We start from the raw sequence: 56,693 nt of genomic DNA on the forward strand, positions 1-56,693 counted from the left end.
CAGGTGCGGTGGACGTCGGCGTCGGGAGGGCGGGGAGACCCGGGATCGGCCGCGGCGTGCGGTCACGCTGCGGCGGGTCGGGGAGCACGAGCGTGCGGTCGCCGAGCGGGGACGCGAGGGGGATGCGGACGATCAGCAGGTCCTCGGCGTCGGGGTCGCCGAACCGCAGGCTGTCGCCGCCGCAGGTGACGGGCTCGTCGAGCACCTCGAAGCCGATGCCCGTGACAGCCGCCGTCACGGTGGTCTCGGTCTCCGTGACGAGCACCGGGCCCGGGCGGCAGCCGCCGGCGATCACCGCCACCAGCAGGTCGCCCTCGTCCACGTCGCCGATGTCCCCGACCGGGTCGACGCCGACGACCGCCGAGCGGTACACACGCAGGCCCTGCGTCTCGCCGCTGTAGCCGCCGATCGTCGACTGCACGCTCGACACCTCGCGCACCTCGGGGTCGAGGTCGATCTCGAGCTCGTCCGAGGAGAGGTAGCGACCGATCTCCCACGCCTCCTTCAGCGACGCGCGGTCGCGGCTCTGCCCCTGGGTGACGAGCGTCACGATCACCAGCACGACGGCCACGATGAGCAGCACCACGCCGGATCCGCGGGTGTAGGCGATCCACGCGGCGCTCGGCATCGCCTTGTCGCCGTCGGCCAGCTGCCAGCGTGATCCGAAGAGCATGGCGCGGGGCGGGGCCAGCAGGCACCAGAGGCCGGCGAGCGCGATCACGGCGGCGAGGAGGTAGAGCATCCGCCCAATCTAGCGAGAGTGGGCGACACCTGTCGGGCGGCGGGGTGGGGCGGGCGTATCGGGCCGCCGGGTGGGGTGGGGCAGGCCCGCCACGCGGGAGGCGGCGCGGCGCGGCGCGGCGTGCGGTCAGGAAAGGCGGGGCGGGCGTGCCGCGGGGCCGCGTGCTGTGGCGCTGGGCGTCGGCCCGCGCATCCGGCCTGGGCGTCGACCGCGAGGTCGTGGGCGCGCCCTTGCCGTGCGTCGCGATGTGACTAGGTTGGCGAGCATCACCCGCTCCGAGCGAAACGGCATCGCCATCCCTCACACCTCTGCGGCTCTCCCCGAGGAGCTGCCCACCCTCGTCTGCCTGCACGCCCTCGGCTCCAGCCGCCACGCCTTCGACGAGCTCGGGGCCCGGCTGGAGGGCAGGTTCCGGATGCTCGCCCTCGACCTCCCCGGATTCGGTGACGAAGCGGCGCGGGGCGCGACCACCGTCGAGGAGACGGTGCAGTACGTGCTGGCGCGGATCGCCTTCGCCGCGCCGCAGCGCTTCCTGCTCCTCGGACACTCGATGGGCGGCAAGATCGCCACCATCGTCGCCTCCCGCCTGCTGAGCGGCGAGGCCCCGGTGTTCGGTCTGGCCGGCGTCGTGCTGCTGGCCGGCTCGCCGCCGTCGCCCGAGCCCATGGAGGAGGAGCGCCGCGAGCAGATGATCGGCTGGGCCAGCTCCGGCCCGGTCACCGGCGGCGACGCCCGCACCTTCATCGAGGCCAACACGGCCGGACCGCTGTCGCCGGCCGATGACGCACTCATGCTCAGCGACCTCGCCCGCACCGCGCCCGAGGCGTGGATCGCCTGGCTGAACCGGGGGAGCGAGGAGGACTGGAGCCCGGTCGTCGAGCCGCTCCCCGTCCCGGCACTCATCGTGAGCGGTCGCGAGGACGGCGACCTCGGCGAGCAGGCCCAGCGCGAGCTCAACGGCCCGCTCTACCCGCGCGCCACGTTCGCCGTCGTCGACGACGCGGCGCACCTGCTGCCACTCGAGCAGCCGGGCGAGGTCGCCGCCCTGATCGAGAGCCTCTGGCAGCTGTCGGCCGGCCGCGGGCCGGCGATCCCGCGCGACGTCGCTGCCGTCATCGCGTCCGACCGAACCAGCCGCCGCACCCGCGGGATCCTCGCCCGCCGGGCGCTCGGCGACGACGTGCTGTACGAGCTGCAGGTGCTGACCGCGGCGCAGCTGACGACGCTGCGGGCCGTCGCGGCGCGGGTGGTACCGCAGGAGGGCGAGGCCATCGACCTGGCGGCCCGCCTCGACGCGCAGCTCGCCGCCGGCACGGGCGACGGCTGGCGCAATGCCGAGCTCCCGGCGGACCCCGAGGCGTACGCGCTCGCACTCGATGCGCTGGCACGCGCCGGCTTCGAGAGCCTGGCTCCGGACGAGCAGGACTCGCGCCTCGAGCGTCTCGCCGCCGGGCAGGGACCGGCCGCCGGCACCCTCTCGGCCGAGCAGCTCGCGAGCTGGTTCGAGGACGCGTGTGCGGATCTCGTGAAGCTCTGGCTCGCGCATCCGGCCTCTCTCGCCCGCGTCGGCTTCGACGGCTTCGCGGCCGGTGGCGACGGGGTGCGGAAGCAGGGCTTCCAGCTGCTCGTCGCGGGGGCGCGGGAGGAGTGGGAACCGGCGCTGCGACAGCGTTCCGCCGCGACCCCGTCCCACCGTGACGCCGACACCCCCGGTCCCCGCCATGCCGCCGAACACGCCCGGCCCACCACCGCATCCGCCCCCGACCCGAAGGCCCACGCATGAACCTCACCGGCATGAAGCGCTACGCCGAGACCGAGGTCGTCGACGCCGTCGTGATCGGCACGGGAGCCGGCGGCGCCCCGATCCTCGCGAGCCTCGCCGCGCGCGGCCTCAGCGTGGTCGCCCTCGAGGCCGGCCCGAACTTCGAGCCCGAGCAGCACACCCCCGACGAGACCGAGGCCGTCGAGATCAACTGGATGGCCGAGCGCCTGAGCGGCGGCGACGACCCCACCGCCTTCGGCCAGAACAACAGCGGACGCGGCGTCGGCGGATCGACCCTGCACTGGGGCGCCTTCACACCCCGTCCGCAGCGCGCCGACATCCGCCTGAGGAGCGACTCGGGCGTCGGTGAGGACTGGCCCGTCGACTTCGACGAGCTCACCCGCTACATCGAGCGTGCCGAACGCGACATCGGCGTCTCGGGCCCGACCGGCTACCCCTGGGATCCGGCCCGCCGCTACGACTACCCGGCCACCCGCCGCAATGCGTCCAGCGACATGATGATGAGCGGATGCTCGGCCCTCGGCATCCGCGCCACCGACGCCCCGGCGGCGGTCCTCACCCGCGACCGCCACCAGCCGAACGGCGGCCCGCGACAGGCCTGCGTCTCCTGCGGCGCCTGCCACCAGGGATGCCGGACCTCCTCGAAGGCCAGCATGGACACCACGTACCTGCCGGCCGCGGTGGCATCGGGAGCCGAGATCCGGGCCGAGGCCATGGTGCACGCCATCGAGACCGACGCCTCGGGCCGCGTCGTCGCCGTCGTCTACCGCCAGGACGGGGTGGACCACCGCCAGCGCTGCGCGAACCTGTTCCTCTGCGCCGGCGGCATCGAGACGCCGCGGCTGCTGCTGCACACCGGCCTCGCGAACAGCAGCGGGCAGGTGGGCCGCAACTTCATGGCGCACGGCGGCACCCAGGTCTGGGGCACCTTCGACACCGAGATGCGCGGCTACCGCGGCTACCCCTCGTCGATCATCAGCGAGGACATGGTGCGCCCCGCCGACGCGACCTTCGCGGGCGGCTACCTCATGCAGAGCCTCGGCGTGATGCCGCTGACCTACGCGACCTCGCTGACGCGGGGCGGCGGTCTCTGGGGCCGTGGACTGATGGACGCGCTCGACGACTACGCGTTCGTGGCCGGCGTCGGCATCAACGGCGAGTGCCTCCCCGCCGAGGGGAACCGGCTCGAGCTGGCTTCCGAGACCGATGAGTTCGGGATCCCCAAGGCGCGCATCCTGTTCTCGGCCGGCGAGAACGAGAAGGCACTCGACGAGCACGCGACCGCCACGATGCTCGCGATCGTGGAGGCGGCCGGCGCGACCAGCACGCGGGTGCTCGCCCGCACGGCGCATACGGTGGGCACCGCGCGGATGGGCGTCGACCCCGGCAGCTCGGTGGTCGACCCCGACGGGCGCTCGCACGACATCCCGAACCTCTGGATCGCCGACAACTCGGTCTTCCCGAGCTCGCTGATCGCCAACCCGGCCCTGACGATCATGGCCCTGGCGCTGCGCACGGCCGATCGCTTCCTCGATGTCGCCGGCGTCTGACAGGGTGGAGTCATGACCTACCCGCCGCAGCCCCCGTACTCCGCACCCGCCGGGCCGCCCGCCGCCGGCCTGCTGCCCAACAAGCTGGGGCTGGCGGCGCTCTGGGTGGGCATCGGGGCGTTCGTGGCCGCGCTCATCCCGTTCATCAGCTACTTCGCGATCGTGGTGGCGCTCGTCGGCATCGTGCTCGGCGTCATCGCGCTGGTGCTGCCGCGGCGGCGCAAGAAGGCGGCGACCGCGGGGTCGATCGTCAGCTTCGTGGCGCTGATCGTCTCGATCGGCACGTCGATCTTCTACACGGTCGTGCTCTTCGGCAGCCTGATCAGTGCGATCACCGGCTCGTTCGAGACGACGCCGACCCCGCCGCTGGGTGAGTCGAGCGTCTCGCTGAGCTACGAGGTCGACGGCACGGGTTCCGATGTCGACATCACCTACACGACGTTCGTCGACGGCATCGACAGCACCCAGCAGGAGACCGGTCAGCGGCTGCCGTTCGAGCGCGACTTCGATGTGGCCTACGGTGGCGCGGCCACCTACAACAGCTACACGCTGACCGCGGTGAACGGTGACGACGGCGGCGACGTGACCTGCCGCATCTCGCTCGACGACCGTGTGCTGATCGAGCAGACCGCGTCCGGGGCCTTCGCCACGGCGACCTGCACGGTCAGCGGCACCGAGCTGCTCACGCAGTAGGGCGCGCCGCGCCGAGCAGCCCGCTCCGAGGCACCCGCCCGCTCAGTAGTCCTCGCCGGGCGCCAGGGTCTCGTCGGGGTTGGCCTCGCCGTAGCGCGCGGCCGAGGTGCGGTCGTTGACGCCGATCCGCAGGTACAGGTTCTTCGCGTGGCTCTTCACGGTGTTGACCGAGATGTACTCCGCCGCCGCGATCTGCTCGAATCGGTAGCCCTGCGCGATGTACCAGAGCACCTCGCGCTCGCGCTTGGTGAGGGAGGGGCGCTGGGGCCGGTCATCCGCCTCACCGAGATAGGGCAGCAGCTCCTCGAAGCGCGAGGCGACGGAGCGCACCCGCTCCTGGGGAAAACTGCGGAGCAGGTAGTACAGGTGCTCGGTGCGGATCGTCTCGAGCGCCGCGTCGGCCGGCGCCTCCGCCGATTCCTCGTCGGGCGCCGTAACGGCTAGGAGCAGCCGCATGCTGGCGCCGGTGCGGAGCGAGACGACGGGCTGGTCGAGGTCGTCGAGGGCGATCATCCGCGCCGTCTCGGTCTTGCCGTCGTCGAGGGCGCGCAGCGCGATCACGAGATCGGCGTACTCGGTCACCGATGAGCCGCCGCTGCCCCGCTCGCGACGGGGCACGCGGGCGTCGACGCGGTCGAGGATGCGCGTGGCCGAGTCGATCAGCTCCCAGTTCACGCCGCCCGACCACTGCTTCGGGTAGTGGGCGAGGCAGGTCGCGCGCAACCGGGCCATGCCCGAGACGTGTTTGCCGTCGATCGAGGCGAGGCGCGCCTCGACGAACGCCAGGTCGGCCCAGCGCTCGGAGGTCGAGAGAGCCTGCGCCTCGGCCAGCTCTCGCTCGGCACCGGGAAGGTCGAGGGCGTCGAGCGCGAGTGTGGCGCGGGCCACGGCGGCCAATGCCGCCGCCGAGCCAGGGTCGTCGGGGTCGGTGCGGTCGAGCCACTGGGACGCGTAGCGGCAGTCCCCGTTGAAGGCATGCACCACTGCGACCGCCGCGGCGGCCTCGCGGCGGAGCTCGTCGAGGTCGAAGCGGCCCGCCTGCTCCCAGCAGCGCTCCCAGCCGCGGAGGGCCAGCTCCTCGTCGCCCTGCAGCGTCGAGGTCAGCGCCCACTCGGCGCGCATCGGCACCAGATCGGGGCCGAGGTCGAACACGGTGTCGTCGTCGAAGCCGTCGAGCAGCGCGTGGCAGGCCCGCACCGAATCGACCGCCGCCGAGAGGTCGCCCGCCTGACGCTTCGCGACCCCCTGGTGGGTGAGTTCGTCGAGTCTCAGAAGCGACTCGATGTGTGATGCCAATGGCGCTCCCTGTTCACCCGGGCGACGCACACTGCTCACCCTCTGTGCCCCACGTTTGCACCAGGGCGGCCCGATGGCAAGCGTCCCCGAGCGGGGGCGTCTCGGTGTGGAGGACTTTCTCCGGTCGCACTCAGGCGGTTCTCCGATCCAGGATGCCCTGCCAGTCGCCTGAGCTACTCGGGCCCGCTGCAGGGCTGCAGCGCCTGCACACTCGGCGCGAGGGCCGCGGGTCCGCCGAGCAGCGTGACTCGAGTCGCCTTGAGAGTGCCGATCTCGGTCAGCACCGCGGGCGGCACGCAGGTGCTCGGCACGACGAACAGGGGAGCGTCCAGCTTGCCGGCCAGGGCGGCGCCGGCGAGGGCATCCGGGAACGTCGAACCCGTGGCCAGGAAGACGCGGCCCGACGCGCTGAAGCCGTCGCGGTTGATCGCGATCGAGCTCTGGTAGCGGTCGGCGCCGCTCAACCGCACGACCGAGTCGAAGAGGTAGTCCAGATCGGAGACGATCCCGGGCGAGACCGCAGCCGGACCACCGGCGACCTTGATCGTCGTGAAGTCCTGTGCAGTGAGGGTGCCGGAGGTGGCCGCATCCAGCTCGCCCTGTGCGCCGTCGACGAGCACCACCGGTGCATCGACCGACCCGGCGGCCGCGCCCGCCGAGAGGGCGTCGGGGAAGTTGCGGCCGGTCGCCACGTAGGCGATCGGGCCCACGGTGGAACCGAAGGCGTAGTCGAAGAGCTTCCGCGAGGTGTCGTAGCGGTCGGTGCCCTGCACGCGGGTCACGGCCGGTGCCGAGACGACTCCGGCGAGCTGGGACTGCACCGCGGCCGAGACCGAGTTCGGGCCGCCGACGATGATCACGAGATTGGGCTTCAGCCGGTTGAGTTCGCCGAGCACGACGGGCGGGATGGTGTCGCGGGCGGTCAGCAGCAGCGGACCGTTGGTGTGCACGGCGGCCGGAGCGGCCCCGAGGGCGTCGGGGTAGTCCAGGCCGGTGACGAGGTAGGCGACGCCGTTGCCGTCGGGGTAGCCCTCCTTCGAGACGTTGACCGCGACGGTGAAGCGGTCGGCGCCGCCGATGCGGTCGACGGTGGGGGCCGCCGCCGCTGCTTCTGCTGCGACCTGATCGCTCTCGGTGGCGGACGTCGCCGACGCGGGGAGTGCCGCGCCGGTGAGCAGCACGGCGACGGCGACGGCGGTGACCGCCGGCACGAGCGGGTGGCGGGAACGGCTGGGGTTCATGATTCCTCGATCGCGGTCGGAGCGGAATGGAACGGAACGGTCGGGTCACTGCGCCGATCGCGCTCGGAGCCCCGCGTCGATCTCCCCACGGCGAGAGTAGACCCGGCGGCCCGCCGCGTAAAGGGTGTCGGGCGGGGTGGGCGGCACGAGCATCCGGAACCCCGTGGCCGCAGCAGCGCGGCGGATGCGAGAGCATGGAGGGATGACCGCAACGCTCGTCGCCAAGGGGCTCGCCGGGGGCCACGACCACCGCACCCTGTTCAGCTCGCTCGATCTCGTCGTCGCGCCCGGCGACGTGGTGGGCGTGGTCGGCGCGAACGGGGCGGGGAAGTCGACGCTCCTGCGCATCCTCGCGGGGCTGTCCACGCCGCTGGAGGGCAGCGTCTCGCTCGCGCCCACCGATGCGTTCGTCGGCTGGCTGCCGCAGGAGCACGAGCGGATGCCCGGCGAGACGGTGGCGCAGTACGTCGGCCGGCGAACCGGTACCACTGTCGCGACGGCCGAGATGGACGCCGCGGCGTCGGCGCTCGGGGACACGGCGGAACGTGCATCCGGTGCCCCCGACCCCGCCGACACGTACTCGGCCGCGCTCGAGCGCTGGCTCGCGAGCGGAGCCGCCGACCTCGACGAGCGGCTGCCGGTCGTGCTGGCCGAACTCGGCCTCGAGCTGTCGGCGGATGCGCTGATGACCTCCCTCTCGGGCGGCCAGGCGGCGCGCGTCGGGCTCGCGGCGCTGCTGCTCTCGCGGTTCGACATCGTGCTGCTCGATGAGCCGACGAACGACCTCGACCTCGACGGGCTGGAGCGACTCGAGGGGTTCATCCGGGGCCTCCGCGGAGGGGTGGTGCTCGTGAGCCACGACCGGGAGTTCCTGGCGCGGAGCGTGACGCGGGTGCTCGAGCTCGACCTCGCGCAGGGCACGAATCGGGTCTACGGAGGCGGCTACGACGCGTTCCTCGAGGAGCGGGAGGTCGCCAAACGGCACGCGCGCGAGGAGTACGATGAGTTCGCGGCGAAGAAGGACGACCTGGTGTCGCGGGCCCGCACGCAGCGGGAGTGGTCGAGCCAGGGCGTGCGGAACGCGATGAAGAAGTCGCCGGACAACGACAAGATCCGGCGCAAGGCCTCGGCGGAGTCGTCGGAGAAGCAGGCGCAGAAGGTGCGGCAGATGGAGAGCCGCATCGCGCGGCTCGACGAGGTGGAGGAGCCGCGCAAGGAGTGGCAGCTGCAGTTCACCATCGGGTCGGCGCCGCGGTCGTCGTCGGTGGTGTCGACGCTGTCGGCGGCGACCGTGACGCTGGGGTCCTTCACGCTCGGGCCCGTGTCGTTGCAGGTGACCGCGGGCGACCGCATCGGCATCACCGGGCCCAACGGGGCCGGCAAGTCGACGCTGCTGACGCTGCTGCTCGGGCGGCTCGCGCCCACCACGGGCACCGCGTCGCTCGGCACCTCGGTCGAGATCGGGGAGATCGACCAGGCGCGGGCCGTGCTCGCCGGGCCGGGGCCGCTGGTCGACCGCTTCTCGTCGCTGCTGCCTTCGTTGCCGATCGCCGACCTCCGTACCCTGCTGGCGAAGTTCGGCCTCAAGGCCGACCACGTCAACCGGCCGCTCGCCGAGCTCTCGCCGGGCGAGCGCACTCGGGCCGGGCTCGCGCTGCTGCAGGCCCGCGGCGTCAACCTGCTCGTGCTCGACGAGCCGACCAACCACCTCGACCTGGTGGCGATCGAGCAGCTCGAGCAGGCGCTCACCTCGTACGAGGGCACGCTGCTGCTCGTGACCCACGACCGGCGGATGCTCGAGACCGTCGAGCTGGGGCGGCACTGGAGTGTGGCGGCGGGGGTCGTGACGGAGGTCTGACCCCCCGGTTCGCGTCACTGCGTCGTCCGCGTGCTCGCGCTCGTTCTCACCCGCCCACCTGGCCGTGTCGGCGGCTGGAGGTAGGGTCGGGGCCGTGACGGCGCTGGAGCGGACGTATCGGAACGGGCGGATCGCCATCGGCGGCACGGTGGTGCTGATCGGCATCGCGGTGGTCGTGACGTCGGCTCGCGGCGGGGTGCTGGGGTCGATCAGCGCCTATTACTACACGCCCGCGCGCAACGTGCTGGTGGGTTCCCTGCTGGCGGCGGCGGTCGCGATCCTGGTGCTGTCGGGGCGGGGCGCGCAGCGGGCGCTGCTCGACGCTGCAGCGGTGGTCGCTCCCGTGATCGCGCTGGTGCCGACGCCGGTGCGCGCGGGGGCGGTGCCCGGGGTGGCGGTGGTGTGCGCATCCGGTGACCGCTGCCTGCCCGAGGGGGTGCTGCCCGACGTGGAGGTCGGGGTCGCGGTGTATCTCATCGCGGGAGCGCTGACGGTGGGGGTCGTGGTGGTGCTCGCGGCGCTCGGCGCAACTCGCGATCGCGCGGCCTGGCTCGGCGCGGATGCTCGCGGTAGCGCGGCGGGACAAGGATCGGCGCGGGGAGCGCTGGTGTCGGCGGGGGTAGCCGCCGGGGTGCTGGCGGTCGTGGCGGCCGGGTGGATGCTCGAGCGGGACGTCTTCCTCGCGAGCGCCCACGTCGTGGCGGCGGTCGTGTTCTTCGGGCTGGTGGCGGCGGTCGCGGTGGTCAATGCGGTCGCGCCGCCGTCGGGGCCGGGCGTGCCGACGGCCCCGTGGCTGCGCCGCAGCTACGGCGTCCTCGCCGTCGCCCTCGTGATCGACCTGACCGTGACGGTGGTCGCGGTGCTGACGGGTCACGCCGACGACACGGCCCCGCCGCCGCTGTTCGTGGGCGAGGCCGTCGCCTTGGCGCTCTTCGTCGTGTTCTGGGTGCTGCAGTCGGTGCAGCGCTGGGACGATCCCGACCCGGCCGTGCGCGGTTCGATGCCGCCGCTGCCTCGGGGCCGCGTTCAGCGGTAGGGGCGGAAGAAGGTGCGGAGTTCGTCCGCGTAGCGGGCCGGCTGCTCGAGGGGCGCGAAGTGGCCGCCATGAGGGGGGTGGGTGACGGACACGGTGTTCGCCGAGCGGTCGAGCCACTCCTGCGGCGCACGATCGCGGGGGAGGGCAGGCCGGCGTCCATGCGGTGCACGGCGACGACCCGGGACGGCGCGTCGAGCGCGAGGTAGCGGCTGACGTGGCTGCCCATGTCGCCGCCCGCCGCCGCGAAGCGCTCGTAGCCGAGGCCGGTCATGAGCTGCGCCCACAGGGCGGCGACGTCGCGTGAGTTCAGCGCCTCGACGGGCTGATCCGAGTAGCCGAAGCCCGGCATGTCGGGCACGATCACGTCGAAGGCGTCCTCGGGGTCACCGCCGTGGGCCGCCGGGTCGGTGAGCAGCTCGATGACCTTCGAGTAGCGCCAGAACGAGTCGGGCCAGCCGTGCGCGGGGATCAGGGGCAGCGGATGCGCGCCCGAGGCCGCGCGGACGTGCACGTAGTGGATGCCGATCGTGCCACCCCCTGTTCCATCGACGCTGCCGCTGCCGCTGCCGCCGCCGGTGCCGCTGCCGTTGCCGCCGGTGTCTGTGCTCGCGCGCACACCCATGTCGAGCGTCGCCCGGAAGCGGGGCAGCTCGTTCAGGCGGGCTTCGGCCGCGGACCAGTCGAAGTCGTCCGCCCAGTACTCGACGAGGGTGCGGAGGGCGGCGAGGTCGGTTCCTTCGGCCCATCCGGCGTCGGCGGGGGTCGCAGGCCAGCGGGTCGCCCGGAGGCGGCGGCGGAGGTCCCCGAGCGCGGCGGGATCGGTGCTCGACGTGAACGACTCGGGACGGAGTGGAACTGGCGGCATGGATCGACCGTAGCCCTGCGGGAGCGGCGGTCGCGAGTATCCGGAACCTGTTCGCTCGGGGGCCTCGACGTCGGCAACGGCTCGAGCGTGTGCGTAGCATTGACGGGCGCGGCTCCGACCCGGTCCGCTCAGCGGAGGAGGGGGACGACGATCGCGCTCGCAGACAGCACGGCACCGCAGCAGGAGATCACCACGCGGGCGGCCCTGCGCAGCCCCGTGCTGCTCAGCCGGGAGGTGCTCGCGGGGATCGTCACGACCCTCGCGCTCATCCCCGAGGTGATCTCGTTCTCGGTGATCGCCGGGGTCGACCCGAAGGTCAGCCTGATCGCGTCGGTGGTGCTGGCGCTCAGCATGTCGGTGCTCGGCGGCCGGCCCGCGATGGTGACCGCGGCGGCCGGATCGGTCGCGCTCGTGGTGGCACCGCTCGTGAAGGATCACGGGGTCGAGTACCTGCTGCCGACGGTGCTGCTCGCGGGGCTGGTGCAGATCGCGTTCGGGGCGCTGGGGCTGGCGCGGCTCGCCCGGTTCATCCCGCGGAGCGTCATGGTCGGGTTCGTGAACGCGCTGGGCATCCTGATCTTCGTGGCTCAGGTGCCGCATCTGATCGACGTGCCCTGGTTGGTGTACCCGCTGTTCGCGCTGACGGTGGCGATCATCCTCGTGCTGCCGCGGTTCACGACGGCGGTGCCGGCGCCGCTCGTGGCGATCGTCGTGGTGACTGCGATCGTGATGATCGCGCACCTCGGCGTGCCGAACGTGGGCGACGAGGGGGAGATCGGCGGGGCGCTGCCCGGGCTCACGCCGTTCCTCGCGCCGCTGGACCTCTCGACGCTCGCCCTGATCTGGCCGACCGCGCTGAGCGTGGCGTTCGTGGGGCTGATGGAGACGCTGCTCACCGCGAAGCTGGTCGACGACATCACCGAGACGCGTTCGCACAAGAACCGTGAGTCGTGGGCGCTCGGGGTCGCGAACATCCTCGCCGGTTTCTACGGGGGCATCGCCGGATGCGCGATGATCGGCCAGACCGTCGTCAACGTGAAGCTGGCCAGGGCCCGCACGCGCATCTCGACCTTCGTGGCCGGGCTCGTGCTGCTGGCGCTGGTGACGCTGCTGAGCGACCTGATGGCGCAGATCCCGATGGTGGCGCTCGCCGCGGTGATGATGGTCGTGGCCGTCACCACCGTCGACTGGCACAGCGTTCGGCCGTCGACCCTGCGGCGGATGCCCGTGCCCGAGACCCTCGTCATGGCCGTGACCGTGGCGGTCGTGGTGGCGACGGGGAACCTCGCGATCGGGGTGCTCGTGGGGGTGGTGCTGGCGATGGTGCTGTTCGCCCGGCGGGTGGCGCACGTGATCACGGTGACGCGGGTCGTGGTGCCTGGTGTCTCACCTCGTGCTTCGTCGACGGATGCTCGTCCCGGTGCCGCTGCGGCGGGGGCGACCGATGCTCGTGCCGACCTCGGGCCCGACGGTGGCGTGCGGTACGTGGTGCGAGGGCCGCTCTTCTTCGGCAGCTCGAACGATCTCGTGGAGCACTTCTCGTACGCGGCCGATCCGGCCCGGGTGGTGATCGACTTCAGCGGCTCGCAGATCTGGGACGCGTCGAGCGTCGCCGCCCTCGACGCCGTGGTGTCGAAGTACCGCCAGCACGGCATCGAAGCGCAGATCGAGGGCCTCGACGACCGCAGCTCCCTCTTCCACGGAAAGCTGACCGGCCTGCTCCGCTGACGCCGACTTCTCGGTCGGTGCGCTTCCGCCGGTGCGCGTCCAGCGGTGCGGTTACTCGGTGTGGCAGAGTTTCAGGGTGTCGAGCGGGGTGTCGAGGCTGGCGGTGCCGCCGAGGATGACGACCTTCGACGGGACGAGACGGCCGATCGTCATCGCAGTCGGGGCCGAGACACAGTTCTGGGCGGTGATCGCCAGGGCATCGCCATCGGCTCCCGCTGCGGCACCGCCGCTGAGAGCGTCGGGGAAGGTGCTGCCGCTCGCGAGGTAGAGCGTGTCGAGCGGCGCCACGAACGACCTCGCGGTGAGGGCGGCGTTGACCTCGAAGCGGTCGACTCCGCCGACCCGAGAGGTCATGTACGACTTCGCGATGTCGGTCTCGAGCGAGAGGCTCACGGCGAGCCCGCCGCCCACGATGGTGGCGGTGGTCGCTCCGAGCCCGGTCAGCGTGCTCTTCTCGGCCGCGGTCAGGGTCGACGCCGCCCCGTCGACCAACAGGACCGGGGCGTCGACCAGTGCTGCCGCCGGCGAAGCCCCGAGGGCGTCGGGAAAATTCGTGCCCGTGGCGATGAAGACGTCCTTCGACGATGCGATGCCGAACGCGTCGTCTCCGATCAGGTTGCGGGAGACCTCGAAGCGGTCGGCTCCTCCAATACGCGTGACGGTCACCTTCGAGCCCAGCACGGTCTGAAGCTGGTCGATCACCGCGGGGGCGACGGCCGCCGGCCCGCCGACGACCACGACGTTCTTCGGGGTGACCCGGGCGATCTCGGTCATCACCTCAGCAGTGACCTGGGTGGAAGGGGTGAGCAGCAGCGGGCTGCCATGCGCAGCGGCGACGGAAGCCGCACCGAGCGCGTCGGGGAACTTCTCGCCGCTGGCCAGGTAGACCGTGTCGACATCGGTGAAGTTCGCCCTCGAGACCAGGGCGCTCTGCGCGAAGCGGTCTTTCCCGCCGATGCGCGAGACCGAGGGAGCGGGTTTGACCGAGAACGAGCAGCCGAACTCGACGGAGAAGGAGGACCCGCCGTTCCTGACGACTGCATAGACGCCGACGGATGTCGTCTGCACCTTCGTGGGCGACCCGTGAAAGTAGGCGCGATGGTCATCGCTGTAGAACCTGACCCCGTCGGGAAGCGTGCCGCTGAGTTCGACTTCCAGGACGGCCGGTGCGGCCACCGGCGTCACCAGATCGGTCGGGGTGATCGGGAAGCCGACTGCCGACAGCTCCTGCGGGCAGTTCGGGACGAGTGCAGCGGTCGTGGCCGACGCCCCGACGGTGGGCAGCACCGCGGCGGCGAGGGCGGCGACGGCAGTGAACGCGCCGAACGCGAGCCGCCGGGGGGAGAGGATCAGGGTCATGGAGCAGCCTTCGATCGATGCGGGTCTGGGCACCGATCCTGTCGGCGAATGAACCCGGGGCGTTATGGGTACTTGCTACTCAGCCGAGGTCGAGGTCGATGTGGCCGTGACGGTGGTGGTGGGGCCACGCTGAGCGCTGGCGGAAGCGGTTCGTCGAACGGCGACGAGGCCCCCCGGTGGAGGAGCCTCGTCGGTTCGATTCCCGGGCCGGGTTACTCGGTGGGGCAGAGGGTGAGGGTGTCGAGCGGTGCGCCGAGGCTGGCGGTGCCGCCCAGGATGACGACCTTGGACGGGACCAGGCGGCCGATGCTGAAGGCGGTGGCACCTGAGACGCAGGTCGGGGCGGTGATCGCGAGCGGGTTGCCCTGGACGCCCGCGGCCGCCCCACCGCTGAGGGCGTCGGGGAAGTTCGAGCCGCTGGCGAGGTAGAGCGTGTCGACGCCGGGCTTGAAGGCGGCTGCGTTCAGGCCGGCGTTGACCTCGAAGCGGTCGCCGCCGCCGAAGCGGGTCGTCGTGTACGACTTCGCCAGGTCGGCTTCGAGGGCGGCGCTGACGGCGAGGGGCCCGCCGACGATCGAGGTGGTCTTGGCGCCGAGGGAGGTCAGCGTCGCCTTCTCGGGAGCGGTGAGCGCCGAGGCGCCGCCGTTCACGAGCAGCACGGGCGCGTCGATCAGCGCGGCGGCCGGAGAGGCACCGAGGGCGTCGGGGAAGTTCGTGCCCGTCGCGATGAAGACGTCGTCGGAGGCGGGGATGCCGAAGGTGCGGTCGCCGATGAGCTTGCGGGAGACCTCGAAGCGGTCGGCGCCGCCGATGCGGGTGATCGTGGCGGTGGTGCCGAGGGCGATCTTCAGCTGGTCGACGACGGCGGGGGACACGGCGAGCGGTCCGCCCACGACGACGACGTCCTTCGGCGCGAGGCGCTTCAGTTCGGCGACGACCTCGTCGGTGACCCGGGCGGCGGTGGTGAGCAGGAGCGGTGCCGAGTGGTCGGCGGCCACCGAGGCGGCGCTCAGAGCATCCGGGAACTTCTCGCCGCTCGCCAGGTAGACCGTATCGGCCGTGGCGAAGGTGTTCTTCGAGACCAGGGCGCTCTGCTCGAAGCGGTCCTTGCCCGCGATGCGGGTGACCATGGGAGCGGGCTTGACGGTGATGGTGCACTCCGTGGTGCCGGTGCTCATCGTGCCGCCGGACGTGACCTTCGCCGTGAGGGAGAAGGTGGCCGTCTGAGCCCTGGTCGGCTTTCCGGAGACGTAGGCGCGCTCGGCGTCGGCGTAGAGCGAGAGACCGTCGGGGAGGGCACCCGTGAGCGTGACGGCCAGGGTCGTCGGAGGCGAGACGGGCGTGACGATGTCGGTCGCGGTGACCGGGAAGCCGACCGCTGCGAGAGCCTGGGGGCACGCGGGAGGCACCTCAAGAGCCGAAGCCGACGTGGCGACAGCGGGCAGGAGGGCGGCGCCGAGCACGGCGGCAGTGGCGAGGCCGCCCAGCGTGAGCCGGCGGGAGGGGGCGAGGGGCATGAGAGGTCGCTTTCGATCGAGTCGGGGTAGAGAAACGATCCTGACGGCGGGGCGACCGCGCGTGTTATGAGTACTTCGTACTCAGTCGAGCTCCGTCGGCCGCGGCGACTCCGCGAGCAGCGCCCGGGCGGCCAGCCCGATCACCGCGCTGTAAGTGGGGTACGCGAACCTCACGTTGGCGAGTGTCGACACGTCCACGCCCGCCGCCATCGCCGTCGTCACCGACTGCACCACCTCGATCGCGTTCTCGCCGACGGCGTGCGCGCCGAGGATGAGCTCCCGCCGCCGGTCCGCGATCAGCTTGAGGAAACCCGTCCCGCGATCGTCGATCACGGCCCGGTCGACCCCGCTGAACGGCACCGTCGCCACGACGCACTGCGGGTCGCGCTCCCGCGCCTCGACCTCGGTCAGACCGACGCCGGCATAGTCCGGGTCGGTGAAGCCGCCCGCCGGGAGCAGGTGCTGCGGGGTACGACGGTTGACGCCGAGCACCGCGTTCTCGGCCGCGGCCTCTCCCTCGAACTGGGCCGCCTGCACGAGCATGTCGCGGCCGTTCGCGTCGCCGACGGCGAAGATGTGGGGCACAGCCGTGCGGAAGTACCGGTCGGCCGGGATCGCCGACCGCACGACCTCGACGCCCGCCTTCTCGAGACCGAGGTCGTCGACGTCGGCGGGCCATCCGGTGGCCATGATCACGGCGTCGACCGTCTTCGTCGCCGAGGCGCCGGCCGCGCGCCACCAGACGTCTATACCCGAAGAAGAACGAGAGAGCCGCTCGACGGTCTCGATCCCCGTGTGCACCTCGATGCCCTGCCGCGCGAACGCGTCCGACACGACCGACGAGATCGCCGCATCCGACGCCATCAGCACGCGCGGCGCCACGTCGAGCAGCGTCACCTCCGAGCCGAACGAACTGAACACGGTCACGAGCTGCGCCCCCGTGTTGCCCGCTCCGATCACCGCGACCCGGCGGGGCAGCTCGGGCAGGTGCAGCACGTCCTCGGGCACGGTCGCGAGCTCGGCCCCCGGGATCGGCAGCCGCCGCGAGTGCCCGCCGACACAGATCAGAACGGATGCGGCCCTCACCCGCCGCCCGCTGTCCAGCACCAGCGTGGTCTCGTCCTCGAACCGCGCGCGACCCTCCTGCACGAGGGTGATGCCGGCGGCAGCGAACCGCTCCGCCTCGCGCTTGATGTCGCGCACCCGGTCGACGCGGGCGTGCACGTTCGCGACGGTGGCCGCCCAGTCGATCCGGGGCTGCCCGAGCTGGATGCCGTAGTCGTCCGCGTGCCGCGCATCCCGCATCAGCCGCGCGGTCTTGGCGAGCACCCGGGTCGGCACGCACCCGGTGTTGACGCAGGTGCCGCCGACGCGCCCGGCCTCGAGCACGACGACACGCGCCCCCAGCTCGGCGGCGCGCAGGGCGGCGGCGGTGCCGGCCGGACCGGCACCGATCACGGCGACGTCGAACGTGTCCCCGTCGGCGATGGTTCCGGATGCGCGGGTCGCCGGCTCCGCGTGAGGTGCGATCGCCGGGGTGGTGCCGGATGCGGAGGTCGCCCGGGCGGTGCGGGGTGCGGCAGCTGGGGTGGTCGGCTCGGGCATGGTGCGGCGTCCTTCGGGTGGGGCAGCGCATCCGTCGTCTCGGAGCGCTCGCGGCTGAGGGCCTGCCTTCAGGCAATCACGCTTCGCGGCCCGGCACCACGGGACTTCTCAGGTTTCCCACCGACAGCCGAGGCCGCGAGCGGGGGTGGGTCAGTCGCAGCCCCACCCGTTGCCGTCGCGATCGAGGTCGTAGATGTCGGAGCCGACGACCTGAACGGGTCCGGGAGCGTAGGACGGGCCGTTGCCGCTGCCGCCCGGGCAGTCGACGTCGGAGTCGATCGGCACGCAGCCGCCGGCGTAGTTCGGGTCGCAGCCGCCGCCGTCATCCGGCATGGGCGCGGGCTCGGGGGCCGGTGGCGGCGCCGGCTGCATGCTCCCGATCGCGATCAGTTCGTCGACAGGGGCCACGGTGACCGTCTCGGAGACGAGCGTGCGCCCGGTCTCGGCGCCGTCGGTGGTGGTGATCTGCCAGCGCTTGACGAGGGTTCCGGGCAAGCCGGCCGTGACGGTGACCGCGGCGCCCAGCTCGAGCGTCGGTTCGTCGTAGCTCGACGAGGCGTAGGCGACTGGCTCGGGGACGTCGACCATCTGCGTCGCGACGACGGGGGTGGGGGTCGGTGAAGGAGTCGGGGACTTCTTCGGTGCGGGAGTCGCGGTGGTGCTCGGACGAGCGGTCGGGGCGGTGGCCGCGGGGGACGAGATCGCCGACGGAGCCGAGTCCGCGTCGGCCTGGGGTGCCGGTGCGGAGTGCGGCGCCAGGAGCGAGCCGACCAGCAGGAGCGCCGCCGAGATCCCGAGCGCCGCCCCGCCGGCCTGCTTCGTCGGCGCGAGGTTCAGGAAGCTCGGCCGGCGCTTGACGAGCGTGTAGACGCCCGCGCCGATCCCGAAGAGTGCCAGGCCCACGAGGAAGCCGCCGACCCCGTTCGTGCCGGCGCCGATGATCGAGACGAGCACCGCCAGCGCACCCACGACGTACGTCGACAGCGTCGGCCGCCACGAGCGACGGGCGCCGGCGGGCTGCGGCGCCACCGGTTGGAGAGGTGGGGTCGACGCGGTGGGTGCACCCGGCGCCTGCGCCCAGGCCGACGTGAACTGGGTCCACCGCGCCCCGTCCCACCAGCGCTGTGCGGCAGGGTTCTGAGGGTCGGGGTACCAGCCGGCAGGCGTCGTCGTCATCGGGTCGCAATCGGGTCGTCGGGCGATCGGGCCCTCGAACCCTACCGACGTCGACGGGTGTCGTGTAAGTCCCTGGACGGGGGGTGACTAGGGGCGCGCGGCGGCCTCCGCCGCTCGGCGCGCGTCGCGGGCCGCGTCGGCCGCCGCCGCCTCCTCGGGCGTGGGGGCGGTGCCGCCGAGGTGGCGGGGCTGCCACCAGGCTCCGGTGCCGTCCGCGGGGTAGGAGCGCTGGAGGGCGTCGGTCTGCGACACCAGGGTGTCTCGGAGCCGGGAGGTGGCCTCCGCCGGGTCGTCGGTGGGCGCGACGACGAGCGGGGCGCCGAAGGAGAAGTGCACGGGGATGCCGATGCGGTCGCGCATCCGCAGCTTGCGGTTCTTGGTGAGGAGGCGCTGACCGCCCCAGACGGCGACCGGGATGACCGGCACACCCGCCTCGGCGGCCAGCCGCACGGCGCCGGTCTTGAGCGAGCGCACGGTGAAGCTCGCGCTGACGCCCGCCTCGGGGAAGACGCCGATCAGTTCGCCGCGCTTCAGTGCGAGAACGGCCTGCGCGTAGGCCTCGCCGCCGGCCGACATGTCGACCTCGATGTGCTTCATGCCGCGCAGCAGCGACCCCACGACGGGTTTGTCGAAGGCGCGCTTGGTGGCCATGAAGCGGATGCGCCGGCGGTTGTGCAGCCACGTCTGCCACTCCACAAGCGCGAACTCGAGGTAGCCGAAGTGGGTCATCGCGATCACGGCGCCCCCGGTGTCGGGGATGTTCGACAGGCCGGTCGCGTGGCGCTTCAGGCGCCAGGAGGCGAACAGGGTGCGGCCGATCGCGATGGCGGCGGCGTAGACGGGCTCGGGTCGGCGGCGGGTCATGGCTCCACGCTACGACGACGGGATGGGAAAGCGCCGGGGCGTCGACGGCCGGGTCCGGTTCATCTCCGCTCGAGGCACTCGACGAGCCGTCGCGCCGCCGTGAGGAGTTCGAGGGCCTTCGCCCGGCCGATCAGCTGGCCGGAGTACTGGGTGGTCGACTTGGCGGTCAGCAGCCGCTTGAGCTGCGCCGGTGCGGTGCTCCCGGGTTCGACCGAGCGTCGCAGCAGGTCGACAGCATCCAGATGGTTCTCCCCGGCTCGTTCCCCCCGCGCCTCGCCACAGATGGCATCGGCTGCGGCGATCCCCGACAGGACGGCCAGGGAGCCGATCAGGTTCGGCACGGCTTCGATCCCGGCATCGTCGCCGAGCAGGAGGATCAGCTCGGCGGCGTCGAGGAAGGCGTGCGCGTGCCGAGAGCGCACGGAGACTTCGGCCGGTGTGATCCGGCGCAGTCGTCCGCTCACGCAGCCGCTCGTGCGAGCAGCTCGCCCAGGTCGGGACCGGCCAGCGTACAGGCGTCGTTCAACCAGGAGGAGATGAGCGGATCGGCGGCCACGCTGAGGCGCTCGAGATCGCGGCGGTCGAGGTCGACCACCTCCAGACGGTTGCCCGTTGCCAGTTCCACCTCCTCGGCCAGACGGCGTAGCAGATGGTCTCGTTGGGCCGGGTCGCCTACGGCGGCGGACCAGACGATGACCAGATCGACGTCACTGTCTGCGGCCGAGGCGCCGCGGGCCACTGAGCCGTACAGTGCGGCGGTGGTCTCGTCGTCTGCCAGTGCCGCGACGAGATTGGCGATGAGGAGTTCCACGCGGCTGCGCGACGACAGGATGTCCCGTATCGGTGGCCAGAGGACATGATCCCGGTTGAGCGTGAACAGCGCTGACGATCCGACGGTCTGCCGAAGAACGAGCCCCAGGGAGGTGAGCCGCTCCAGCGTCCGCCATCCTGTCGACCACGGGACCTGGGCCAACTCCGCAGCTCGCCTACCGGTGATGCCACCGTTCAGTCGGGCGAGGTGACTCAGTAGTCGAGAGGTCGCGGGGCCGAGCAGGGCGTCGCCCGGATTGGACAGATCCATGGCCCGATTATGAACCATGTGTCCCTGAATTGGAATACTCAGTGATGAATCGTCACTATAAAACGGTCTTCGACCCCTCCTAGGCCGGGAAGATCTGGCCGACGGGCTCGCGCTTCTCCGCCTGGAAGGCGTCCTCGGCGCGGCCGAAGGCCCAGTAGGCCGAGAGCGACAGGCGGGCGCGCGGGATTCCCCAGGTGTCGAGCAGCAGCGGCCGCAGCGACTTCATGGCCCCGCGTTCGCCGTGCACGAAGGCCTGCGTGTCGCCGGTCGGCGCCCTCAGGGCCGCGAGGGCGTCGACGAGGGCCGTCGAGGCGCCCGCGGCGGCACCGCCGCGATGCACCCAGGTGATGCCCACGCCCGAGGGGGCCACGAGCGGGAGCTCGTCGGCCGGGCCGTCGACCTCGATCAGGGCGAGGCCGCGCGCGTCGGCGGGCAGCGATTCGAGCGCGGCGGCGATGGCCGGGACCGCCGACTCGTCGCCGGCGAACAGGTGCGACGAGGCTGCCGGGTCGGGCGCATAGCCGGAGCCGATGCCCGAGATCACGACGTCGTCGCCAGGACGGGCGGCGGCAGCCCAAGGTCCGGCGACGCCGGTGGTGCCGTGCACGACGAAGTCGATCCAGACCTCGTTCCACGCGTGGTCGACGCGGCGCACGGTGTAGGTGCGCTGCGAGGGCAGCTCGGCGGGGCCGCGTGTCGCGCGCAGGGCGGCCAGGTCGAACGGGGGTCGCAGCAGCGAGCCGGCGGGCGCGAAGAGCATCTTGGCGTAGCGATCGGTGTGCGGGGTCGAGGGGATGCCCGCCACCGCCTCCCCGTGCGCCACGACCCGCACGAGGTGCGGCGTCAGCTGCTCGGTGCGCCGAACCTGCAGCACGCGCTGCGGCTGCGGCGGGCGCGCGGGACGGCGTCCGGCGTCGGTGGGTGAGGCGGAGACAGGGGTGGTGGGGGCGACGTCGGTCATGGGGAGCTCCAGAGTTTCGCGCGAAGGCGTGTCGAGAGGGCAGCGGATGCACGGGCATCCGTCGCCCTCACGACCACGCTAGCGGTTCCGCCTGAGGGTACCCTTACCTTCCGAGGAACTCGGCCCCGGCGGCCGCCACGTCGGCGGCGAAGGTGCCCTGAGTCACCGCCGTCGCGCCGCCGTCGACGGGCACCACGGCCCCCGTCATGAAGCGCGAGAGGTCGCTGGCGAGGAAGACCGCCACATCGGCGATGTCGTCGGGCTGGCCGACCCGCCCGATCGGCTGGGTGGGGCCGAGCCGCTCGCCGAGGAAGTCGGTGAACTCCTGGGCCCGGTCGAGCGGCACCCCGAAGGAGCGCGCCATGATCGGGGTCATGATGATGCCCGGCGCGATGGCGTTCGACCGGATGCCGAGCGGCGCGAGCTCGGCGACGGCCTGCCGCACGATGCCCACGACGGCGTGCTTGGCGATGGTGTAGCCGGCGGCGCTCCACCCGCCCTGGAGGGCGGCGGCGCTGGCGGTCGAGACGATCGCGCCGCCGGTTCCCTGCGCCTGGAACTGGCGCGCGGCGTACTTGTGGCCGAGCAGCACCGAACGGGTGAGGAGCGCCAGGGTCCGGTCGAAACCCTCGGAGCCGACCTCGAGGATCGACGACGGGTCGCCCTGGGCTCCGGCGTTGTTGTAGATGACGTCGAGCCGGCCGAAGCGGTCGACGGTCGTGGCCACGAGGGCCTCGATCGCCGCTTCGTCGGTGACGTCGGTGTGCACGTAGAGGGCTGCGTCGCCGAGCTCGGCCGCGAGGGCGGCCCCGGGCTCGTCGGAGATGTCGGCGATGGCGACCTTCGCGCCCTCCTCCACGAAGCGTCGCACGGAGGCGAGGCCGATGCCGCTCGTGCCGCCGGTGACGATGGCGACCTTGCCGGTCAGGAGTGCGGTCATGGTGGTTCCTTCTTTCTTTCTCTGGGGCGTTCTTTCTCTCGATCAGAGCGAGGGGATGCCCGCTCCGAAGTGCTGGAGGTGCAGGGCGAAGGCCGCGGCCGGGTCGGCGCCGTCGGCGACGAGGTCCTCGAGAGCGAGGCGGGTGGCGCTCGCGACCGCGGCGGCGGCGACCCGGGCGCTGGACGAGGCGGGATCGACACCCAGGCGCGCGGCGATGGACGGTACGAGCGAGAGCTCGCCGAGATGCACCGAGCGCAAGAAGACCGACCACATCTCGTCGTCCCGGAAGACGAGGGGGAAGAGCAGGCGGGTGCGCTCCGCGACCGCGCCGCCGAGCATCCGCTCGAACCCGGTGCGCAGCAGCTCGTCGAGGGAGCCGGCGGGGGCGTCGCGGACGTGCTCGTTGAAGGTGGCGGTGGTCCAGTCGAAGAGCGGTTTGACGCACTCGGCCTTGCTCGCGAAGTAGCGGTGGAAGGTGCGCACCGGCACGCCGATGGACCTGGTGATCTCGGCGACGGTCAGCTTGGTCGTACCGCGCTCGATGAAGAGCGCGCAGGTCGCTTCTGATGCCCGGAGCATGGCCCCGTCGACTCGTACGCTAACCATGCTCGCGACCCTACGCCGGTTTTGGCAGATTGTGCCAAAACCGGCGTAGGTGCGACGCTAGGCTGCGGGGATCGTCCGGGACGCGATCAGCGTCGCGTACCAGAGCGCACTGTCCTTCAGCGTCCGCTCCTGCGTGTCGTAGTCCACGCGGATGATCCCGAACCGCTTCGAGTACCCGTAGCCCCATTCGAAGTTGTCCATCAGGCTCCAGACCTGGTAGCCGCGGAGGTCGACGCCGGCCGAGAGGGCCCGATGCGCCGCGGTGAAGTGCCGCTGCAGGTAGTCGACCCGCAGGGGGTCGTGCACCCGGGCCGCGCCGTCGGCATCCCTCGTCGGCGAGTCAGCGAACGCGGCGCCGTTCTCGGTGATCATCAACGGCTGCGCCGGGAACTCGGCGTGCAGCGCCAGCAGCAGCTCCTCGAGCCCCGAGGGGTCGATGTTCCAGCCCATCTCGGTGTACGGGCCCGGCTGGGGGAGGAACTCGATGTCGTCGGCGCCCGGCCAGGGCGAGCCGCCCGCGTCCTTGTGGCCATCCGCCATCTGACGCGGCGAGACGCCGTCCCACACCGCCACGAGGGTGGTCGAGTAGTAGTTCACGCCGAGCACGTCGAGCGGCTGGTTGATGATCTCGAGGTCGCCGCTCTCGACGAACGACCAGTCGGTGATCGACGCCGTGTCGGTGAACAGGTCGGGCGGGTAGGCCCCGTGCAGCAGCGGCCCGGTGAAGGCGCGATTGGCGATCGCGTCGATGCGGCGCACGGCCTCGGCCCCCTGGTCGCCCGAGCCGCGCAGCACGTGCAGGTTGAGCGTGATCGAGTACTGCGGATCGTTCGTCACGACCTCGCGGAGCGCCTGGATCGCCAGCCCGTGCGCCAGGTTCAGGTGGTGCACGGCCTGCAGTGCGGCCAGCGGCGAGGTGACCCCCGGGGCGTGGGCGCCCGAGCCGTAGCCGAGGTACGCCGAGCACCACGGCTCGTTCAGCGTCGTCCACACCGCGACCCGGTCGCCGAGCGCCGCGCCGACGAGGCGGGCGTAGTCGGCGAAGGCCTCGGCGGTCGAGCGCACGGTCCAGCCGCCCTCGTCCTCGAGCGCCTGCGGCAGGTCCCAGTGGTAGAGCGTCGCGATCGGGGTGATGCCGCGCGCGATCAGCCCGTCGACGAGGTTCGAGTAGAAGTCGAGGCCCGCCTGCACGGCGGGGCCGCGACCAGTCGGCTGGATGCGCGGCCACGCGATCGAGAACCGGTACGACTCGAGGCCGAGCTCCACCATGAGGTCGAGGTCGCTCTCCCAGCGGTGGTAGTGGTCGTCGGCGACGTCGCCGGTGTCGCCGTTCCAGACCTTGCCGGGGGTGTGACTGAAGGTGTCCCAGATCGAGGGGCCGCGGCCGTCCTCGTCGTAGGCGCCTTCGATCTGGTACGACGCGGTGGCCGAGCCGAAGAGGAAGCCGTCGGGGAACGTCAGCCCCGAGTCGCGGTAGTCGGGGTTGCCGGTGGTGGAGCTCATACCGGGAGGGTCGCCTTTCCGTCGGACGACGACGCGAGGTCGCCGCGATTCATAGGGGCGCAGCCTCGCACCCCTCTCCATGATGCCCGTGAGAGCGCTCTCTTGTCGATCCCTGGCGCCTGGTGCGACGGATGCTCGCCGCGCCTCCCGGCAGCCCCGACGCTCCACGCGCTAGGGTTCCTGCGTCGCCCGGACGGGGCCGCGAAGCGGAGGTGGAACGTGGATCGCAGGCTGATGATGGCGGTCTGGGCGCTGTCGGGGCTGACGACGCTGGTGTTCGCGGGGTACTGGGCCTGGTACGCGGTGCGGCTCGCGGGCGGTTCCTCGTCGTCCGGTGGTTCGTCGCCGGGCGTCGCCGGCGGTTCTGCCGAATCCGGCCTCGCCGGGGCGCCGGCCGTGGTCGGGGCGGCGACGGCGGTGCTGGTCGTGGCGCTGATCGGCGTGAGCGGGCAGCTGCGGCTGAACCGGTTGCGACGTCGCTTCCCCTCGGTGGCGATCGTGCGGGCGCGCCCGGTCGGCACCCTGGATTCGTTCGCCGACCGGTATTGGCTGGACACCGGGCGGCCGCTGCCCGCGATCTCCGGCCCGCTCTACGCCTCGTTCGGCCCGCGGATGCTCACCCTGCTCGCCGGCGACGGCACCGAGGTCGTGTCGTTCGACACCGCCTATGCCCGCCTCGGCGTCGAGGAGCGCGGCGGCTTCGCGGGTGGGGACGCGACGGTGGCGGTGGCGATCGAGGGGTATCCGCGGCTGGTGCTCGGGTTTCCGCGGGCGTGGTCACTCGGTGCGCTGCAGCTGCCGTCGGCGGCGGTCGAGGGGCTGGTGGCGCGCACGCGGTAGGGCGGGGCGGAGCGGCGGGGCGACGCGGTGGGACGAGCTCGGGGTCGGGGCGGCGGGGCGGGGCGACGAGTTCGGGGTCGGGGCGGCGCGGCGGGCGACGAGTTCGGGGTCGGGGCGGGGCGACGAGCTCGGGGTCGGGGCGGAGCGGCGGGGCGACGAGCTCGGGGTCGGGGTGCAGGCGCGGGCAGGGCCGCCTAAGATTCAGCGCGCCTGTGACGGCAGGGCCGCCTCGACGGCGTCGGCCAGCGCGTCGACACGGGCGAAGGTGCCGAGCGAGCGGGTCACGAACGCGAACGAGTAGTCGTGCTCGGGGGAGTACCAGGCACAGCTGCCGCCGATCCCGCCCATGCCGATCTCCCCGCCGTCGACCCGCAGGCCGAGCGACCACTCGACCGGTCCGTCGACGAAGAGGTCGTGGCCGACGGCTTGCGGCGCGAGGTACTCGGCGTGCAGCGCGGATCCGAGTCGGGCGGCCACACGGCCGTCGGGCCGGTGCACGTCGTCGTAGAAGCGGGAGAGGCTCAGGGCGGTGGTGAACAGCCCGGTCGCAGGCATCGAGGCCGAGCGCCAGGGTGGGGAGTTCAGGCGCGCGGGGTCGAGGTTGCCGCGGGGGCGGTCGAGCATCCGCCGCCCGTCGTCGCGGGCGAGGTAGCGGGAGACCCAGGCGTCGTCGACGATCTCGAGGTCGGCGACCGCGGATGCTCGTTCCGTTCGACCCCGAAGTGCAGCTCGAGGGCGCTGTCGCCGGGCGCGGCGCCCGAGCGCCAGAGGGCTGCCAGGCGCGCGGCGGCGGTGCGGGCATCCGGAGCCCCTGCCTGCGCGAGGAGCCCGTCGATCAGGGTGCCGTAGGTGAGCGCGTGCTCGGCGATGACCTCGCCGGGCGGGGCGATCGGGGGCGACGCGACTAGGTCGGCGAGCAGGGCGGTGTGGTCGAGGGGGTCGATGCCGTCGGCTGTGCCGGCTGCGTCGGTCGCGTCGGTCGCGTCGGCTGTGTCGGTCGCGTCGGCTGCATCGGCCGCGTTCGAGTACGCAGGGAGGCCCGCGCGATGGCTGAGGACGTGCCGGAGGGTCGTGGCCTCCTTGCCGTGCGTGCCGTACTCCGGCCACCAGCGCACGAGCGGGTCGTCGAGGGTGAGCCGACCGTCGGCGACGGCTGTCAGCGCGGTCAGGGCGGCGATCGGTTTGCCCGCCGAGAAGACGCGGCTGAGCGTCCGGTCGCTGAAGGGGCGCGTGCGCGCGGTGTCGGCCCAGCCGCCCGCTGCGCTCAGCAGTTGCCGGCCGCCGCGGTGCACGGCGAGGGAGGCGCCGAGCTCGTGGCCGTCGCTGAGCATCGCACGGAAGACCTCGGCCACGGGCTCGAGCTCGGGCACCGCGTTGAAGGACAGGGGTGGGGATTTCGGCACGGGGCTCCTCTCGACAGCCCTCCAGTCTGCCGGATCGCGGGCCCCGCGGGCATCCCCGTGCCCTCGCCGCCAGGTCGCAGCCGTGTCCCATCGCTTTTCGCCGGAGCGGGCCAGGGGCGAGGGGTGCAGGCTGGAGGTGGGCGGCGCATCCGGTGCGGCCCGACGGGAGGCAGTGATGACCGAGCACCACGACGGCAGCGGCGACGACCACGACACCCCGGGCACGGATGTGCCCGACACGGCCGAGACCGAGTCGCCCGACGCGGGCAGCGGCAGCTCGGACGCCCCGAACGGCTCGGACGACCACGAGCCGGCCTCGCCCGGCGGATCCGCCGACACCGGGCCCGACCCCTACGACATCGAGTCCGACCTCGGCCCCGACGGCGTCCCCACGACCGAACCCGAGGCGGAGTGACCGACCCCGAGCCCCGGCCCGCCGCCGTGACTTCTTCCGGCCCGGTGTCGCCGCTTGCCGCCGCGTCCGCGTCCGGCCCGGTGTCGCCGCTTGCCGCCGCGTCCGCGTCCGGCCCGGTGTCGCCGCTTGCCGCCGCGTCCGCGTCCGGCCCGGTGTCGCCGCTTGCCGCCGCGTCCGCGTCCGGCCCGGTGTCGCCGCTTGCCGCCGCGTCCGCGTCCGGCCCGGTGTCGCCGCTTGCCGCCGCGTCCGCGTCCGGCCCGGTGTCGCCGCCTGCCGCCGTGCCCGGTCCGGTATCGCCGCCTGGCGCCGCGTCCGCGTCCGCGTCCGGTCCGGTGGCGCCGCTTGCCGCCGCGTCCGCGTCCGGCCCGGTGGCGCCGCCTGCCGCCGCGTCCGCGTCCACCTCGGCGGTCGCGCCGGTGTCGCCGTCGGCTCCGGCGTCCTCACCCGCGCCGACGACAGACAGTGCGGGCGAGCCGGCCCTCGGCGACGCCGGGCGGCCCGAGCCCGAACAGGCGCCGACCCTGACGGGCGATGAGGCTCGCAACGTCGTCATGGTGCAGACGTCGGCCTCCACGTGGGACGTCCGCGTGAGCGGCTCCGACGAGGTGGTCGGCACGATCACCAAGACCGACGACGACTACCGGGCGACGGATGCGCGGGGCGACGACCTCGGCCTCTTCGCCTCGCCCGAGCTCGCCATGTTCGGCGTCATCACGAAGTTCTGACCCGAGCCGGCCGGCCGGTCTCGGCGGCTCCCGCGCTGCCCCGCAGTGCAATGAGCCGAGAGCCGAGAGCCGAGAGCCGAGAGCCGGGAGCCGGACGGCGTGCATGCCCGTGTCCGCCGTCCGGGTAGCGGATGCCGATCATCCCTCGGTTGTCAACCCGGTGCCGGACTCCGGCCGCGGGGGTTGGCTGGGCTTCAAGACAAGCGGAGGGCGGTCGATGATGATCGGTTACCAGGAGACGATGACCATGGCGGCGGCCACGACCGCGACCGAGACCACGACCACGACCACGACCGAGCCGGTGGCGTGGCGGTGCGTGCAGGCGGGGCTGTGGGTGGCGTCGGGCGATCACGGCGAGCCGCTCGGCATCGTTTCGGAGAAGTGGGGACGCGGATTCGCCGTGACCACCGCCTGGGGACTCGACCTCGGGCTGCACGCGACACTCCCGGCGGCCAAAGCCGCCCTCGAAAACGCCCGCTGACCGGACGATCGAGCGGCTGAGCGGCCCCGGTAGCTGCCAGTGGTTCGCCCGTGCCCGGTGTCGGACGGCGCGGACGTCGGTCGTGACCTGTGGCACCGCCCTCACGCATCATCGTCGTCTACGGGTGGGCCGAGGTCGGGCGGGTGGAACGGGGTCCCGTCGTCCGGGTCGACAGGCACCAGCTCGACCTCCAGCATCGGAGGCATGGTGCGGCCGCGCGGGTGAAAGACGCCGTCGAGGTCGTGGTCGCTGCTGGGTGGAGCACTTCCAGCCTGGCGCATCATCGACGGTGGGAAGGCGAAGCGGTCGGAGATCGCCGCGGGGGTACCGCGCCGGCGGGGGGTGGGGTCGTCGGGGCCGCCGAACCGCACGGTGACGATCGAATCGTCGTTCTCATCGAGCTCCTCGGCGATGCCGAGAACGGCGCTGTGCCCGGGAGTGCCGCTGTGCCCGGAAGCGGCGCTGTGCCGGGAAGCGCCGCTGTGCCCGGGAGTGCCGCTGTGCCCGGGAGTGCCGCTGTGCCCGGGAGTGCCGCTGTGCCCGGGAGTGGCACTGCGCCCGGAAGTGATGTTGCGGTCGGGGCCGACGGGCAGTGGGGTGCGGCACTGCCATCCGCCCCGCTCGCCCCGGCGCTCATCGATGCGCGTGGTGGGTGGCGGGACCGGGGTGTGACACGAGCACCGATGAACGCAGTCGGCGACATCGGTTCGGCAGCGGTGATGAAGCCGTGCGCGGCGGTCGCGCATCCACCGGGCCAGCCCGGCACTGGCGATCGTGGCCAGCAGGGTGAGCGCGGCGACGAGCGCCACGACGGCCGGCACCAGCTCCGCCCTCACGATGACGGCTCACAGAGATGCCCCAGCGCGAAACCGGGGGTCGGGCCAGGCAGAAGGCGGCGACGAAAAGAAAAGCGGCGCCAGGGACACCGAGAAGAGCAGGCACACCGAGAAGGACAGGCACACCGAGAAGAGCAGGCACACCGAGAAGAGCAGGCACACCGAGAAGGACAGGGACAGCGAACAGCAGCAGGCACAGCGCACTCCAGCAGTACCGCAGCCCGTTCCCGTCAGGCACGAGAAACCTAGCAGCCCGAACGCGGAAGCCGCCGCGCCCCCTCCACGACTGTGGACGGGCGACGGCGGCTCAGCGATGTGCAGGAGCAGGACCCAGCAGGACCCCAGCAGCAGACGACGCGGGTCAGCGCGAGGAATGCTCCTCGTGCGCCCGCTCGACGGCCGACTTCAGCGACTCGTCTCCGAGCACGGCCTCGCGGTGCTTCGGCGGGAGGGCCGACGCCTTCGAGTGCGTCTCGCGCAGGCGGTCGAAGGCGGCGGCGCGCTCGGGCGTCGGCTTCGTCTCGTCGACCGCGTCGGTGGCGTGCCGGCGGATGGCCGCCGCGAAGTTCTGCGCCCGCCCCTTGGGGCTGAGCAGCGATGCGACGACCGTGACGATCAGGATGCCGACGATCACCGTCAGCGAGAGTCCCGTGCTGATCTCGAACACCGGCACGTGCTCGCCGCCGTTGATGAACGGCAGCGTGTTCTCGTGCAGCGCGTGCAGCACGAGCTTCACTCCAATGAACGCGAGGATCGCCGCGAGGCCGATCGACAGGTACACGAGCCGGTCGAGCAGCCCGTCGATCAGGAAGTACAGCTGACGCAGGCCGAGCAGCGAGAACGCCGTCGCCGTGAACACGATGAACACGTTCTCGGTCAGGCCGTAGATGGCGGGCACGCTGTCGAGCGCGAACAGGATGTCGGTCAGCCCGATCGCCACGATCACGAGCAGCATCGGCGTGAGCACGCGCTTGCCGTTCTCGACCGTGAAGAACTTGTCGCCGTCGTAGTGGTCGCTCGTCTTGATCATGCGCTTTGCGAGCCTGACCATGAGACTGTCGCCCGCGTGCTCGTCGTGCGGCCGCAGCAGGTTGATCGCCGTGACGATCAGGATGGCGCCGAACAGGTAGAACACCCACGAGAACGCCGAGATCGCGGCGGCACCGATGAGGATGAAGCCGGTGCGGGCGATCAGCGCGAAGACGATGCCGAACAGCAGCACCTTCTGCTGGTCGGCGCGCGGCACGGCGAAGCTCGACATGATGATCAGGAACACGAAGAGGTTGTCGACCGACAGCGCCTTCTCGGTGATGTAGCCGGCGAAGTACTCGCTGCCGGCGGTGGCGCCGCCGAAGACGAGCACGCCGATGCCGAACAGGATGGCGATGCCGACGTAGATCGACGACCAGATGGCCGCCTCTTTCAACGTCGGTTCGTGCGCTTTTCGCACATGGAAGATGAAGTCGAAGGCCAGCAGGCCGATGATGCCGACGATGGTCAGCGTCCAGACGTATCCGGGGACGTCCAATTTTCCTCGTTTCGGGGAGCGGGGCGGGCGTGAGCGGGTACCGGGTGGTAGTACTGCGTACAGTAATCAGCTCTCCTGGGAAGGTACTGGGGTGGGCGGCCCGAGAACGACCCGATGAGGGGCCGGATGCGCCTCCCGGCTCGGCCCGTTCGCCGACCCTCGGCCCACTGACCGGCCCCCGACCGGCTCCCGGGCTCCGGGCATGGCAGACTCGGGGCATGGCACCGCGGCTGCTGCGTCACCGCGTCGCGGGCGTCTCGACCCTCGATCCCGCCACCGTCTTCCGGGCTCTCCACGGCGACCCGGCCTCCGACGCCTTCTGGTTCGACGATGCCCGCGGCTGGAGCATCATCGGAACCGGCCCCCGCTGGCAGTTCCACGGCCCGCTTCTGCCGGCGCTCGCCGCCCGAGAGCAGGCCTGGCGCGACGACCCGCTGACGGTCGACGCCGACGTGGAGGCACCTCCCTTCCGCCCCGGTCTCGTCGGCTGGCTGGGCTACGGGGTCTCCCGCGAGACGATGGGGGTTCCGGATGCGCGTCCCACCCGTCATCCCGACGCCGCCTTCCTCCTGGTCGACCGCGCTGTGGCCCTGGGTCCTCTGATCGAGGGGGAGCGGCGCATCGAGCTGCTCGCCGCGGCGCCCTCGTGGACGGGCGAGCTCGACGCCTGGCGCCGCCGCACCGATGACGACCTCTGCGCCCTGATCCGAACGCCGTCCCGCCCCGAGCCCGCACTCCCGGACCGTCCGAGCGTGCGCTGGCGCGATACCCGCGCCGAGTACCTCGCCGCCGTGCGCGCCTGCCAGGCGACCATCACCCGGGGGGACGCGTACGTGCTCAACCTGTCGACCGAGATCGAGGTGACCACCGCATCCGGAACCGGCTTCGACCCCCTCGACGTCTACGACCGGCTGCGCGCGATCTCGCCCGCGCCGCACGGCGGGGTGCTGCGGATCGGTGGCGTCACCCTGCTCAGCTCGTCGCCCGAGCGCTTCGTTCGCGTCGCCGACGGTCGCGTCTCGACGCACCCCGTGAAGGGAACGCGACGACGGTCGGGGGACGCGCGCGCCGACGCCGCGCTGCGCGCCGACCTCGCGGCGAGCATCAAGGAACGGGCCGAGAACGTGATGATCGTCGACCTGATGCGCAACGACCTGGCGCGGGTGAGCGTGCCGGGCGGTGTGGAGGTGACGTCATTGCTCGAGGTGGAGACGCACCCGCAGGTGCATCAGCTGGTGAGTGCGGTCGAGGCGCGGCTGCGCCCCGGGGCGGGGGTGGCCGAGGTGCTGGCGGCGGCGTTCCCGGCGGGGTCGATGACGGGGGCGCCGAAGCGGAGCGCGGTCGAGATCCTGGATGCACTCGAGCAGCGGGCCCGCGGTCTCTACGCCGGCGCCTTCGGCTGGATCGGGCGCGACGGCAGTGCCGACCTCGGGATGACGATCCGCTCGATCGTGCTCGACGCGCCCGCACCCGGATCGCTGCCCACGAGGGCCACGATCGGCGTCGGGGGCGGTGTGACCGCGCTCTCCATTCCCGAGGAGGAATACGACGAGGTGCTGCTCAAGGCAGACGCCCTGCTCGATGCTCTCAGGGCGCCCCGGCCGCCCGCCCACGGCTGAGCACCGCGACGGCTGAGGCCTACTCGCGCAGCAGGGCGTCGATCTGCCCCATCGCCTCGCGCATCCCCTCGTCCATGCCCATGGCGAGCAACTGCTCGAGCTGCTCCAGCGAAGCGAACGTCGAGACGACAGTCATGGTCGTGGTGCCGTCTTTCTCCTCGAGGGTCGCGACGGCGTGCGTCACCGGCATCGACGGGTCAGGGCGACCCTCGGCATCCGCGAAGCCGTCCTCCCACTCGAAGCGCTCGGTGGGTGACACGTCGATCGCGCGCCACCAGCCGCCCGCCTCGGTGCCGTCGGGGCCGGTCATCACGTAGTGCGACTCGCCTCCCGCGACGAAGTCGTGCCGCCGGAACGTCGCCGGCCAGCTCGGCGGCCCCCACCAGCGCTCGAGCTGCCGCGGATCTTCCCAGACCTGCCAGACGCGGGCGGCCGGCGCGTCGAACTCGGCGACGAGGGTGAGGGTGAGCGCGTCGGTGTCGCGCTCGGTGCTGATGACCGGCATGGTCGGTTCCTTCCTTCAGGGGTGGGTATCGGTGTCGTTCGTGGGGTCGTCGGATGCTCGTTCCGCCGGTGGCCCGTCGAGCAGCAGGTCGATCCGGCCGACGCGGTCGCGCCAGAGCCGCTCGAACTCGGCGAGCAGGCCCGAGGCCTGAGCGATCCGCTCCACCCGTGCGTGGACGAGCTGCTCCTTCCCGAACCGGTGCTTCTCGACGAGCCCGCAGCGATCGAGCACCGTCACGTGCTTCTGCACCGCGGCGAAGCTCATCTCGTAGCGCTGGGCGAGGGCGCTGATCGACTGGGGGCCGGTCAGCGTGCGCCGCAGGATGTCGCGCCGCGTGCCGTCGGCGAGCGCACGGAAGACGGCGTCGGCATCGCTGTCGCCGAGGCGGGGTGGGGGATCGATCGTTCGTGCAACCATTTGGTTGTACGTTAGACCGCGGCGGCGATTGCGTCAAGACCCGTCGCTCAGCCTGCGCGAGTCGTGGTGTGCGGTGCCGGCGTGCCGCCCAGCAGCTGCTCGAGGGTGACGAGGGTGAAGCCCCGTCCGAGCAGCCCGTCCAGGATGGCCGGTGTCATCCGAGCCGTGTTCTCGTGCACGTCGTGCAGCAGCACGATGTCTCCGGGGTCGACGCCCGTGACGGCCCGGCCGAGCAGCACGTCGTCGTCGGGGAGCTGCCAGTCGAGGGTGTCGACCGTCCAGAGGATGGCGGGCAGCGCGGTGTCGCCGAGCACCCGTGGATCGACCGCGCCGTAGGGCGGCCGGAAGGTGGTGGGCGAGGCGCCGATCGTGGCCTTGATCAGGACGCTGGTGCGCTCGAGCTGCGACTTCACCTCCTCGTCGGGGAGTTTCGTCAGGTCGGGGTGGTTCCAGGTGTGGTTGCCGATCTGGTGGCCCTCCGCGTCGGCGCGCACGAGCATCCCGCGATTCTGCTCGACCCGGTAGCCCTGCACGAAGAAGGTTGCCGCTGCTCGGCGCTCGGCGAGGGCATCCAGCACCGCGCCGGTGTGCTGGCCGGGGCCGTCGTCGAAGGTGACGGCGACGCAGGCGAAGACCGTGCAGTCGACGGTCTCGTCGCCGCGCGGGCTCGCGGCGGGCAGGCTGAGCGGGGCGCCCGAGGTGAGGGCCGCCTGCACCTGGCGGCCCTGCTCGCTGAGCAACGGGGTGGCGAGGGCGGCAGGCACGGAGACGACGTGCGGCCGGCCGATCTCGGCGCTGGCCGCGGCGAGGGCGTCGAGCTCGGGCACCGTGAAGCCGGCCGCGACCCGCACGGTGAGGGAGCCGTCGGCGCCGAGAGCGAGGTGCGAGAAGAGGTCGCGCAGCTGATCGGGCGCGAAGTCGTCGGCGCTCTGCACCATCTCGGGCCGCATCGCCCCCGCTTCGATCTTCAGTGCCTGCACGGTGTCGCGGAGCAGCTGACGGAGCCCGTCGTCACTGAGGAACGCCTCGCTCGTCACCGTGAACGCGCCCGAGGTCTCCGCGAAGTAGACCGTCGTCTCGTCGGACGTGACCTGCCCGGCGGTCGACGTCAGGATGCGCAGCGCCTGGGCGATCACCGTGCCCGCGCCGGCGACGACCTCGCAGGTGATCGTGAGCGTCGGCGCCCCCGCCTGCGCCGGCGGAGTGAAGGCCGGGTCGGCCAGCAGCTCGGCGGCCGGGCGCGACGTCGATCCGGCGACGCAGCCCCGCGCCTCGGGCGGAAGTCCGGGTGCATCGGCGGCCGGCACCCAGGCGACGCCCGTCGCCGCCGCGTGCTCGGTGACGGCGCCCAGCACGCGCTCGCGCAGCATCGCCGTGAAGCCGGCGTCGCCCGGGATCTCGGCCCACCGAACTGCCACCGGCGAGGCCGGGTCGGCACTGTAGAGCAGGCGGGTGTCGAGGCCGGTGGCGGTCTGGGGCGCGGCGGGCGAGGTTCCGGATGCGGTGGTCGCCCCGTCGTCGACGCTCACGTCCACCACGGCCGGCTGGGCCTCCCGCGGCACCCACGGCCCGGACGCCGGCGGCACGCTCGCGCACCCCGCCAGCACTCCCGCCGACGCCACCATCAGGACGGCGGCCGTGACGCCCGCGCTCGCCCGCCGCCTCACCGCTCATCCCGTCCGCCGCGAGCCGCCGGAATGCTGCCGTCGGGCGTCGGGGTTCCGCTCGGCCTGCGGGTGACGGCGGCGGTCGCGGCGAGGTCGGCGGTCACCGTGCGGTAGCGGGCGGCATCGGCGGTCGCCACCGTGGCGACGAGGGCGAGCGCCGGCGCCCCGGCGGGCGGGTGCGGCGGAACAACGAGCGCGACCGTCGTGGTGCGACCGCCGTGGACGACGTCGGCGTAGCTCACGGTCGCACCGCTCACCAGCGTCTCGTGGCTCCACTCGGCGGTCACTCCTGCCGCGCCGGACGAGCCGGTTCCGGTGGACGCAGCATCCGTCGACGTCGCGCCGCCGGTGCGGGCGAGCAGGGCGCCGAGCGCCTCCGGGTCGAGCGCGACGGGCGAGGTGGGGGCTGCGGCGTCGGACGGCCGAGCGGCGGGCTCGAGCGTGAGCACGAGGCGGTAGGCGTCGTCGGGGGAGACGAGGGTCTGAGCATCCGCCGGCAGGAAGGGGCCGACGCCGAGCAGCAGCCAGCCCTCGCCGAGCGTCACGGTGGCGGACGTCGCGGCGTCGTGCACCGTCACTGCGGCGTCGGACGCCGTGAGCCGTTCGCGCGGAGTGCCGGCCAGCACGGGCGGGAGCAGCCAGACGGCGAGCGCCGCGCCGGCGCCGAGCAGGAGCGCCAGCACGCCGCCGATCACGGCGACCACGCGGCCGGGCGAGCGGCGGTGCTCGAGGAGCTCTCTGCTGGACATCCGACCGTTCCCGGGTTCGTGGTTCGACGGCGGCGCGGGGCCACGGTGCCGGGACGCGCACCCGGCACGGCCGCCCGAGGCCGGCGTGTGCCGCATCCGCCCCCAGGGTAGGGGAGACGGGTGTCGAGCAGACGGCGGCGCGACGCACCGCACCCGAACTGGGGGTCGGGCATCCCCGCCGCTCGGGCCGCGCCTCTGCCAGCATGAGGGCACGCCGGGGCGCCGTGAGCGGCTCGCCGTACGACCGGTCGGAGGACCCATGACGCTCGCCCCGCACCGCTCCCCTCGTGCCGCCCTGCGTTGGGCGTCGGTCGTGTCGGGTCTGGCTCTGCTGCTGGCGGTCTCCGGATGCACGGCGGCAGCCTCCTCGGATGCCGCCGCATCATCCGCCCCGGCCACACCGGCGGCCACCGCTCCGGTCGACGCGACCCCGACCCCCGCGCCTCCCGCGACCGACGCGCCGATCGTCGTGGAGGAGCTCGGCAAGGGCGAGCAGGACGCCGCCGTGGACGTGGAGGTCGCCGGCCCGACCCAGGTGGCGTTCCGGCGGATCACGATCAAGCCGGGCGCCGGCACCGGCGAGCACTGCCACGCCGGCCAGCTCGTCGCCGTGGTGGAGCAGGGCGAGCTCACCCACTACGCGCCGATCTACCCGGGCGGGGTGCACGTGTACGAGACGGGTGACTCGATCGTGGAGGGCGAGGGCTACGTGCACGAGGGGATCAACGAGGGCACCGAGGACGTGGTGCTGCTCGTGACCTACGTGATCGCCGAGGGGCAGCCGCTCGCGCAGACCGACCTCACCCAGTGCGACCCCCTGGCGACGCCGCTCCCCACCCCCTGACCTCACCCGGGTAGCACCGCTCCTCCCGACCGACCCGCCTCGCTGACCCCCGCTGCCGCCCGGCCTGCCGCTGCCCGTCGAGTCTGCCGCGCGATTCGCCGTGGCGCGCGCGCAGGCGCGGTGACGGGTCTCCTCGTCGTCCCCGGGACGACCCTGCACCCGACCCCCGACATCCGGAGTCGCCGCGAAAAAAGAATCAGAGGATTAATCAAGAAAGCATGCGGCACGAACGCCATATGTGTCTAAGCTGTGCATGCGGACAGGCCGGGGGAACGGTTCACTCCGATGAAAGGTCACTCGATGTCACGACTCCACCGACCCCTGCTGCGGCGCGCCTCCGCGGCGCTGGCCGTGGTCGCGACCGCTGCGGCGGCCACCCTGATCACCCTCCCGGCAAGCGCGAGCGCGGGCGCGCTCGCGGCCAACACCAGTCCACCCCTCTCCGACCCCGCAGCCGTCATCGCCCAGGTCGCCCCCGAGCTCCTGACCGAGACGAGCCGCCCGCCGACGACCGCCGAGGCCGATGCCATCGCGGCCGAGCAGGGAGCCCGTCCGTTCGAGCTGCGGCTCTCGACCGGCGACGGCGCCCCCGTCGTCGACCTCTCGCCCCCGCAGACGGAGGGTGCCGGCCTCCCGATCTCCCTCACCATCGACGACGCGCACGGCCCGGCGGCACGAGGCCAGGGCGACGCGGGCATCGACTCGTTCGCGATCGGACAGAACGCCGCCGCCTACGTGCAGCCGCTGATGAACGGCGTGCGCCTGCTGACCGCCCTCACCGGCCCCGCGGCGGGCAGCGAGTTCGACTACACCTTCGACCTCCCCGACGGCACCACGCGCACTCAGCTCCCCGACGGCGACACCCTGCTCGCCGACGCCGCCCACCACTACATCGGCACCCTCGCCGCCCCCTGGGCGCGCGACGCGGCGGGCCGCGAGCTGCCGACCCGCTACGAGTGGTCGGGCGACACCCTCACTCAGCACGTCGACCTCGACGCCCAGACGGCCTACCCGGTGCTGCTCGACCCCAACTGGTACTACTCCTACGACTTCTCGGCCGCGCTCCCGCTCTACAGCGCCCGCTACCCGAAGGCCACCGAGCTCGCCGCCAGCCACCTCCTGCACACCTGCTTCAACTGCTCCTTCCCGATCTTCGGCGCCCCGCGCGGCTACCCCGTCGACGGCCAGGTGCTGAACCTGAACGCGAGCCCGTTCTCGCTGCAGGCCTTCGCCGCCCCGGTCAAGGTGCAGACGGCCAACGGCGGCGCGATGCAGTTCGTCGCCCTGCCCGGCCACTTCGACGGAGCCGGCTCGCTCATCACCTTCTCCTGGTACAACGACCCGAGCGGCTACCTTCATCTCTATGTGCACGCGATGGTCAAGGTCGACAACGGTCCGACGGTGAACATCGCCAACTCCCGCGTCGCCGGGGCCAACTGGATGCTCTTCTGGCAGCGCGTCGCCGACCACGCCGGCGCCTCGGGCGGCGGCGGTGTGTGACCTCGTCTGAGGCGCGGCGCCCGGGCATCGCACTGCGCGGTTCCCGGGCGCCCGCCGCGTTCTTCGCCCTGCTCGCAATCGCGGGCGGGATCGTGGAAGGTGCCTTCTTCGGGTCGTTCTTCGCTCTCATCGCCTTCCTGCCTCCACAGCTCTTCGACCCGTCGAGCGCTGGCGGCACCGGGTCGGCCGGGCTGACGTCCACCGCGCTGCTGATCGGCGCGGCCGTCGGAGCCGTCTCGGGCGGCTTCCTCGCGGTGCCGGCCGCGCTCGGGCTGCTGCTCGCCTGGGCGCTCCGGCTCGCGGCGCCGTGGGCGGTCGGGCTCGCGTCCGCGGGGCTGGTGCTCGGGCTCTGGGCCTACCTGTTCGTGCTCTTCCCGCCGGATCCGCAGTTGATCGCCCTGGCGGCAGCCGCCCTCCTGCACGCCGTCGCCGGGCTCGTGGTGATCGACGGCCTCGGGCGCCGGTGGCCCGACGCACAGCGCCCCGGCCCGAGGCGGCAAGACCGGAAGCGGCCGGAGCCGCCCCACCCCCGACCACCGCAGGCCGGGCCACCGCACCCCGGGCCGCGCTGGCCCGACGCACAGGGGCAGGGGAGCATCCGGTAACACGGGCGAAACGGGGCGACCGGTAGCGTCGTCGTATGAACGGCACCACCGGGGGCACCGAGCAGGGCGACGCGGCCGTGGCGGCCGGGCTCGACTCCCTGCTCGCGGGCACGGTGGCGGCCTTGCGGCGAGCGGATGCGCGCACCGAGGCCCTCGCCCGGTTCGACGAGCGGCGCGCGATCCTCGGCATCCGGCGCGGCCCGGTGATGACGCCGCTCGGTCGCGTGTGGCGGCTCGGCGTGCTCCTCCTCGACACGGATGCGCAACTGCACGGCGTCGGCCGGGTCACCCGCGCGATCGAGCCCGGCCGCGTCACGAACCAGAACCCGCGGGCCGAGGAGCGCCGCGACTACCGGCGCGCCGCTCACGGACGCTTCGCCGACGGCGACACCGTGAACTTCGACACCGTCGAGCTCGCCCTCGATCCGTCGACGCTGCGCGCTCAGGCGGCGGCGGTCCAGGCGGGCGACCGCACGCCGCTGCTGATCCTCCGCGGCGACACGGTCGCCGTGCGCTGGAACGCCCAGCCCGGCGAGAACGCCTTCACCCCGCTCGGCCCGTACCTCGCCGAACGCGCCGAGCTGCTCACCGCGCCGCCGCCCTGACCCGACCCCGAGACGAACACGAGGAGCCCCATGGAACCGCACCGCACCAGGCCGTCGCATCCGTTCGCCGTCCGTCCACCTTCGGTTAACCGCGCGGTACCCGGTGGAACCTACGCTCCGACGATCACCGCCACCGCAGGCACGACCGACACCGCCGGCCACGAGCCCGCCCGATCCCGAAGGAGCCCCCGCGCATGATCGACCGCGTCGACCCCTTCATCGGCACCGAGGCCACCGCCCTCCCGCCCCAGACCGGCCTCGCCGCGACCTGGTGGTGGCCGAAGCCCCAGATCGGCAACACCCACCCGGGCGCCACCTACCCGCTCGGCATGGTCTCGGCCTGCGCCTACTCGGGCGGCTACCCCACGGGCTACGGTCGCTACGACCTCAGCCTCGAGGGCGTGCCGAGCACGATCCACGACACCCTGCTGGCCAGCGGCTTCACGCACTTCCAGCAGTCGGGTACCGGCGCCATCCGCAAGTACTACAACTACTTCCGGGTCACGCCGATGGTCGAGCCGCTCGACGTGCTCGGCCGCAGCTGGGACATCACGGACGAGACCGCCGCCCCCGGGTACTACTCCGCCACCCTCGACTCGGGGGTCACCGCCGAGATCACGGTGGGCCCGAAGAGCGCCGTGCACCGCTACACCTTCCCGAAGCACGCGAACGCCCGCGTGGTGATCGACTTCTCGCTCGGCGGACTCGGCATCCCCTACGGCGCCACCATCCCGCTGCGGGCGAACCTCGAGACCCTCGAGCCCGGCGTCGCGCGCGGTGAGATCGTCGCGGAGGGCGCCCCGATCGCGGTGCACATCGAGTGCGACACCCCGCAGTGGCGCCAGATGCTCTGGTACGACCGGCGCCTGATGCCGGGCGGCACGAAGCTGGCGCTCGACCACATCCGGCCGACGACCCTGCGCCCCTTCGGCCTGATGTGGGCGGGGCCGAGCGAGCCCGGCCAGACCATCGAGCTGCGCATCGGCTTCTCGCTGCGCGGGGTCGAGCAGGCCGAGGCGAACCTCCGCGCCGACTGCGGCCCGGGCCCGGGGCGCTTCGACGCGCGCCGTGAGCGCACCCGCAAGACCTGGCGGAAGCACCTCAAGACGATCTCGGTCGATACCCCGAGCCCCGAGCGCAAGACGGTCTTCTCGACCGCGCTCTACCACTCGCTGATCAAGCCCTGCTTCGCGAACTCCGAGAGCCCGTTCTGGCCGAGCGAGGGGCCCTTCGCCTTCGACCTGTCGACGATGTGGGACATCTACCGCACCCAGCTGCCCCTGCTCATCACCCTGTTCCCCGACAAGGCCGTCGAGCTGGCGAATGCACTGTTGACGATCTGCGAGGAGGAGGGCAACTTCCCGATCGGCTACCGGCTCGCCCGCGGCGGTGATCGCTTCTCGCGGCAGGGCAGCGCGCTCGCGCACACCTTCCTGGCCGAGCTCTGCCAGGCCGGGCTGCCCGGGATCGACTGGGAGTGGGCGCTCGTGCACATGAGCGACGACCTGCGCCGCACCTACGGCGAGGAGTTCCTGCTGCGCGGGGAGGCGCATCCGATCAGCCACACCCTCGACCTCGCCTTCGGCTACTGGTGCACCGCCAAGGTCGCCCGGCACGTCGGCGACACCGCGCTCGCGGCGCAGTTCGAAGCGCTGGCCGCCCGCTGGATCAACGCGTACGACCCCGCCTCGGGCCTGCTGAAGGACTCGACCTACTACGAGGGCAGCCGCTACAACTACTCGTTCCGGCTGCAGCACGACATGGCCGGTCGCATCGAGGTCAGTGGCGGCCGCGACCGCTTCGTCGAGCAGCTCGACGCCTTCTTCGGCTACGGCGCCGAGCCCGTGGTGCAGCCGGGCAACAAGCCCGACGCCCAGGACCTGCTCGCGGGCTACGTGCTGGGCCGCTTCGAGGGGCTGAACAACGAGCCCGACATGGAGGCGCCCTGGGCCTACCACTACGCCGGCCGGCCCGACCGCACCGCCGAGATCGTGCAGAACATCGTGCACCAGCAGTTCGGCACGGGCCGCGGCGGGCTGCCGGGCAACGACGACTCGGGCGGGCTCAGCTCGTGGTTCGTCTGGGCGTCGCTCGGGGTGTTCCCGGTGGCGGGGCAGAACCTCTTCCTGGTGAACGCGCCGTCGTTCCGTGAGGCGACGGTGGCGGTGGCCGGGGGAGACTTCGTCATCCGCACCGAGAACTTCGTCGAGCCGGTGGCGGGCGGGCCGGTGCAGTACGTGCAGCGGATGTGGCTCGACGGGCATCCGCTCGATCGCAGCTGGCTGACGGGCGAGGAGTGGCACGGCGGCGGGGAGCTCGTCGTCGAGCTCGGGCCCGCGCCGAGCGAGTGGGGCACGCGTGACGTGCCGCCCTCGCACCCGGTCGCGGCCGGCGCCGCAGGGCCGACCTCCGCCGAGGCGGGAGCGGCGGCCGCCTTCGCGACGGCGCAGCAGGTGGCCTCCCTCGTGGCCGAGGCCCTCCAGACCGAGCCGTCCGAGCACCCCGAGGCGCTGCACGCCGAGCCGTCCGACCACCCCGAGGTTCGCAGCGAGGTCCCGGATGCTCCGCCCGCCGCCGCCCCGGAGGACACCCTCCAGCTTCCCAACGGCTCCGTCGAGACCGAGTCCGAACCCGACCTCGACGACGAACCCACCCCACCGACCCCGGCCGAACCGGCCACCCCACCGACCACCGAGCAGCCGGGCGCCGCCCGCACGACAGGAGACACCCCATGAACGCCATCCGCAACCGCCTGGTCATCGTGGTGCGCGCCGATCCGGTGATCTGCGGCCACTCGGTCGAGGGACGCAACCTCGCCGAGACGGCCCTCACCCGCGGCTTCGACGAGGTGCGCATCGTCACCTGGCCGATCGACCGCCTCGAGGCGGCCGGCCTTCCGCTCAAGCCGCTCGACTCCGTGCTGCCCTACAGCGACGGGATCATCGTCGAGCGCCCGGCCCCCGTCGGCGACTACAAGGTGCCCGACGGCCGCTACCTCGCCGGCATCACGGGCCGCCTCGTCGAGCTCTTCACCGACGGCGTGCCGACGGTCGCGCTCTCGCTCTACCTCAGCCCGCACACCATCGCGGTGGCCGACGCCGTGCGCGCCGCCTGGGGCACGGGCCTGCCGGTCGACGTCACCACCATCGCCGAGGCGGTCGGCAGCGACGTCACGAACGTGGTGCGCACGGCGGTCGAGGAGGGGCGGCTCGGGGCGGCCGCGCACATCCTCTCCTCCTACCTCTCGCAGGACCACTGCGTCGCCGTCTCGGAGTACACCCGCGACCTCATCATCAGCGAGGCCGAACGGGTCGACGAGCAGCACGGCACCCGCTTCGCCGACCAGTGCCGGGAGCGCATCGAGGTCTCCTACCCGGCGATCGACGCCGCCCAGTACCTCGACCTCGACCCGGGGGCGAAGGCCGCCGAGCTCGAGTCCCGAGGCCTCGTCGACGACGGCTACCTGCTCTTCCTCTCGCGGCTCACCGACGCGAAGGGCGTCGACGACCTGATCGCGGGCTTCGAGCGCAGCGAGGTCGGACGCACGACCGAACTGCCCCTGATGATCGCGGGCCGGGGGCCCCAGGCCGAGGCCCTGCAGGAGCTGGCGGCCGCCTCGCCGCTGGCCCACCGCATCCGCTTTCTCGACGACGTGGGCGATGCCGAGAAGCCGTACCTGATGGCCGGATGCGCGGCCTTCGTGCTCCCGTCGAAGCCCCGCCCCGAGTTCGTCGAGACCTTCGGCATCGCTCTGGCCGAGAAGATGCTCGCGGGCGGTGGCCCCGTGATCACGACCCTCACCGGAGGCATCGGCGAGGCCATCGGCGACCACGCCATCGTGGTGCCGGTGAACGACCCGGACGCGGTGGCCGCCGCCATCGACCGCGCCGTGCTGCACACGACCCCCGACCAGCGGCGGCAATGGGCCGACGAGGCCCGTGCCTACGCGCTCCAGTTCGACCGCCACGCGGTCTTCGACAAGCTCTTCGCCCGCTTCCCCCGCCCCGAACAGGTCCCGGCCACCTAAATCGAGCCGCCTCCGGCGTGCGGGGCTGAGTCGCGGGAAAGGGCTGCCGAACGGGCTGAGTCGCGCCGAAATGCAGCACTTCGGCGCGACTCAGCGGGGCCCGCCGCGGGGCGGGCTACGCCTCGGGGCGGACGACCGTGGTTTCGAGGGGGATCTCCTTGACGAAGCAGAGGAGGAGGGCCGCCACGAGCATCAGCGGCACCAGGTAGAGGTACACGGGGCTGAGCGCGTTCGAGTACGCCTCGACGATGATCGTGTGCACCTCGGGCGGCAGCGCGTTGATGGCGGCCGGGGTGAGGGCGTTGGTGTCGGTCGGCAGGGCGCCGCCTCCGCCGCCGAGCTGAGCCGCCGAGGAGGCGAGCTGGTCGGTCAGGCGGGCGACGAAGAGCGAGCCGACGACGGCGGAACCGAGCGAGGCGCCGATCTCGCGGAAGAAGTTGTTGCCCGCGGTGGCCGTTCCGACCATCGAGTGCGGCACCGAGTTCTGCACGATCAGCACGAGCACCTGCATCGCGAGTCCGATGCCGAGGCCGAGGATCGCGAGGTACACCAGCACCAGGCCGAGCGGGGTGTCGGCGCGCATGGTCGAGAACAGCACCAGGGCGCCGGCGACGACGAGGGAGCCCACGATGGGCATCCACTTGTAGCGGCCCGTCCTGGAGATCAGGAAGCCGCCGCCGATGCCGGTGACGAGGAGGCCCGCGAGCATCGGCAGGAGCATGAAGCCCGAGACGGTCGCGTTGACGTTGTTCACGATCTGCAGGAACGTCGGCATGTAGCCGATGGCGCCGAACATCGAGATGCCGATCGCGAGGCCGCCGAGGGTGGTGAGGGTGAAGTTGCGGTTGGCGAACAGCGACATCGGGATGACCGGCTCGGAGCTCCTCCGCTCGATCAGCACGAAGGCGACCGCCGCGACGACAGTCGCGATGATCAGGCCGATGATCTCGGGGGAGTTCCATTCGTACTCGGTGCCGCCCCAGGACGCGGTGAGCACCAGCGCCGACGCGGCGATCGCGAGGGTGATCATCCCGGCGACGTCGATCTTCGGGCGGGCGGCGCGGTTCAGCTTCGGCAGCTTGATCAGCGCCACGGCGGCGACGATGGCGGCGATGCCGAGGGGCACGTTGATCCAGAAGGCGTAGCGCCAGCTGAGGGTGTCGGTGAACAGGCCGCCGAGGAGGGGGCCGGCGACCGAGGAGAGGCCGAAGACGGCGCCGATGAAGCCCATGTACTTGCCGCGGTCGCGGGCGGGGATGACGTCGGCGATGATCGCCTGCGAGAGGATCATCAATCCGCCGCCACCGAGGCCCTGGATGAACCGGCCGGCGATCAGCCACTCCATCGACATGGCGAAACCGCCGATCGCGGAGCCGAAGACGAAGATGCTGAGCGCGATGACGAAGAGCGACTTGCGGCCGATCAGGTCGCCGACCTTGCCGTAGACCGGCATCACGATGGTCGAGGCGAGGATGTACGCGGTCGCCACCCAGAGCATGTGGTTGACGCCGTCGAGCTCGCCGACGATGGTCGGCAGCGCGGTGCCCAGGATGGTCTGGTCGAGCGCCGAGAGCAGCATGGCGACGAGCAGCGCGGCGAAGATCAGGTTGACGCGGCGCTTGGTGAGGCCGGTGGACTCGGCCGGGTCGGGGGCGGAGGTTCCGGAGGCGGAGACGGCGGCGCCGTTCACGTCGGGGTTGGCGGTCATGGGTTCCTCGGGGTCGTGTGGCTCGTGAGAGCGGGTCGGGCAGGGCGGGAGTCGAGCGCGGTGGGGCGATGGGGCGAGGGCGGTGGAGCGCGGCGGAGCGGTGGATCGCGGGGCGGGGCGAACGAGGTGGGGCGGTGGAGCGAGGTGAGGCGGTGGAGCGCGGGGCGGGGCGAACGAGGTGGGGCGGTGGAGCGAGGTGGGGCGGCGGAGCGCGGTGGGGCGGTGGGGCGAGGGCGGAGGTTGAGCGCGGGGGGCCGGGTCAGGCGTCGCGGGCGACCGCGCGCAGGGTGCGGAAGGCGATGGTTATGTGGTCGGCGACGGGGGCGCCCGAGCCGGAGTCGCGGCTCCAGCGCTGCATTGCGAGCCGGAGCACCGCGCCCATCAGCGTGACCACGGCCCACGCGCGGTCGTCGCGCTCGCCGGGCGCCACGACGCCCTCCTCGTCGAGCAGCCGGCGGGTGACCGCGACGAGCTCGGCCTCGATGTCGCCCATGGTCTGGAAGTCGCGGGCGAGCAGGTGCGGGTTCTCGAGCAGCACGTGCCGCTTCTTGGCCTGGAAGTCGGTCGTGCCGAGCTCGATCGAGCCGAGCTCCTGCACCACGCCGTCGAGCAGCGTCTCGACGATCGAGCGGCCGGGCCGCTGCGTCAGCTCGAGGAACTGCGAGCGGGGAAAGGCGCGCGAGACGCCGAGCACCGCGTCCTCCTTGCTCGCGTAATAGTTGAAGAAGGTGCGGCTGGTGACGTCGGCCCGGGCGCTGATGGCCTCGATCGTCGCCTCGCCGAGCGACTGCTCGGCGGCCAGCTCGACCGCCGCCACCTCGATGGCCCGCGCGGTCTCGCGCTTCTTGCGCTCGCGCAGCCCGGGCGGAGCCGACGGGGATTCGATCGTCATGGGGCAATGCTTGCACACGGTAAAACTTTTCGCAATGCGAAAGAAAGCGACCGACCGGGTGTCGCCGTACTGTCGAGGGAATGGATGCGTGCTCCCGCCTGTGCTCACTGGTCGCGGCGATCGACGAGGGGGCCCCGGCGCGCTGGTCGACGCGCCGCTTCCTCGTGGAGGTCGGTCGCGCGGGCGCCGGGGTGCGTCTCGGTCCGCTCTGGATGCTCGACGCGGCGACCGGGGGTCGCAACGTCATCCGGGGCCGCGGCTTCGCCCCGGAGTACGACGACGCCACTCGCGGGCAGGCCCGGCACTTCGCGGGGATCGTGGCGGTGGCCGCGCGGGTAGGGCCCCGGGCGGCGCGCTGGGCGAGCATCCGGATCGGTGGTGACCGACCTGACACCGCTGACGGGCACCTGACGGATGCGGCGGTCGAGTTCACCCGCCTGCTGCGGTCGGGTGCGCTCCCGCGCTCCGAGGCGGCGGACTGGCTGCGCGAGCGGCTCTGCGCCTGAGGCGGACGCGGCGCGGCGGACCGGCTGCGCGAGCGGCTCTGCGCCCGGGCCCCCGAGCGATTAAGCTGAGGTCGAGGAGGCGCACCATGGCACGGCGGCGAGCGAAGAGACCTCGCTGGCTGGCGAGCGGTGCGCCGATCGCGCCACCGGAGCCGCTGTCGGCCGACGAGATCGACGCGGCCATCGCCGACGGGCTGCTGATCGCCCGGTTCTCGGCCGTGCTGGCGCTGAAGAACCGGCTGATCGTGTCGGCGCTCCGCGACGACGAGTCGTTCGACCGCGCGCGGGCGGCCGAGGCGGCGCGCGAGGTGCTGCAGGAGCTCGCCGAGGAGCAGGAGAACAACCTCGACCACGCCCTCGAGGTGATCGAGGAGGCGCAGAGCGACCGCGGGGTCGCCCGGCACCAGCACGACTACAAGGCGCGCGACCTCGAGCTGCTGTCGGCGAGGCGTCGGGTGTACCGCGACGTGGCCGACAGCATCCGTCGTGACGCCGCCGACGACGTCGCCGTGGCGCTGCTCGTCGACGACGCCCGCAAGCGCGCCTGGGAGGAGATCTCGCGCGAGATCGAGGCGCGGCTCGACCAGGTGCGGGCCACGTCGAACCTGGTGGTCGACGAGGAGTACCGCCGGCACCGGGCCGAGCGAATGCGGCGGGTGCGCGAGTTCGACCTCTGGGAGCTCGAGGACAGCCGGGCCCTCAAGGCGCGCCGCCGCCGCTGACCCGAGGGGCCGCGCGCGAGGCCGCCGCCGCGCGCGCCTCCGCCGGAGTAGGTTCGTCCTCGGGAGGTCGAGCCGTGCCGGATGATGTCGCCGAAGCCATACGGTCGTACGGCGACGCGCTGACGCCGTCGTCGATCGTGGTCGACGAGACGCGGCTGCTGCGAGCGCACGTCGGCGGGGCGTTGCTGCACAGCCCGCGGGTGCGCCGCATCCTCGACACCGGCTCGTTCGCGCACGGCACCGCCGTCGCGGGCCGCAGCCGCCTCGACTGCCTCGTCGTGCTCGAGGGATCGAAGCCGCGCACGCTGCCCAAGGCCATCGACGCCCTGCGGGCGGCTCTCGTCGAAGGGGCCGGCTCGACCGGTGCCCCCGCGTCGGCGCTCGGCGTCTTCGCCTCGCGACTCGAGAACGGCGACTCGCTCGTCATCGACCGCCCCGGCACGGCGGGGCTCCGGCTGATCCCCTCCTACGAGGCGAGGGACGCCGGCGCCGTCGACACCGTCTGGGTGCCCGACGCCGCGCACCGCTGGGTGCCGCACCTCCCGGGTTCTCGCGAGCTGCTGCTCTCGCGGATCGACGACGACGGCGCGCTGCGGGCGCTGATCCGGCTGCTGATCGCGTGGAAGCACGAGCACGGCATCGGCATCACCTCCTACTACCTCGAGACGGTCGCCCTCCGCCAGGCGCTGCAGCAGCGCTCGTTCAGCCTGCTCTGGGACGTCTGCTGGGTCTGGGAGCGGCTCGCGAACGACGGACTGCTGCCGCTGCCCGATCTGACCAGCCCCACCGGAACGCAGCGGGTGCTGCCCAAGGCGTCGCTCGCCCGGTCGATCGAGGAGCAGTTCGCCGTCGAGCGGGCCGCCTCCACCGCCCGCGCGGCGATCAACGCCTACATGGACGGCGACGCCGAGCAGGTGGGGCGCTGCCTCCGGGCCCTGTTCGGGCCGGGGTTCCCCGGTCTCGGCGAGCAGGGGCTGGGGGAGTAGACACCAGGGCGGGGAACGCCGGCGCGAGCAAGGGCTGGGGGAGCAGCGGGCCCCCTGGTACGGTCACGAAGATGACCGCACCCCGAGCAGCGCTCGTCTACAACCCCATCAAAGTCGACCTCGACGCGCTGAAGGCCGCCGTCGCCGCCCAGGAGGCCGAGTCCGGCTGGGCCGAGACCCTCTGGCTCGAGACCTCCGTCGACGACCCGGGCCAGGGACCCACGAAGAAGGCGCTCGAGGAGGAGGTCGACCTCGTGATCGCCGCGGGCGGCGACGGCACGGTGCGCGCCGTGGCCGAGGTGCTCGGCGGCACGGGCGTGCCGATCGGGCTGCTCCCGTCCGGCACGGGCAACCTGCTCGCGCGCAACCTCGACCTCACGCTGGACGACGTCGAGAACGCGCTGCAGACAGCGTTCGGCGGCACCGAGCGGGCCATCGATCTCGGGCAGGTGCGCATCCGTCATGAAGACGAGAAGGTGACCCAGCACGCCTACCTCGTGATGGTCGGCCTCGGTCTCGACGCCAAGATGCTGGCCGCCACCGACGACGAGCTGAAGGCGAAGGTCGGCTGGCTGGCCTACGCGAAGGCGATCGCCACCGTGCTCCGCGACAAGAACCAGCTGCGGCTGCGCTACAGCCTCGACGGCAAGGCGCCGCGGAACGTCAGGGCGCACACGATCATGGTGGGCAACTGCGGGTCGCTGCCGGCGAACATCCTGCTGCTCCCCGACGCCGCGGTCGACGACGGCCTGTTCGACATCGTGCTGCTGCGGCCCGAGGGCTTCTTCGGCTGGCTCCAGATCATGGGCAAGATCTTCTGGGAGAACGGCGTGCTGCGGCGCACCGCGGCCGGCCGGCGGCTGATGGGCTCGGCGCGGGAGGTGCGTGCGCTGAACTACCTCCGCGGCAAGGAGCTCGTGCTGCGCCTGCGCCGCCCCGAGGAGATCGAGCTCGACGGTGACGGCTTCGGCACGGCGATCGCCATGAAGACGTGGATCGAGCCGGGTGCGCTGAAGGTGCGGGTGCCCGCCGACGCGAGTTGACGCATACACGAGCAGACACGATGTGACAACCCCGTAAAACCTGACGAACTTATTGCTAGTCTCTCTAATAATCAGTCATGGTTACACAGAAGGGCTCGTCATGGCACTGCTCACGAACATCACCGCGGTGCGCGCACCGCGCATAGAGGAGTCCGCTTCTGTCCCGACCATCGCGACTCCGCTCAGCTGGGCGACGCCCGAGTCGAAGCTCTGGATCGCCTCCCGCAACGGCGAGTACGCCGGCATGATCGAGTACACCGAGGGCCACTTCCTGGCCACGGGCGCCACGGGGTTCGACCTCGGCGGCTTCAGCGGTCTCGGCCAGGCCATGTCGGCCGTCGACCGCGGGCCGATCGCGGGGCGCCTGCCCGTCGGCGTCCTCTCGAACGTCGCCATCGTCTCGGCGGTCGTGGCGCTCTCGATGGTGGGCATGGGCCTCACCGTCATCGCGGCCTGACCCCGGCTTGATCGCCTGCTGCACGCTCACGCGGCTTCTCTCGCGTCGGCCGTGCTGACCGCGGGGGTCGATCTCGCGGCCGAGACCGCCGGCACCGCCCTCGCCACCATCGAGTGGTCGTCGTCCGCGGCGGTGCTGCGGTCGCTCGAGACGGCGGTTCCGGATGCGCGGATCGCCGCCGTGGCCGAGACCGCCGTGTCGACGGGCATCGACTGCGCCTTCGGCTGGCCCGACGAGTTCGTCGAGTTCGTCGCGGCCCACGCCCGGGGCGAGCGAATCGCCGGCGAGCTCGCCGGCATGCCCTGGCGTCGCACCCTCGCCTACCGCGAGACCGACCGGGTGACCCGCGAGGTCACCGGACGCTGGCCGCTCAGCGTCTCGACCGACCGCCTCGGGCTCACCGCCATGCACTGCGCGGCCCTGCTCGAGTGCGTCGGCGACCGGATCGGCCCCGTCGACCGTTCGGGCGCGGGCCGGGTCGCCGAGGTGTATCCGGGGGCGTCGCTGCGGCTCTGGGGCTTCGGCACGCGCGGGTACAAGACTGACGCCTCGGTGCGGGCCGGTCTCCTGGCCGAATTCGGCGAGCGGATGCCCTGGCTCGAGCTCGGGGCGATGGCCGACCTGATGGTCGCCGACGACGACGCCTTCGACGCCGTGGTGGCGGCGCTCGTCGCACGGGCGCACGCCCTCGGACTCACGCCTCCGCCGCCCGCCCGGCACCTCGACAGCGCGCGCCGCGAGGGCTGGATCGCCCTGCCGCCCCGGGACCTCGCGGAGATCGCCCCTGCCGAGTGGCGCAGCGCCGACCCGCGCTGACCGCGCGATCAGCGCCGCCCGCCCGCGTCCCGCTCAGAGCGCCCGGCGCTCCGCCTTCTTCACCCGAGGCCGCCGCGCGTAGTCCCGCGCCCGCCCGCTCGACAGCGCGATCAGGATCAGGATGTCGAGCGACACCCCGATCAGGTTCGTGCCGAGCGTGATCTGCGCACCGCCCAGGTGATCGATCAGCGCGATCACGATGTTGATCGTGCTGAACAGCATCACGAGCACGCGGGCCACGTTGCTGCCGAAGAACATCAGCACTCCGAACAGCAGCTGCGCCAGCCCGAACAGCGCCGAGATCACCACCACGCCCCAGAGCACGACGTCCCGCGCATCCACCCCCGAGGGCACCACGTCACCGGTGTCGATGCTGATCAGGCCGCGCACACCCTGCCAGTCGAACACCACCGCGGCGATCACGAACAGCGGCGAGAAGGCGCGCAGCACCACGACGGCGGCGCCGAAGACGATCTGCGCCGGGCGCCGCACCGTCTTGTCGGGAACGGGCGACGCGTTCGGCCCGACGTGCGGCGTCGGCACCGGCGCGTGCGTCTCGGCGGCCGCCTCGGCCGTCGGCGTCACCGCGCGCAGGTCGATCACGGGCAGGTCGCCATCGGTCACGATGGCGTCGCCGCCACCGTTCCGCGAGTGGTAGCCGGTGGCGAAGTCCTTCAGAAGGTCGACCTCGGCCGCGGGCACCGACTGCTCGATCGTCGCGACGATGTGGTCGCGCTCGACGTCGGTGTTCTCGTCGATCTTGTGCGTGATCTGCAGCGTGAACAGCGAGAAGCCGACCGCACGGTCGTAGGTGCCCGCCGCCAGCCAGTCGACCTTGTGCCCGCCGGGCAGCAGCCAGTCGTCGGGGCAGCGCCAGAACCGCACGTGATGGCGCTTGGACGGGTTGCCCTTCACCTCCTGCTGGTAGGCGAAGTCCTGGTTGCGTCCGAACAGCATCAGCGGGCTCACCGGCGCCTCGTCGTAGCTCCGGCGCAGCACGGTGGATCGCACGATGCGCAGACCGCTGCCAAGGCTCAGGTCGTCGGCGCGGGTCCAGCCGGCGGCGCGCATGGCGGTGTGCAGCTGCTCCTCGGCGCCGAGCAGGCCGAGGTTCACCGGGTCGCCGAGCAGCCCGTCGCTCGTGCGGGTGCGGCCGATGAAGTAGTTCGGCACGTAGATGTTGGTCAGGATGCGGTGCAGCCGCGGCAGCGCGATGTAGGCCACGAGCACCCAGAACACGAGGTAGAACCACACCTGCGCCCAGCCCGAGTCGAAGCCCTGCGTGAGCACCAGGTAGGCCAGCCAGACGGCGGCGGCCCCGGCGATGACGAAGAAGAGGTTGTCGAGCACCGCGTTGATCGAGAAGCGGCGGATGCGCGTCCGCGGCCCGTGCCCGGGAACACGCTCGCCCACGGCGGCGGGGGCCTGCGTCTCGGGCATGCCCCCACGATAGCGGCCCGCCGTGTCACGCCGCGCGGCAGGCCCCGGACGTGACGGGGCGGCCGCGCATCCGCTCGGATCGGGCGGGTCGGATCGGGCGGGTCGGATCGGGCGGGTCAGATCGGGCGGGCGATCGTGACGCGCGTGAGGTACGGGAGCGGGTAGCGGTCGCGCCCCGCGAGGTCGGGGTGGGTGTCGAGCAGCTCGTCGAGGGCGGCGAGCAGTGCGGCCCGGGCCGGCTCGTCGAGCGCGATCACGCTGCTGCGGGAGGAGACGAGGGAGTGCAGGGCGGCGCGATCGAGCTCGTTCGTCCAGTGGAACTCGGCGTGCGCGTCGCGGCGCAGCGGTTCGGCCACCGGGGGAGCGACGGTCTCGTACTCGTCGGCGATCGAGGCACCGATCACCTCGGTCAGCCGCCGCACCCAGTCGACCGCCTCGTCGCGCACGTTCCAGACCAGCGCCAGCACGCCGCCCGGCCGCAGCACCCGCGCGGCCTCGCGCGACGCCGCCTCGACGTCGACCCAGTGCCACGACTGCGCGTACGTCACCACGTCGGCCGAGTCCTCACCGAGCGGCAGCTGCTCGCCGGTTCCCTCCACCGCGACGACGGTCGGCAGGTTCGCCGCCAGTCGCGCGCGCATCAGCCCGTCGGGCTCGACGGCGGTGACGGATGCGCTGCGCGCGACCAGCGACGCCGTGAACTTGCCCGTACCGGCTCCCACGTCGACCACGTCGGGCCGGGCGTCGTCGTCGGTGGCGGCGCGGGAGAGCAGCCACTCCACCGCGTCGTCGGGGTAGCCCGGCCGGCCGGCGTCATAGGCGGCGGCTTCGGTGCCGAAGCTCTGGGCGTACTGCGGATCCTTCGCCATGCGACCATCCTCGCACCCGGGGCGCGGTGGGCGGGTAGTCTCGTGCCAGCGGGCGGGTCCGCTGACGGGGTACAGCTGCGAGCGGGACGGCCGCGAGGCGACGAGGGGGACGACGTGGTGGGATGGCGGGCCGGCGCGGTCGCGATGCTGCTCGTCGCGGCCGTCGTGGGCACGGCATCGGTGGCCTCGGCCTCCGCTCTGCCCGGGAACGCGGCCTCTGCACTGCCCGGCGACGCCGCGCCCACCTCCTCACCGCGCCACAGCGGAACCGCGGGCCCCGGCCCCATCGGATCGGGGGAGCCCATGACGCCGCCACCCAGCGCACCGCAGGACGACCCGGCCACCGCGACCCCGGCCACCGCCGCCCCGGCGACCACCCCGGCGACCACCCCAGCACCCGGCCCGGCATCGGCCCCACCGCCGGTCGTCGGCGACCTCTCGGCCACCCTGCCCGGCCCGCTGCACACCGACGGCGGCCGCATCGTCACCGCCGACGGCAGCACCTACGTGATCAAGGGCATCTCGTGGTTCGGTATGGAGACCACCAACTGCGCCCCGCACGGCCTCTGGTCGATCAGCCTCGACGCCGGGCTGGCGCAGATCGCGTCGCTGGGGTTCAACACGATCCGGCTGCCGTTCTCGAACGAGTGCCTCGCGCAGCCCGTGACGACCTCGATCAACGCCTTCGAGAACCCCACCCTCGTCGATCTCACCCCGCTCGAGCTGATGGACGCCATCGTGCAGGCGGCGAAGTCCTACGGCCTGAACGTCATCCTCGACCGGCACCGGCCCGACTCGGCCGCGCAGTCCGACCTCTGGTACACCGAGCGCTTCCCCGAGGAGGCGTGGATCGCCGACTGGCAGATGCTCGCCGAGCGCTACCGCTCCGAGCCCTCGGTGATCGGGGTCGACCTGCACAACGAGCCGCACGGCGCCGCCTGCTGGGGCTGCGGCGACTCCTCGGTCGACTGGCGGGCCGCCGCCGAGCGCGCCGGAGACGCGGTGCTCGCCGTGAACCCCGAGCTGCTCGTCATCGTCGAGGGCGTCGAACGGCAGGGCTCGGGCGGCACCACCTGGTGGGGCGGCGGGCTGGCGGATGCGGGCAGCGACCTCGTCTCACTGGCCGTGCCCGACCGGGTCGTCTACTCGCCGCACGACTACCCCGCGTCGATCTACCCGCAGACGTGGTTCTCCGACCCGGCCTACCCGGCGAATCTGCCCGAGGTGTGGGACGCGAACTGGGGCTACCTCGCCCGCGAGGGCATCGCCCCCGTGCTCGTCGGCGAGTTCGGCTCGAAGCTGCAGACCACCAGCGACCGGCAATGGTTCGAGAACATCGTCTCCTACCTCGGATCGACCGGCATCAGCTTCTCGTACTGGTCCTTCAACCCCAACAGCGGCGACACCGGCGGCATCGTGCAGGACGACTGGGTCACACTCCAGGCCGAGAAGGTGGCGGCGCTCGTGCCGCTGCTCGGGCCGGGCTCGGCGGTCGCGCCGCACGCCGCGGCGCCCTCGGCCGGCGGGTCGTCGTCCTCTGCGCCCACGGCCACCCCGTCTCCCACTGCGGTTCCGGATGCTCAGCCCGGCACCCCCGGCACCGCCACTCCTTCGACCGCCGCTCCCGCCCGCCCCGCGACCCCCGGTTCCCGCATCGGCGGCACGGCCCGCGACGGCGCACCCGGACCGGTGACCGGCGCCCCCGGCTCCTCCGCCTCCACCCCGACCCCCACCACCCCGGGATCGGCGTCCGCCGACTACCTCTCGGCGGCCTGGGCGCTGCAGAGCACGTGGGACGAGGGCTACGTCGCCGAACTGAAGATCACCAACACGGGCGGCTCCACGGGCTGGACCGCGTCCTGGGCCGACCCCGGCGCGACCGCCGTGGTCAACGCGTGGGGCATGCGCTGCGAGCTCGCCGCCGGCGTGATCACCTGCACGGGCGCCGACTGGGGCACCTACATCGCGCCGGGCCAGACCATCACGGTCGGCGCCCAGGTGCAGTCGACGTCGACGCCGACGGCGCCCGCGGTCACCCTCACCGCGAAGTAGCTCGCGCCGCCGTCAGGCGAGGCGGCGAGCGACGGCGCGCGGAGCCGCCGGCCGTCAGGCGAGGCGGCGGGCTACCGCGCGCGCGATCGGGTGCCGCGCCACGCGGGCGAGCGAGGTCTCGCCGCGGCAGAAGCGCGCGAACCAGCGCGCGCCCCAGCGTGTCCGCAGCAGGGAGTGCACGAGGCCGCGACGCGTCTCGAAGAAGCGCAGCAGTTCGGCACCCAGCACCTGTTCGGGTTCGAGCGCCAGACGGACGCGCTCCGCGTAGGCGTCGAGGGCGGGCATCCGCTCGTCTGACGAGCCCACGGCTGCCGCACCTCTGGCGCTTTCCCCACGCCACGGGCCGACCGCCGCAGCGGCGGCCTCGCCCGCCCAGGTGCCGGAGCGGAGGGCGAACGAGATGCCCTCGCGGGTCCACGGTTCGAGGAGGCCGGCGGCGTCGCCCGCCACGAGCACGCGGCCCCGGCGCACGGGGGAGCCCGGCACCCGCCACTGCGTGAGGTGTCCCGAGGAGTGCAGCGTCTCGGCGTGCTCGAGCCCGAGATGGCGGCGCCAGGCGGCGAGGTACTCGCGGGTCTCGTCGGGTCGGCCCTTCCGCTGGATGACCCCCACCGTCAGCGAATCCCGCTTCGGGAAGACCCAGGCGTAGCTGCCGGCCGCGCCGCCCCAGTCGAGCCGCACGCGATCGCGCCAGGCGCGGGCGTCGGCGGGCATCGCGACCTCGTCCTCCAGCCCGAGGTCGACGCCGCCGATCTCGACGCCCACGTGCCGGGCGGTGCGCCCGCCCGTGCCGTCGGCGCCGATGACGACCCGGGCGGCCGCTGTCGCGGTGGCCGTGCGCACGAGCACCGGTCGGGCGGGGTCGTCATCCGCCTGGATCTCGCGCACCGCCACCCCGTCGACGAACACGGCCCCCGCCTCCGTCGCCGCCTCGACCAGCGCCTGATCGAACTCCGCCCGCCGCACCATCGCGAGGTACGGCGACGGCCGCCGCAGCACGAACGGCCGCGCGAAGCGGTCGGTCACGAGCGACGCGCGCACCCGCGACTCGATCGTGTGCCGGGCCGCCTCGGGCACGTACCGCAGCGACTCGCCGAGCAGCCCCCCGCCGCACGTCTTGTACCGCGGGAACGTCGCGCGGTCGACGAGCAGAACGGATGCTCCGCCCTCCGCCGCGGCCCGCGCCGCACTCGCCCCGGCCGGCCCCGCGCCGATCACGATCACGTCCCAGACGATGCGGTCGGCCGACCACTCGTGCGCAGACTCGACGTTCTCGGGCATGATCCCGAGCCTACGTGCCCCACGTCTCCATGCCCCTCACCTCCATGCCAGCGGCCGGTGGTAGCGTCGGCCGCATGGTCAGGCTCGCGGACATCGCGCCCGAGGGCATCCTGCTCGCCGGCGCCGGCCGGGCGATCCTGCTGCAGATCGCGATGCCGGGGGTCGGGTACGGCGTGGCGCGGCACAGCGACTTCGCATCGCGGCCGATGAGCCGCCTGAACGCCACGCTCAGCTACATCTACGCGCTCTCGAACGGCTCGGCCGACGACGTCCGCCGCATGCGCAAGGCCGTCAACCGTGCGCACGCGCCGGTGGCGAACCCGCCCCGCGGTCCCGCGGCCGGCCCGCCCGAAGCGACCGCCGATCCCCACTACGACGCGCGGGACCCGGAGCTGCAGCTGTGGGTGGCGGCCACGCTGTACGACACCGCGATCGCCGTGTACGAGCGGGTCTACGGGCCGCTCACGCCGGATGAGGCCGAGCGCGTGTACCGCGAGTACGCCGTGCTCGGCACCGCGCTGCAGATGCCGGCCGAGCTGTGGCCGGCCGACCGGGCAGCCTTCCACGCCTACTGGGAGGGGATGCTCCCGCAGTTGTCCGCCGACCCGCCCATCCGTGCCGTGGCTCGCGAGCTGCTGAGGGCCGAGAGGGCGGCGCTGCCGATCCGGGTTGCGATGCCGCTGGCCCGCTTCGCGACGATCGGCCTGCTGCCGCCGAGCGTGCGCACCCTCTTCGGCTTCCGCTGGACGCC

At 72.7% G+C, this 56,693-nt stretch carries 52 protein-coding genes and 1 pseudogene (2 of these 53 running past the window's edge); 25 read left to right on the forward strand and 28 right to left on the reverse strand.

The window, feature by feature from the left end; translation table 11 throughout:
- Positions 1–742 carry the 5' portion of a DUF6199 family natural product biosynthesis protein gene (locus BJ984_RS11115; RefSeq protein ID WP_179548072.1) on the reverse strand. It extends 8 nt beyond the left edge of the window, so 742 of the gene's 750 nt are visible here — the first part of the coding sequence; its start codon is at positions 740–742; its stop codon lies beyond the left edge, outside the window.
- A gap of 256 nt (positions 743–998) precedes the next feature.
- Between BJ984_RS11115 and BJ984_RS11120 the strand changes: the two genes are divergently transcribed.
- From BJ984_RS11120 to BJ984_RS11130, 3 genes are read left to right on the forward strand one after another with little or no spacing between them, the layout of a single operon-like run.
- Complete coding sequence (locus BJ984_RS11120) at positions 999–2,525, forward strand: alpha/beta fold hydrolase (protein ID WP_179548073.1); 1,527 nt, start codon at positions 999–1,001, stop codon at positions 2,523–2,525.
- Positions 2,522–4,075, forward strand: a complete 1,554-nt coding sequence (locus tag BJ984_RS11125) for a GMC family oxidoreductase (RefSeq protein WP_179548074.1) — start codon at positions 2,522–2,524, stop codon at positions 4,073–4,075. Before BJ984_RS11120 ends, BJ984_RS11125 begins: the two co-directional genes overlap by 4 nt.
- 12 nt (positions 4,076–4,087) lie before the next feature.
- Positions 4,088–4,768: a hypothetical protein gene (locus BJ984_RS11130; protein WP_179548075.1), complete on the forward strand. Its 681-nt coding sequence runs from the start codon at positions 4,088–4,090 to the stop codon at positions 4,766–4,768.
- A gap of 42 nt (positions 4,769–4,810) precedes the next feature.
- Here the strand turns inward: BJ984_RS11130 and BJ984_RS11135 are convergent, their stop codons facing one another.
- Positions 4,811–6,064 (reverse strand): helix-turn-helix transcriptional regulator, encoded by a 1,254-nt coding sequence (locus BJ984_RS11135; RefSeq protein WP_179548076.1) that lies wholly within the window; start codon positions 6,062–6,064, stop codon positions 4,811–4,813.
- A 173-nt stretch (positions 6,065–6,237) separates the two neighbouring features.
- A complete protein-coding gene (locus BJ984_RS11140; RefSeq protein ID WP_179548077.1) occupies positions 6,238–7,305 on the reverse strand; it encodes a cell wall-binding repeat-containing protein in 1,068 nt (355 codons plus the stop codon).
- Between the two features lie 202 nt (positions 7,306–7,507).
- Here BJ984_RS11140 and BJ984_RS11145 point away from each other — a divergent pair, with 202 nt between their 5' ends.
- Complete coding sequence (locus BJ984_RS11145; RefSeq protein ID WP_179548078.1) at positions 7,508–9,163, forward strand: ABC-F family ATP-binding cassette domain-containing protein; 1,656 nt, start codon at positions 7,508–7,510, stop codon at positions 9,161–9,163.
- A gap of 94 nt (positions 9,164–9,257) precedes the next feature.
- Positions 9,258–10,199 carry a hypothetical protein gene (locus BJ984_RS18680; RefSeq protein WP_179548079.1) on the forward strand — a complete coding sequence of 314 codons (942 nt, stop codon included), beginning with the start codon at positions 9,258–9,260 and terminating at the stop codon, positions 10,197–10,199.
- Between the two features lie 154 nt (positions 10,200–10,353).
- Here BJ984_RS18680 and BJ984_RS18685 read toward each other — a convergent pair.
- Positions 10,354–11,064: pseudogene (locus tag BJ984_RS18685) on the reverse strand (epoxide hydrolase family protein); the annotation flags it as partial.
- Between the two features lie 150 nt (positions 11,065–11,214).
- On the opposite strand from BJ984_RS18685, the gene BJ984_RS11160 reads away from it, so the two are divergent.
- On the forward strand, positions 11,215–12,792 hold the full coding sequence (locus BJ984_RS11160) for a SulP family inorganic anion transporter (protein ID WP_179549428.1): 1,578 nt from the start codon (positions 11,215–11,217) through the stop codon (positions 12,790–12,792).
- 51 nt (positions 12,793–12,843) lie between these two features.
- On the opposite strand, the gene BJ984_RS11165 is transcribed toward BJ984_RS11160, so the two are convergent.
- The 11 genes from BJ984_RS11165 to BJ984_RS11215 all read right to left on the reverse strand — a co-directional run bounded on the left by BJ984_RS11165 (position 12,844) and on the right by BJ984_RS11215 (position 24,404).
- The gene (locus BJ984_RS11165) at positions 12,844–14,151 is read right to left on the reverse strand and encodes a cell wall-binding repeat-containing protein (RefSeq protein WP_179548080.1); all 1,308 of its coding nucleotides are present in this window, start codon (positions 14,149–14,151) and stop codon (positions 12,844–12,846) included.
- A 212-nt stretch (positions 14,152–14,363) separates the two neighbouring features.
- A complete protein-coding gene (locus BJ984_RS11170; RefSeq protein ID WP_179548081.1) occupies positions 14,364–15,668 on the reverse strand; it encodes a cell wall-binding repeat-containing protein in 1,305 nt (434 codons plus the stop codon).
- Between the two features lie 81 nt (positions 15,669–15,749).
- The gene (locus tag BJ984_RS11175) at positions 15,750–17,273 is read right to left on the reverse strand and encodes a dihydrolipoyl dehydrogenase family protein (protein ID WP_179548082.1); all 1,524 of its coding nucleotides are present in this window, start codon (positions 17,271–17,273) and stop codon (positions 15,750–15,752) included.
- Positions 17,274–17,423: 150 nt separating this feature from the next.
- Entirely contained in the window at positions 17,424–18,449 is a 1,026-nt protein-coding gene (locus BJ984_RS11180; protein ID WP_179548083.1) for a G5 domain-containing protein, read from the reverse strand.
- A gap of 87 nt (positions 18,450–18,536) precedes the next feature.
- A complete protein-coding gene (locus BJ984_RS11185) occupies positions 18,537–19,313 on the reverse strand; it encodes a lysophospholipid acyltransferase family protein (protein ID WP_179548084.1) in 777 nt (258 codons plus the stop codon).
- A 59-nt stretch (positions 19,314–19,372) separates the two neighbouring features.
- Complete coding sequence (locus BJ984_RS11190; protein ID WP_179548085.1) at positions 19,373–19,735, reverse strand: hypothetical protein; 363 nt, start codon at positions 19,733–19,735, stop codon at positions 19,373–19,375.
- Between the two features lie 38 nt (positions 19,736–19,773).
- Positions 19,774–20,394 carry a nucleotidyltransferase domain-containing protein gene (locus BJ984_RS11195; protein WP_179548086.1) on the reverse strand — a complete coding sequence of 207 codons (621 nt, stop codon included), beginning with the start codon at positions 20,392–20,394 and terminating at the stop codon, positions 19,774–19,776.
- 79 nt (positions 20,395–20,473) lie between these two features.
- Positions 20,474–21,355 (reverse strand): siderophore-interacting protein, encoded by an 882-nt coding sequence (locus tag BJ984_RS11200; RefSeq protein ID WP_179548087.1) that lies wholly within the window; start codon positions 21,353–21,355, stop codon positions 20,474–20,476.
- A 103-nt stretch (positions 21,356–21,458) separates the two neighbouring features.
- A complete protein-coding gene (locus BJ984_RS11205; protein ID WP_179548088.1) occupies positions 21,459–22,295 on the reverse strand; it encodes an SDR family NAD(P)-dependent oxidoreductase in 837 nt (278 codons plus the stop codon).
- Between the two features lie 42 nt (positions 22,296–22,337).
- Positions 22,338–22,901: a TetR/AcrR family transcriptional regulator gene (locus BJ984_RS11210; RefSeq protein WP_179548089.1), complete on the reverse strand. Its 564-nt coding sequence runs from the start codon at positions 22,899–22,901 to the stop codon at positions 22,338–22,340.
- Between the two features lie 57 nt (positions 22,902–22,958).
- Positions 22,959–24,404 carry a GH1 family beta-glucosidase gene (locus tag BJ984_RS11215; protein WP_179548090.1) on the reverse strand — a complete coding sequence of 482 codons (1,446 nt, stop codon included), beginning with the start codon at positions 24,402–24,404 and terminating at the stop codon, positions 22,959–22,961.
- A gap of 219 nt (positions 24,405–24,623) precedes the next feature.
- On the opposite strand from BJ984_RS11215, the gene BJ984_RS11220 reads away from it, so the two are divergent.
- Complete coding sequence (locus BJ984_RS11220) at positions 24,624–25,244, forward strand: hypothetical protein (RefSeq protein ID WP_179548091.1); 621 nt, start codon at positions 24,624–24,626, stop codon at positions 25,242–25,244.
- Positions 25,245–25,445: 201 nt separating this feature from the next.
- On the opposite strand, the gene BJ984_RS11225 is transcribed toward BJ984_RS11220, so the two are convergent.
- On the reverse strand, positions 25,446–25,868 hold the full coding sequence (locus tag BJ984_RS11225) for a serine hydrolase (RefSeq protein WP_179548092.1): 423 nt from the start codon (positions 25,866–25,868) through the stop codon (positions 25,446–25,448).
- Entirely contained in the window at positions 25,826–26,647 is an 822-nt protein-coding gene (locus tag BJ984_RS11230; RefSeq protein WP_179548093.1) for a serine hydrolase domain-containing protein, read from the reverse strand. Before BJ984_RS11230 ends, BJ984_RS11225 begins: the two co-directional genes overlap by 43 nt.
- Before the next feature lie 175 nt (positions 26,648–26,822).
- Between BJ984_RS11230 and BJ984_RS11235 the strand changes: the two genes are divergently transcribed.
- From BJ984_RS11235 to BJ984_RS11245, 3 genes are all read left to right on the forward strand, one after another.
- Complete coding sequence (locus BJ984_RS11235) at positions 26,823–27,062, forward strand: hypothetical protein (RefSeq protein ID WP_179548094.1); 240 nt, start codon at positions 26,823–26,825, stop codon at positions 27,060–27,062.
- Entirely contained in the window at positions 27,059–27,787 is a 729-nt protein-coding gene (locus BJ984_RS11240; protein WP_179548095.1) for a hypothetical protein, read from the forward strand. Before BJ984_RS11235 ends, BJ984_RS11240 begins: the two co-directional genes overlap by 4 nt.
- A gap of 217 nt (positions 27,788–28,004) precedes the next feature.
- The gene (locus BJ984_RS11245) at positions 28,005–28,268 is read left to right on the forward strand and encodes a hypothetical protein (RefSeq protein WP_179548096.1); all 264 of its coding nucleotides are present in this window, start codon (positions 28,005–28,007) and stop codon (positions 28,266–28,268) included.
- A 101-nt stretch (positions 28,269–28,369) separates the two neighbouring features.
- Here BJ984_RS11245 and BJ984_RS11250 read toward each other — a convergent pair whose 3' ends face one another.
- Together BJ984_RS11250 and BJ984_RS11255 are read right to left on the reverse strand one after the other, a co-directional pair.
- Positions 28,370–29,089 carry a hypothetical protein gene (locus BJ984_RS11250; protein WP_179548097.1) on the reverse strand — a complete coding sequence of 240 codons (720 nt, stop codon included), beginning with the start codon at positions 29,087–29,089 and terminating at the stop codon, positions 28,370–28,372.
- A gap of 376 nt (positions 29,090–29,465) precedes the next feature.
- Positions 29,466–30,632, reverse strand: coding sequence for a TerC family protein (locus tag BJ984_RS11255; RefSeq protein WP_179548098.1), 1,167 nt, complete (start codon positions 30,630–30,632; stop codon positions 29,466–29,468).
- A gap of 218 nt (positions 30,633–30,850) precedes the next feature.
- On the opposite strand from BJ984_RS11255, the gene BJ984_RS11260 reads away from it, so the two are divergent.
- Positions 30,851–32,251 (forward strand): anthranilate synthase component I family protein, encoded by a 1,401-nt coding sequence (locus BJ984_RS11260; protein WP_179548099.1) that lies wholly within the window; start codon positions 30,851–30,853, stop codon positions 32,249–32,251.
- Positions 32,252–32,270: 19 nt separating this feature from the next.
- Here the strand turns inward: BJ984_RS11260 and BJ984_RS11265 are convergent, their stop codons facing one another.
- From BJ984_RS11265 to BJ984_RS11280, 4 genes are read right to left on the reverse strand one after another with little or no spacing between them, the layout of a single operon-like run.
- Complete coding sequence (locus BJ984_RS11265) at positions 32,271–32,756, reverse strand: SRPBCC family protein (protein ID WP_179548100.1); 486 nt, start codon at positions 32,754–32,756, stop codon at positions 32,271–32,273.
- Positions 32,757–32,771: 15 nt separating this feature from the next.
- Positions 32,772–33,173, reverse strand: coding sequence for an ArsR/SmtB family transcription factor (locus tag BJ984_RS11270; protein ID WP_179548101.1), 402 nt, complete (start codon positions 33,171–33,173; stop codon positions 32,772–32,774).
- Between the two features lie 47 nt (positions 33,174–33,220).
- The gene (locus BJ984_RS19115) at positions 33,221–34,840 is read right to left on the reverse strand and encodes a polysaccharide deacetylase family protein (RefSeq protein WP_179548102.1); all 1,620 of its coding nucleotides are present in this window, start codon (positions 34,838–34,840) and stop codon (positions 33,221–33,223) included.
- Entirely contained in the window at positions 34,837–35,589 is a 753-nt protein-coding gene (locus tag BJ984_RS11280; protein WP_179548103.1) for a hypothetical protein, read from the reverse strand. Before BJ984_RS11280 ends, BJ984_RS19115 begins: the two co-directional genes overlap by 4 nt.
- Positions 35,590–35,848: 259 nt before the next feature.
- On the opposite strand from BJ984_RS11280, the gene BJ984_RS11285 reads away from it, so the two are divergent.
- From BJ984_RS11285 to BJ984_RS18945, 6 genes are all read left to right on the forward strand, one after another.
- Complete coding sequence (locus BJ984_RS11285) at positions 35,849–36,433, forward strand: cupin domain-containing protein (RefSeq protein WP_179548104.1); 585 nt, start codon at positions 35,849–35,851, stop codon at positions 36,431–36,433.
- Positions 36,434–36,733: 300 nt separating this feature from the next.
- Positions 36,734–37,933, forward strand: a complete 1,200-nt coding sequence (locus BJ984_RS11290) for a hypothetical protein (protein ID WP_179548105.1) — start codon at positions 36,734–36,736, stop codon at positions 37,931–37,933.
- Positions 37,930–38,538, forward strand: coding sequence for a hypothetical protein (locus tag BJ984_RS11295; RefSeq protein ID WP_179548106.1), 609 nt, complete (start codon positions 37,930–37,932; stop codon positions 38,536–38,538). The genes BJ984_RS11290 and BJ984_RS11295 overlap by 4 nt, the downstream gene beginning before the upstream one ends.
- Before the next feature lie 35 nt (positions 38,539–38,573).
- A complete protein-coding gene (locus BJ984_RS11300; RefSeq protein ID WP_179548107.1) occupies positions 38,574–39,143 on the forward strand; it encodes a hypothetical protein in 570 nt (189 codons plus the stop codon).
- 194 nt (positions 39,144–39,337) lie between these two features.
- Complete coding sequence (locus BJ984_RS11305) at positions 39,338–41,878, forward strand: glycoside hydrolase domain-containing protein (protein ID WP_179548108.1); 2,541 nt, start codon at positions 39,338–39,340, stop codon at positions 41,876–41,878.
- Positions 41,875–43,170, forward strand: coding sequence for a glycosyltransferase (locus tag BJ984_RS18945; RefSeq protein ID WP_179548109.1), 1,296 nt, complete (start codon positions 41,875–41,877; stop codon positions 43,168–43,170). Before BJ984_RS11305 ends, BJ984_RS18945 begins: the two co-directional genes overlap by 4 nt.
- A 115-nt stretch (positions 43,171–43,285) precedes the next feature.
- Here BJ984_RS18945 and BJ984_RS11315 read toward each other — a convergent pair whose 3' ends face one another.
- Positions 43,286–44,878, reverse strand: a complete 1,593-nt coding sequence (locus tag BJ984_RS11315) for an MDR family MFS transporter (protein WP_179548110.1) — start codon at positions 44,876–44,878, stop codon at positions 43,286–43,288.
- Positions 44,879–45,137: 259 nt separating this feature from the next.
- Positions 45,138–45,770 (reverse strand): TetR/AcrR family transcriptional regulator, encoded by a 633-nt coding sequence (locus BJ984_RS11320; protein WP_179548111.1) that lies wholly within the window; start codon positions 45,768–45,770, stop codon positions 45,138–45,140.
- Positions 45,771–45,850: 80 nt separating this feature from the next.
- On the opposite strand from BJ984_RS11320, the gene BJ984_RS11325 reads away from it, so the two are divergent.
- From BJ984_RS11325 to BJ984_RS11350, 6 genes are all read left to right on the forward strand, one after another.
- Positions 45,851–46,276 carry a hypothetical protein gene (locus BJ984_RS11325; protein ID WP_179548112.1) on the forward strand — a complete coding sequence of 142 codons (426 nt, stop codon included), beginning with the start codon at positions 45,851–45,853 and terminating at the stop codon, positions 46,274–46,276.
- 86 nt (positions 46,277–46,362) lie between these two features.
- The gene (locus tag BJ984_RS11330) at positions 46,363–46,998 is read left to right on the forward strand and encodes a hypothetical protein (RefSeq protein ID WP_173180672.1); all 636 of its coding nucleotides are present in this window, start codon (positions 46,363–46,365) and stop codon (positions 46,996–46,998) included.
- Between the two features lie 74 nt (positions 46,999–47,072).
- Positions 47,073–47,984 (forward strand): nucleotidyltransferase family protein, encoded by a 912-nt coding sequence (locus tag BJ984_RS11335; protein ID WP_179548113.1) that lies wholly within the window; start codon positions 47,073–47,075, stop codon positions 47,982–47,984.
- A 71-nt stretch (positions 47,985–48,055) separates the two neighbouring features.
- Positions 48,056–49,027, forward strand: coding sequence for a diacylglycerol/lipid kinase family protein (locus BJ984_RS11340; RefSeq protein WP_179548114.1), 972 nt, complete (start codon positions 48,056–48,058; stop codon positions 49,025–49,027).
- Positions 49,028–49,127: 100 nt separating this feature from the next.
- Complete coding sequence (locus BJ984_RS11345; protein ID WP_179548115.1) at positions 49,128–49,484, forward strand: hypothetical protein; 357 nt, start codon at positions 49,128–49,130, stop codon at positions 49,482–49,484.
- 51 nt (positions 49,485–49,535) lie between these two features.
- Positions 49,536–50,300 carry a DUF429 domain-containing protein gene (locus BJ984_RS11350; protein ID WP_179548116.1) on the forward strand — a complete coding sequence of 255 codons (765 nt, stop codon included), beginning with the start codon at positions 49,536–49,538 and terminating at the stop codon, positions 50,298–50,300.
- 33 nt (positions 50,301–50,333) lie between these two features.
- Here the strand turns inward: BJ984_RS11350 and BJ984_RS11355 are convergent, their stop codons facing one another.
- The gene (locus BJ984_RS11355) at positions 50,334–51,740 is read right to left on the reverse strand and encodes an LssY C-terminal domain-containing protein (protein ID WP_179548117.1); all 1,407 of its coding nucleotides are present in this window, start codon (positions 51,738–51,740) and stop codon (positions 50,334–50,336) included.
- A 116-nt stretch (positions 51,741–51,856) separates the two neighbouring features.
- Complete coding sequence (locus tag BJ984_RS11360) at positions 51,857–52,609, reverse strand: class I SAM-dependent methyltransferase (protein ID WP_179548118.1); 753 nt, start codon at positions 52,607–52,609, stop codon at positions 51,857–51,859.
- 114 nt (positions 52,610–52,723) lie between these two features.
- Here BJ984_RS11360 and BJ984_RS11365 point away from each other — a divergent pair, with 114 nt between their 5' ends.
- Positions 52,724–54,661: a cellulase family glycosylhydrolase gene (locus BJ984_RS11365; protein WP_271206591.1), complete on the forward strand. Its 1,938-nt coding sequence runs from the start codon at positions 52,724–52,726 to the stop codon at positions 54,659–54,661.
- Positions 54,662–54,715: 54 nt separating this feature from the next.
- Here the strand turns inward: BJ984_RS11365 and BJ984_RS11370 are convergent, their stop codons facing one another.
- Entirely contained in the window at positions 54,716–55,942 is a 1,227-nt protein-coding gene (locus BJ984_RS11370; protein ID WP_218870045.1) for a geranylgeranyl reductase family protein, read from the reverse strand.
- A 74-nt stretch (positions 55,943–56,016) separates the two neighbouring features.
- Between BJ984_RS11370 and BJ984_RS11375 the strand changes: the two genes are divergently transcribed.
- Positions 56,017–56,693: the 5' portion of an oxygenase MpaB family protein gene (locus tag BJ984_RS11375; protein WP_179548119.1), read on the forward strand. The gene runs 127 nt beyond the window's last position; 677 of the gene's 804 nt are visible here — the first part of the coding sequence; it begins with the start codon at positions 56,017–56,019; the stop codon falls past the right edge of the window.

It is taken from the genome of Herbiconiux flava, assembly GCF_013409865.1.
GTDB lineage: Bacteria > Actinomycetota > Actinomycetes > Actinomycetales > Microbacteriaceae > Herbiconiux > Herbiconiux flava.

What these genes read in the sequence shown, in the direction of transcription:
- BJ984_RS11125 (WP_179548074.1), top strand. Translation starts at nt 2,522, where the DNA reads ATGAACCTCACCGGCATGAAGCGCTACGCCGAGACCGAGGTCGTCGAC.
- BJ984_RS11130 (WP_179548075.1), top strand. Translation starts at nt 4,088, where the DNA reads ATGACCTACCCGCCGCAGCCCCCGTACTCCGCACCCGCCGGGCCGCCC.
- BJ984_RS11140 (WP_179548077.1), bottom strand. Translation starts at nt 7,305, where the DNA reads ATGAACCCCAGCCGTTCCCGCCACCCGCTCGTGCCGGCGGTCACCGCC.
- BJ984_RS11145 (WP_179548078.1), top strand. Translation starts at nt 7,508, where the DNA reads ATGACCGCAACGCTCGTCGCCAAGGGGCTCGCCGGGGGCCACGACCAC.
- BJ984_RS11165 (WP_179548080.1), bottom strand. Translation starts at nt 14,151, where the DNA reads ATGACCCTGATCCTCTCCCCCCGGCGGCTCGCGTTCGGCGCGTTCACT.
- BJ984_RS11170 (WP_179548081.1), bottom strand. Translation starts at nt 15,668, where the DNA reads ATGCCCCTCGCCCCCTCCCGCCGGCTCACGCTGGGCGGCCTCGCCACT.
- BJ984_RS11175 (WP_179548082.1), bottom strand. Translation starts at nt 17,273, where the DNA reads ATGCCCGAGCCGACCACCCCAGCTGCCGCACCCCGCACCGCCCGGGCG.
- BJ984_RS11180 (WP_179548083.1), bottom strand. Translation starts at nt 18,449, where the DNA reads ATGACGACGACGCCTGCCGGCTGGTACCCCGACCCTCAGAACCCTGCC.
- BJ984_RS11185 (WP_179548084.1), bottom strand. Translation starts at nt 19,313, where the DNA reads ATGACCCGCCGCCGACCCGAGCCCGTCTACGCCGCCGCCATCGCGATC.
- BJ984_RS11195 (WP_179548086.1), bottom strand. Translation starts at nt 20,394, where the DNA reads ATGGATCTGTCCAATCCGGGCGACGCCCTGCTCGGCCCCGCGACCTCT.
- BJ984_RS11200 (WP_179548087.1), bottom strand. Translation starts at nt 21,355, where the DNA reads ATGACCGACGTCGCCCCCACCACCCCTGTCTCCGCCTCACCCACCGAC.
- BJ984_RS11205 (WP_179548088.1), bottom strand. Translation starts at nt 22,295, where the DNA reads ATGACCGCACTCCTGACCGGCAAGGTCGCCATCGTCACCGGCGGCACG.
- BJ984_RS11210 (WP_179548089.1), bottom strand. Translation starts at nt 22,901, where the DNA reads ATGGTTAGCGTACGAGTCGACGGGGCCATGCTCCGGGCATCAGAAGCG.
- BJ984_RS11215 (WP_179548090.1), bottom strand. Translation starts at nt 24,404, where the DNA reads ATGAGCTCCACCACCGGCAACCCCGACTACCGCGACTCGGGGCTGACG.
- BJ984_RS11225 (WP_179548092.1), bottom strand. Translation starts at nt 25,868, where the DNA reads ATGCTCGACCGCCCCCGCGGCAACCTCGACCCCGCGCGCCTGAACTCC.
- BJ984_RS11235 (WP_179548094.1), top strand. Translation starts at nt 26,823, where the DNA reads ATGACCGAGCACCACGACGGCAGCGGCGACGACCACGACACCCCGGGC.
- BJ984_RS11245 (WP_179548096.1), top strand. Translation starts at nt 28,005, where the DNA reads ATGATGATCGGTTACCAGGAGACGATGACCATGGCGGCGGCCACGACC.
- BJ984_RS11260 (WP_179548099.1), top strand. Translation starts at nt 30,851, where the DNA reads ATGGCACCGCGGCTGCTGCGTCACCGCGTCGCGGGCGTCTCGACCCTC.
- BJ984_RS11265 (WP_179548100.1), bottom strand. Translation starts at nt 32,756, where the DNA reads ATGCCGGTCATCAGCACCGAGCGCGACACCGACGCGCTCACCCTCACC.
- BJ984_RS11270 (WP_179548101.1), bottom strand. Translation starts at nt 33,173, where the DNA reads ATGGTTGCACGAACGATCGATCCCCCACCCCGCCTCGGCGACAGCGAT.
- BJ984_RS11280 (WP_179548103.1), bottom strand. Translation starts at nt 35,589, where the DNA reads ATGTCCAGCAGAGAGCTCCTCGAGCACCGCCGCTCGCCCGGCCGCGTG.
- BJ984_RS11285 (WP_179548104.1), top strand. Translation starts at nt 35,849, where the DNA reads ATGACGCTCGCCCCGCACCGCTCCCCTCGTGCCGCCCTGCGTTGGGCG.
- BJ984_RS11290 (WP_179548105.1), top strand. Translation starts at nt 36,734, where the DNA reads ATGTCACGACTCCACCGACCCCTGCTGCGGCGCGCCTCCGCGGCGCTG.
- BJ984_RS11300 (WP_179548107.1), top strand. Translation starts at nt 38,574, where the DNA reads ATGAACGGCACCACCGGGGGCACCGAGCAGGGCGACGCGGCCGTGGCG.
- BJ984_RS11305 (WP_179548108.1), top strand. Translation starts at nt 39,338, where the DNA reads ATGATCGACCGCGTCGACCCCTTCATCGGCACCGAGGCCACCGCCCTC.
- BJ984_RS18945 (WP_179548109.1), top strand. Translation starts at nt 41,875, where the DNA reads ATGAACGCCATCCGCAACCGCCTGGTCATCGTGGTGCGCGCCGATCCG.
- BJ984_RS11315 (WP_179548110.1), bottom strand. Translation starts at nt 44,878, where the DNA reads ATGACCGCCAACCCCGACGTGAACGGCGCCGCCGTCTCCGCCTCCGGA.
- BJ984_RS11320 (WP_179548111.1), bottom strand. Translation starts at nt 45,770, where the DNA reads ATGACGATCGAATCCCCGTCGGCTCCGCCCGGGCTGCGCGAGCGCAAG.
- BJ984_RS11325 (WP_179548112.1), top strand. Translation starts at nt 45,851, where the DNA reads ATGGATGCGTGCTCCCGCCTGTGCTCACTGGTCGCGGCGATCGACGAG.
- BJ984_RS11330 (WP_173180672.1), top strand. Translation starts at nt 46,363, where the DNA reads ATGGCACGGCGGCGAGCGAAGAGACCTCGCTGGCTGGCGAGCGGTGCG.
- BJ984_RS11340 (WP_179548114.1), top strand. Translation starts at nt 48,056, where the DNA reads ATGACCGCACCCCGAGCAGCGCTCGTCTACAACCCCATCAAAGTCGAC.
- BJ984_RS11345 (WP_179548115.1), top strand. Translation starts at nt 49,128, where the DNA reads ATGGCACTGCTCACGAACATCACCGCGGTGCGCGCACCGCGCATAGAG.
- BJ984_RS11355 (WP_179548117.1), bottom strand. Translation starts at nt 51,740, where the DNA reads ATGCCCGAGACGCAGGCCCCCGCCGCCGTGGGCGAGCGTGTTCCCGGG.
- BJ984_RS11360 (WP_179548118.1), bottom strand. Translation starts at nt 52,609, where the DNA reads ATGGCGAAGGATCCGCAGTACGCCCAGAGCTTCGGCACCGAAGCCGCC.
- BJ984_RS11370 (WP_218870045.1), bottom strand. Translation starts at nt 55,942, where the DNA reads ATGCCCGAGAACGTCGAGTCTGCGCACGAGTGGTCGGCCGACCGCATC.